The sequence below is a fragment of the Paenibacillus sp. D9 genome, from assembly GCF_001188365.1.
Lineage (GTDB): Bacteria > Bacillota > Bacilli > Paenibacillales > Paenibacillaceae > Paenibacillus_O > Paenibacillus_O humicus.
This window is the reverse complement of sequence record NZ_JZEJ01000001.1, coordinates 5,301,523-5,353,949: the sequence shown is the minus strand read 5'-3', so window position 1 is coordinate 5,353,949 and position 52,427 is coordinate 5,301,523. Positions and strand designations below refer to the sequence as shown.

The following is a 52,427-nucleotide window of genomic DNA, read 5'->3' as shown; positions in this document are numbered from 1 at the left end:
AGGCTGCGCTTCATTCGTTTTCTTGCCTTGTATGCCCGCAAGAGAACGGTCGTCGTGTCCTCGCATGAGCTGAACGAATGGGAAGCCTGGGCTACCCGCGTGCTGTGGCTTCATGAAGGCAGGCCGGGATTTCTCGGCTCCGCCCGCGAATGGACCGGAGGGCTTCCCCTCTCGGTCTGGCAAGGCACGGTCGATGCCTCCCGCTATGCCTTGCTGCCTGCGGAATCGATGCTTCAGGTACGACCCGAAGGAAATTGCCGCCGGGTCCGCATCATATCCGCGGAATCCCCCGGACCGGAGTTCGAGGCCATGGAGCCGACTCTGGAGGATGCGTATTTCATCCGATCGAGGCGCTGACGTAACGGCCGATCAGATCCGCAAGCAGATCGTTGAGCGGCATGATCTGCGGGGTGGCGCCCTCCGGCTTCTTGTGGCTGTCGCCGATGCCGCTGTCGTCCGTCAGAAACACATAGGATCCTCCGGTCGCGACGGCAAGCGTGCGCATGAGCATCTCCGTCTCCAGATCCGCCCCGCTGGCGGCGACCGGAATGATGCGGATGCCTTGCTTCGCCGCCTCGGCCGCCATCAGGCGGATCCGCTCCGCCGCCGCTTGTTCCCGATGCGGCGGAGCGTCGAGCACGAGCAGAAGCAGGCGCGCCCTCGCGCTCTTGCTCCAATCGTGGCCGGAGACGGCGTTCTCCAACGCCTCGTCCACTGCCTCCGGGTAGTCCTGGCCGCCGTCCGCTTCCTGGGCCGCGATGCGTCCCTGAGCCTCGACGACATCGGTCGTGAACGGGAACGGCCTCACGACGTATTCATCATGCCGGTCCCGGTAAAAATTCGGGCTTACCCTGATTTCGAGGGTTTGCCCGTTTTTCTTTTTCACCTGACGGACGACGTTGCTCAGCTCTTCCGACAAATACTTCAGCTCGTCGGCCATCGAGCCGGTCGCATCGACCATGAGCATGAGATCGAGCACCTCGGACGGCTGCGTGCCGCTTCCGTCCAGGCTGATCGCCGCCGTCCCGGCTTTCCAGTCCGATTGCTCCAGCGTCCGGGACGCCGGACTGCCGCCATCCGGAGAAGCCTTGACCCGGCAGGAGGAAGCTTCCGGCGAGAAGCCGCCATTGGACTGGCCATTGTCTTCCAATTCGCCTGTGCCTTGCGGAGCGGCCGGTTCATCCCCGAAGCCCTCCCGCCCGATCAAGTCCCGGGAAGACGCCAGCGCCGCGAACAGATACGCTCTGCCCGTATTGTCCGTCCGGGCCGACCAGCCGTCATCCTGTCCGCATTGGAGCCTGACCGGAACGTCGACGGCCGGCGAGCCGTCCCGTGTGACGCTGACGACCATCCGATAGCGGGTATCGAATCCCCAGAGCCGGATGTATCCGCTCCCTTCTCCGCCGCTGCTCAGGTCCTTCCACTTGCTCCAAGCCGCATGATCATTCCATTCGCCGGCCGTCAGCATGCCCGGCTGCGGCTCGGGATTGCTTTTTTTGTTTTCTGCCGGAAGGCTTTCGCCCATCTCCGACTGGGCGATGCTTATGTCCTTGGAACCTTTGGATTTCTTCGAAGGTCCGTTGTCCATGGCTCCCTCTCCGGCTGAAGAAGCCATTGCCTGAGAGGCTGCATCGCCGCTTACTGCCGCAGGCGCACGGCTATGGGAGCCGGTATCTGCGGATATCCCGTGCCGTTCCCCGCCGGCCTCCGAAGAGCATCCGGCCAGCAGGATCAGGACGGCAAGCCCTGCCGCCATGCTGCCTTTCGCGCGTTTTTCTCTCTTCAGCCGCATCGTGAATCCCCCCAAAGCTCAGCAAACAATTGGATTCTCCATCCATATCCGCTGTTTTCGTCCAGACGCCCCGGGCAGCCAAAAGGTTGCAATGCGGACTGTCCGTCCTTACAATCGGAAACAGATCTAATCGCGGGTCCATCCTGAAAAAACAAACCTGCACCTGAATCCATTTCTAGGAGAGAATGCGCAATGGAAACCTACCGGCTGCTGACGCTTGAGATTGAACATGGGGAATGGACACGCCGCCTGAACATGGAATCGGCCGATCTGGTCGTCGTGACGGAGGCTGGATCCCGCCTTTGGTATGTCGATGTGAATGGAATCCGGGACGAGGAGCTGCTCGATTATTTCTATACAGCCGCCGATATCCAGATCAGCCTGATCGCACGGACAACCGACGGCAGGGCGCTCCAGGGCCGGGCCTACTTCCATGCCAACAAAGCCCACCATGCCGCCGCTCTGCGCGGGGATGGTGAGCTTCGAGGACTGTAGAATTCATGGGGCAGGCCAGATGCCCTTTAATGCCTGCCCTGCTGAACTAAATGCAGCGGCGTATCCGTGCGGATCGTCGCTTCGGATTAGCCTAGATACGAGAATCCAGGGAGGCAGGGATTAAGAATCGTGCTCAGCGCTGTTCCAGCTCGCTGACCTTGTCCTCCAGCTCCCTCACTCTTCGGGTCAGCTTATATACCGGCCAATACAACACAATCAGCATGACCACCGTAGAGATTATTTGCCCGGTCGAATACATCTCTTTTCCTCCCCTGCAAGCTTATGCCAACCTGCTCCCAATCCCGGCCAGACGGTCCAGCAAGGCCGACAGCTCCAGCGCCTGAAGCTGCTCCAGCAGCTGCGTCTCGGGACTGGCGTGGCCGGTCAGCGACGAAGCCGCCGATAAATCCGTCAACAGGGCTGCATTCCATTCCGCGCCCCTCTTCAGCTTGCGGACAAGCGCTTCATCCGCGATGCCGCCTCCGTCAGCCAGCTTGATTGCCTCCGCCTGCAGCCGCTGCGCGTCGGGATGGCCTCCGGCCACACGAAACCAATAGTTCGCGTTGCCGTAATCCCCTTCCATCCGGTGCATCATCCCGTGCAGATAGCTTCCTTCGGTCGTATCCAGATTCTGCGCCAGCTCATGGGAGCGATCCAGGCTGCCGTTCCACAGATGCAGGCCGGACACAAGCGCCAGCAGGCGCAGCCGTTCCTCTCCGCCGGTTTCGGCGGCCTCCGGTTCGAGCAGCTCCGCCTCGGCGCGATCAAGCAGGCGTTCCAGCTCGCCGCTGCCCCCGGCTCCGTCCGGAGCTAGCGGAAGCCGGCTGCGCTGGCCGCGCAGCTCTTTCCATGTCGATGCCAGCTCTTCCTTCCTCTTGCCGATGTCCATATTCAATCGCTCCTTTTTCGTCCTTGAATTGAAGCCGCATCCGCATAGCCCGGAAGCGGATGATCCATCGATCTAATTCAAGTTATTCTCGAGAACGAAAAAATGGCCGAAAATGCCTACAACGCTGATCTCGCCGCCGTCTTCGAGCTGCGTCCGCGCTTGCATGTACGCAATGTAGTTGCCGATCTGCTCCGTACTGGATTTTTTGGAGCCCGGCAGGCACTCCGGATCATACACCAGGCATTTGACTCCATGCTCCTGGCTCAAGTAACGATGATAATCATCATCCGACGGTACGGTAAAAGCCGCCATCAACAGCAGAATGATGAATAGATACCCCAGATGACGAGCCTTGATTTTCCGTCCCTCCCATGCTGCTAGGCGTCTGCATTCTCGAATTGAATCAATTTTATCGAAATCTATCGGATTTGGATTCTTTCATTTGGATGGAATCTTTCCCATCCCGAAGCCGTGGGGCGCCAATCATATTCCCATTGCTCTCCTCCCGGAAATTCAATGACCGTTCTCAGTCCGTCCGGTACGGGAAGGATGTGGTGCAGCTCCGCCTCTGGCGCCAGCATGGCGATCAAAGGCGTGAATACGGGAATCATGGCTTCCTCCAGCCACATTCTCTCCTTGAACCAGCGCGGCGGCTCGATAGGAGGAGGATATCCGCCAAACGGCGCGTTCAGCGCGGCTGCCAGCCCCTCGGGATTATCCGGCAGAGCGGCTCCGGCTCCTACGGCTGCGACGAAACGCAGGCAGAGCTCCACCGTGCGCATGATCTCCCCATAATCAAGAGAGCCGTTGGCATAACGGATCTCGACCGTTCCGATGTCGAACCAGGGCTGGATATTAATGCCGCAGCGATGCGACTGCGGCCTGCCGAAATGCCTGACGGCTAGCGGATCATGGCTGGATCGGAATGCTTCGGCCATGGCCTTCGCGACAGGCGGGCAGTACAGCCTTCGATGCGGACTCGACCCAAGCAGCCTGGCAAGCGCATCCTGGCATCGCAGCGCCGCTTCAAGAAGAGGCAGCAGGATGCTCTCGCCGTATGCAGCCAGCTCCACATGCACATGGAGTCCGCAGCTCCAGTTCGCGGCGGCGCCTTGAGCGGCCAGCCGATCCAGCATGATGCGGAGCTGGCCGCGGTCCTCCCAGCGCAGCGGCGGCGGCTTCAGCTCGCTGCCCGACTTCATGCCGGTCTCGTCGATCTGCTTCTCGTCCAGCGACATGATCCAGCCCGGCAGCAGCTCCAGCTCCTGCGGCCTGCCTCCGATAAATTCGATTTCAACTCCAAAACGCAGCTCTTTCCACTGGTTTTCCAAGTCCGTTGTCATGCTTCTCCTCCTTTTTTTGATCCTCCGGCAAATAAGAGAACCAAATAGGAAGGCGGGCCTCGAGATTAACGAGGAATTTTGTCTCTCATCATCGATCGCACCTCCTGCCTGCATGAAGAAGCATTCTTTCTTCTTTATCGAGCTTCTCAGCCGTTTGTGAAGATCGTTGTCCCTTAAAGGATTCTTTGCCTTCCGATTCAAACCCTCGTGTTTTTTCGCCGCCGCCGAAAAAGTTCATTTTTTCTTCCTTGTCACCAGGGTTCCAGCATGCTTTTACCTTATTATACCATCCGAGGTACTGTAAGTGGCCATCGCCATTTTCGTCGAAGCCTGATTCTTTGGAGAGGCTGACCTCTATTGATCTCCATAATCGAAAACGGCAGCCGCTTGGCTGCCGTCTCCCGTTTCTCTACGCCGGAATTCCGATTAGCGTTTCGCTACATACTTGCGGATGTCGAAAGCGACCGCCGCGACGATGATCAGCCCCTTGATGATCAGCTGCCAATAGGGGCTGACGCCGATGAACGTGAGGCCGTAGTTGATGACGCCGAAGATGAGGACGCCGGCCATGATGCCCGGCACGGTGCCGATGCCGCCGGCCGTCGAAACGCCGCCGACGACGCAGGCCGCGATGGCGTCCAGCTCGTACATGTTGCCGGTGTTGTTCGTCGCTCCGCCGGTGCGGGCAGCCTCAAGGACTCCGCCTACGCCATACAAGGCTCCGGCGATCGCATAAATGAAAATCAGATTGCGGGCAACGTTGATGCCCGATACATGTGCGGCTTGGACGTTGCCGCCGATGGCGTACATGTTTTTGCCCAGCCGTGTTTTGTTGAACAGAATCCAGCAGACGATGCCGATTCCGATGGCGATCAGGACAATATACGGCAGCGTGTAGCCGCCTCCGAAGTCGATATAACCCGAGCCTAGCTTCTTGAAGTCATCCCGCAAGCCGGCGATAGGCTGCGAGTTGTTGGGATCGCTGTCGAAATACAGCGAGTTGAGTCCATACACCGCCACCATGGTGCCGAGGGTAGCGATGAACGGAGGCACCTTCAGCTTGGCGATGATGAAGCCGTTGACGCAGCCGACGAGCACGCCGGCCAGGATGCCGATGAGAATCGGCCAGCCGATCCAAATTTCATGCAGGTCGGGATAGAACTTGCTCGCGTATTTGTCCATCTGCAGCATGGATGCCGAGACGACAGCCGTGAGGCCGACGACCCGTCCCGCCGACAAGTCGGTGCCGCCTGTAATGAGGATGAAGCCTGCTCCAAGAGCGATGATCGCCCGGGTGGAATTCTGCTGCAGAATATCCCGCAGAGTCGAGTAGGCGAGGAAGTTCGGGTCCATGATCGCGATCGCCACGACCAGCAGAATCAGGACGAGGAAGATCGCTCTCTGCGTGACGAGATATTTCAGGTAGTCAAGGACGGCCCGGCCGGCCGGTTTCTTGGCTGGAGTATTCATTTGCGTGCTCATAGTCGTTCATTCCTTTCTGCTAAGCCATCCGCTGCTGCGCGGCGAGGCGCATGATTTCCTGCTCCGTTGCCTTGCGGCCGTCGAGAATGCCGGTCATCCGGCCCTCGCTCATGACCATGATCCGGTCCGACATGCCGAGCAGCTCCGGCATCTCCGAGGAGATCATGATAATGCTGCGGCCCTGCTTCGCGAGCTCGGCGATGATCGTGTAGATTTCGAATTTGGCCCCGACGTCGATGCCGCGGGTAGGCTCATCGAGCAGCAGGATATCCGGATCGGTAAGCAGCCATCTGGCGAGCAGCACCTTCTGCTGGTTGCCGCCGGACAGGTTGCGGATCTGCGTGTCCACGTTCGGTGTTTTCGTACGGAATCGGGCGACATTCTCAGCCGCCTCCCTGCGTCCCTTCTTCTCGTCGATGAGGCCGAAGGCGTTGCGGTAGCGCCCCATGTTGGCGACAATCGTGTTCTCATAGACGGATAGCACCGGGAAAATGCCGGTCGTGCGGCGCTCTTCGGTGAGGAGCGCGATTTTATGCTTTTTGGCGTCAGCCGGCGATTTGATGGCTACTTTCTTGCCGTCGATGGAGATCGTGCCCGTCTTGAGATGCCGCAGGCCGAACAACGCTTCGATCAGCTCCGTGCGCTGGGCGCCGACCAGGCCTCCGACTCCGAGGATTTCCCCTCGGCGCAGCTCAAAGCTTACATCCTTGAAAGACATCGGATTGGAGGAGGTCAGCCCCTCGGCCTTCAAAATGACCGACGATGGCGTATTCGACCGCTCCGGGAACCGCTCGCTCAAATCGCGGCCCACCATGCGGCTGATGATCAGATCCGTCGTCAGTTCCTCGGCATCCCAGGTGCCGACGTATTTGCCGTCCCTCATAATGGTGACTTCATCCGAGATCCGCAAAATTTCCTCCATTTTATGCGAGATATAAATGATGGAAACGCCGCGGCTCCTCAGCTTGTGGATGATTTCGAACAGCTGCTCGACTTCGTTGCCCGTCAAGGAAGAGGTCGGCTCGTCCATGACGATGACCTTGGAATGGAAGGAGACGGCTTTCGCGATTTCCAGCGACTGGATTTTGGATACGGACAGCGACCCGGTCAACTCATGGGGGTCGATGTCCAGGTTCAAATCCTGCAGCAGCTCTTTCGTGTCGCTCAGCATGCGCCTGTGGTCCACGAACATGAGCCAGTGCATCGGAAAACGGCCCAGCCAAATATTTTCCATGACGTTGCGATGCGGAACGGGATGGAGCTCCTGGTGGATCATGGACACTCCGTGCGAGAGAGCAGCTTTGGAGTTGGGAATATCCACCCTCTCGCCGCCGAGGAGAATTTCTCCTTCATCCGGCTTGTAGATGCCGAACAGACATTTCATCAGGGTGGATTTGCCGGCTCCGTTCTCTCCCATCAGCGCATGCACTGTGCCGGGCCGAACCTTGAGATTGACCTTGTCGAGCGCCTGCACGCCGGGGAAGGCTTTGGATATGCCTCTCATTTCGAGCAAATAGGGTGAGCTGATCATCGCTGCACCTCCTTGATTACGTTCTAGGTTCTGGCGCGGGCCACAGCCCGGCCATTTCCAGCCTGCCATGGCTGCGAACGCGTCGAACGGCTCCGCCGTCTGCAAGACGGCAAAGGACGATTTCATCGCCTGACCGAATCGCCGCTCGGGGACAGGCTCCCGTCAAGAGAGCAAAAGGGCCCGCTTGTTCAAGCCGCGAGCCCTTCGCGTTTCTATTTCCTGCATGGAGACTCAGAATTACTGAGCGTCGGCTACATTGTCCTTGGTGATCTTTTTGTAGGCGATCCAGACGTATTTGCCGTCCGTAATGTCGTAGCCCGTATTGTCCTTCGTAGGCGTCTCGCCTTTGGCCAATGCCGTCGCCAGCGCAACCGTAGCCGCGCCCTGGTTTTTGGCGTCGTTGAGCACCGTGCCGAGCAAAGTGCCGTCCTGCAGCGCCTGAATGGCCGGGGCCGTCGCATCCACGCCTACGACCGGCATGAACTTGCTGCCTGTGAAGTAGCCGCCTGCCTTGAGGGCTTCGATCGCGCCCAAGGCCATGTCGTCATTGTTCGCGAGAACCGCTTCGATTTTGTCGCCGCGGGCTGCGAGCCAAGTCTGCATCTTATCCTGGCCTTTGGTGCGGTCCCACATCGCCGTATCCTGCTCCAGCTTCTCGACCTTGATGCCTGCGTCCTCGATCGCCTGGATGGAGTACTTCGTGCGCAGCTCGGCATCCTGATGCCCCGGCTCGCCCTGCAGCATGACATACTGCAGAATGCCGTCCTTGTTCTTGTCCGCTTCCGGATGGGCTTTCCAGTAGTCGACGATGAGCTGGCCTTCCAGCGTGCCCGATTCCTCGGCTTTGGCGCCGACGTAGTAGACTTTATCCCATTTGTTCATGTCTTCGGCGACCGGCTCCCGGTTCAGGAAGACGACCGGGATGTTGGCCGGCTTGGCTTTGTCGATGATGACGCCGGCTGCCGTGCGGTCAACCGGATTGATCGCCAGAGCCTTGTATTTCTTGGAAATGAACAGATCCACTTTATCGTTCTGCGTCGCCTGGGCATTCTGGCTGTCGACGATATCCAGCTCCGCCTTGTCCTTGGCCGCGTTCGTCATCGCATTCCGGACGCCTGTCATGAAGGTATCGTCGAACTTATAGATCGCCACGCCGATTTTCGGCTTGTCGCCGCCGCCGTTGCCGCTTCCGGCGTCGCTGCCGCCGTTGTTGTTGGAGCCACAGCCCGCAGCCGTAACCATGACCGCCGCCATCACTATGGCCAATGTCGCTCTTTTTTTCATATCCTTTGACCTCCCGGTTCTGTTCTCCTCTTTATTATGAAAGGGTTTGCAGAAGATTCGAATAGAAGATTTTCATCTGTTTTATCAAAATCTTCATGTGATTCGGCTCGGATCCTCCTTTCACTTTACGAAAGGGAACAGAAGCTTCTGATTGTCCATCCAGAACATGCTGTCCGGATTCACGACCTTCGTATCCAGCGTGACGGTGCGGTCGGCATGGCCGCCTTCCAGCAGCTCATGCGCCTGCTGCATGCCGAGATACCCGGCGTTGAAGCCGCTCTGCACGACGAGAATGTCGATGATTCCGTCCTGAAGCAGCTCCAGCTGAGGAACCTCGCTGCCGAAGCCGACGATCTTGACGCGGCTGGACAGCCCCCGCTTCACGGTTTCCTGCGCGGTGCTGAGCACTCCCTGCTCCTGCAGGGCGACTACGCCGTCAGCCTGCTCCATCAGCAGGCGCGCCGCTTCGGCGCAGCCGTCCGGGGAGCTTCCGCAGGAATAGCCGGTATGCACCGTAATTTCTTTGTGTCTCCCCAAAGCCTCCACGACCCCCAGCTCCCGCTGCTCATATCCCGGAGCCGCGGAATCCGAGCCGAGCAGCGAAACGATTCCTTTGCCATGCAGCAGCTCCGCCATCGCCTCGCCGGCCATCCTTCCCGCTTCTCTGTTGTTGATCGATATGCTGCTCGCGACCCCCTCGACCGGGTAGGTGTCGTTCAGCGTCACGACCGATGCCCCCGCCTTGCCCGCTTCCGCGGCAATGAGCCGGAGCTGCTGCTCGCTGTCGGGGTCAAGCAGAAGGACCGACGCGCCTAGGGCGATCGCCCTTTGCGCAGCCTTGAGCTGGCCCTCCTCGCCGGAGTCGCTGACGTTGGCGTCCATATAGAGGAGCTGGCTGCCGTATTCCTTCGCCGCCGCCTCCGCCCCAAGCCGGATGGAATCGGCAAGCGCCCCGCTTCTCTGCGGAGCGATGAGCGCGATCTGCGCTTCGGCAGGCTTCTCCTTGCTTGCGGCGCCCGCGCATCCCGAGGCGGCAGCGGCCAGCAAGAGCAGAGACAGCCATCCGCACGCCGCGGCCAAACGTCTATTCATGGTCATCGACCTCCTTGATCGCCGGCATCCGGACCCATACGACCGTTCCTTCCTCCAGCTCGCTCTTGAATTCCAGGCCGTACGGCGCTCCGTAATAAAGCCGGATGCGGTCATGGATGTTCCTCACCGCCACTCCGGAGCCTTTGCCCGTCGCCGAAGGCTCGCGCCCCGCATCCGGCACGGAAGCTCCGTGCAGCAGCAGGGCTGCCTTGACGGAATCCATCCCGGCTCCGTTGTCCTCGATCCGGAACACGAGCATCCCGTCCACGACGTCCGCGGAGATGTCGATCGTTCCCTCCTCCACGGAATATTCCAGTCCATGCTCGATCGCGTTCTCGATCAAGGGCTGGAGCACGATTTTCGGCGTCATGCAGGCTTCCGCTTCCTCGGTAGCGGTAATGGAGAACCGGAACTTGCGTCCGAAGCGCATCTGCTGGATGACCAGATAATGATGGGCGTGCTCAAGCTCGTCGCGGGCCGAAATGACATTCTGCCCTTTGCTCAGGCTGATCCGGAACAGCTTGGAGAGCGAGGTGATCATCGTGACGACCTCTTCTCCCCGGCTCATCGCGGCCATGCGGACGACGGAGTTCAGCGTATTGTACAGGAAATGGGGATTGATCTGGGCTTGCAGCGCTTCCAGCTCATGCTTACGCTTCGATTCCTGCTCCTGGACGATCTGCTTCATCAGCTGGCGGATCTTATGGATCATCAGGTTGAACCGGCGAGACAGCCGCTCCACCTCAAGCGGCCCCTCGACCGGCAGCTCCACGTCGAAGTTGCCCCTCTCCACGGCCCGCATCGTCCGCTCCATGCGCTTGATGGGACGGACGATGGACATCGCGAGCAGCATGCTGACGAGCACGACAAGCACGAGAACGCCGGCCACGACGCGGACGAGATAGCGGTTGACCTCCTCGCGGCTCGTCAGGATATCGTCCATGTACGAAACCCCGATGATTTTCCAGCCGATATTGGCGACGGATTTGACGGTAATGAGACGCTTGTTCCCGTTCATGTCCTCCACATAGTCCGAAGAAGCGACGAGCGCCTGCTCGACATTCTCGCTTTTGAGCCCCATATAGATGAGCTGCTGCTGGGGATGGTAGACGATGTTGCCTGCGCCTTCGTCGATGATATAGGCATAACCGCGATGACCGAGGCTGATCCGGCTGCACAGCTCGTCGATCTGCTTGAAGTTCATGTCCACGAGCAGGATCACCTCCTGCGGCCGGCCGTCGCGGACGACGGTGATCCGCTTGCTCATGGATACGACCCACTGGTAGGAGCCTTTGTATAAATTCTGGATATGGGGGAGCGAAAAGCTGAGATGATCCGGCACCCGGACCGCCGCCTGGAACCATCCCTGGCCGGTCGCGTTGGCGCTCGGCCTGAGGGCGGCTGCAGGACGGTTCTTGAGCAGCTTGCCGCCGCTGTCGAACAGCGTGATCGAGACGATGTCGTCGCGGCTGCCCATCAGCGTGTCCAGCTGCTTGTCCACCTGCTGGCCGTCCCATTCGCCGTTCTTCAGCATGTTGACCTCGATGGCTCTGTAAAAACCGGCCATGCCGCTGATATAGTCCTCCAGGTTGTAGCTGACCTGGTCGACCGTCTGCCTGGCGGCAAGAAAGGCGCTCCGCTCGGTGGAAGCCGAAAATTTCTCGTGGAGAAGGACGGCTACGGTCGTAATCGCGACCACGATCATGATGGAGAAGGACCAGATGACGATGGACTGGATGCTGCTCACCCGCGATTTCCGCAGCTTCTGCTTGATCCAGCCCGGCATTTCCAGCCGGAACATTCCGCCCCTCATCCTTCCTGTCCGGACGGACTGACGTCCTTCATCCGGCTCCGGTATTCCTTCGGCGTGCTGCCGGTATGTTTCTTGAAGCAGAAGCTGAAGTAATTCGGCTCGGAGAAGCCGATGCGCTCGGCGATCTCGAACGCTTTGAGCTCCGTCGTCCGAAGCAGCTCCTGCGCCCTTTCCATGCGAAGCTGCATGACGTATTGGAGGAAGGTCAGCTTGACCTCCTTCTTGAACAAGCCGCAGAAATAGCCGGCGCTGATATGAAGATGGGAGCATACCATCGGAATCGACAGATCCGAGTCATGAATGCGTTCCCGTGTAAAGGACATCGCCTCTTCGATCAGATCGCGGTAGGCATGCTGCCGCTTCCCGGCGATTTTGCCCATGACGGCCCCGCACATCTCCGTTATCCAGCGGCGGGCTTCGGCCAGCCCGGTCATCCGGACGAGCTCGGCATAGGGCTGGAAGCCGGCGCCGAGCACATCCTCCATGTCGACGTCGGAGGACTGGGCGGTACGCCAGACCGTCGTCAGCACCTCGCTCAAGTAGAGCTGGATGCCGCTCGAAGCATGCTCCGCCCTGATCTCTCCGAAGATCGTCTCAAGGACCGTTTCCAGCTCCTCCGGGGTTCCGACCTTCAGGCAGCGGGACAGAGCCTGCTGCCGCAGCTCATCGAGCAGCAGAGGAGAGGAGCCTCGCCTCTCCACATCCTCGATGAACAGAATTCGGCCGGTGCCGGGAACGAGCCGGTAATCCAGCGCGAGCAGAGCCTCGTCGTACGATGACTTGATGCCGCTCAGCCCGCCCTTGGCCGCTCCGGAGCCGATCGTGACAGGCATGCGCAAATAATGCTCGACGCTGCGGACGATATGCTCCAGAGCGTTTTGCAGCCTCTCCTTCCAGGACTCGTCCGTCTTGCCGAAGCCAAGCAGAACGACATGGTCCTGATGGATGAACGCCGTTCCGAATTCCCTGCCCTCCCATATTTCCCCGGCAATATTGAGCACGGCGAACAGCTTGAGATCGACATCAGGAGAAGTTCGCAGCGATTGGACCGCCTGAGCAGGCAGCTCCGCCTCCGCTGCGGCGCTGTCCAGACTGATGACCGAAACGGAGCAACCCTCTCCTTCCAGGCTCAAGCCGTAATGGCGGGCCTTATCCCGGATGACCGGCTCCGGAAGCTTTCGATGCAGCAGGGAGGAAAGGAAGTTGGCCTTCAGCAGGGGAAGGCTCGTATGATAATGCTCCTTGAGCTTGCGCATGTCCTCCCGCTCTGCGATTTCAAGCTCCATGCGCGTTTGCAGCTTATGCAGCAGCTCGGTCAGGCTCGCAGCCGAGAACGGCTTGAGCAAATATTCGTCCACGCTGAGAGAGACGGCTTGCCGGGCATAATCGAACTCGTCGTAGCCGGTCAGGATGACCGTTTTGACAAGAGGCGATTCGGCCTTCAGCCTGCGGACCAGCTCCATCCCGTCGACGAACGGCATCCGAATATCTGTAATGACGACATCAGGCTCCAGGCGCTGGGCAAGCTCAAGCGCTTCCAGGCCGTTCTCGGCTGTGCCCGCTACGGTGAATCCGCAGGCTTCCCAATCGATCTCGCTCAGCAGGCCTTCCCTCACGTCGGCTTCGTCATCGGCCAGCAATACGCGGTACATCCCGATTCCTCCTTATGGCAAGCGGCTCGCCTTAGGTCATGAAGCCGCTCTCATTTTGCTTTTGCAAGCTTCCCGTGGGAAGCTTCATCAAGATATCAGGTTATGCCGCGGCTGTAAATCTCCTCTTTTTCGTCGGGCGGGAACGCTTCCATACAGAAGGCTCCCTCTGACTCGGACTAAAGTTGCGGAACGGGCTTGGACCCGCTTTAGATTTGCCGGTTTGCCGAACTCGGCGGTATTTTCGGGAGTTTATACGGATGCATGACAGACTGTTGTCCTCGATCTTTTTTAATACCTATAGGAATAAAATCCAAATCAATGAACAGTCGAAGGAGTTTATTGTATGGAAATTGAAAATCCCGTTCAAATAAATTCGAGAGAAGAGTTGAGAATCTGGCTTCAGGAAAAGCTCATGGACGGAACTGAACAACGAACGTGTTCGCCGCCTCGCAAAGCTGGGGTTGATGAGAGACGAGGGAAGAAAGGCTCTTCCCGATGTGGACCCTGACTCTTTTCGGATAGATACGGAGATGGAGCAGCGGCTAAAGGAGGATAAACAGGCATATGAGAATTTCAGGCGGGTTCGAATCGATACGACACAGAGCCAAAAAATCAGTCCGAATCGTTCAAGGACAGATTGGACAAATTCATAGCCTGCGCGAGACAAAACAAAAGGTACGGTCATTGGCATGATCATGGAAGCTGCGGGTTGATTAAAGATGCGCTGGAGTATGCTTCTTGCATTAGAGAGCCCACACATTGCAGAAGCTCCCTTCTTGCGCAAAAGATATCATAGAAAAAGCCCGCCTGCGCTTTCGTCATGAAAGCACAAGCGGGCTGTACCTGCAAATCATTGGCCCATCCATCGCGGTCAGCCATTCCGGCTCGACAATCACCAGAATCGCATGCCCTGCCGGGAGATTACTTGGAATGAAGAATCTCCGGCGTTGTAAGCTGATCGTAGAAATCGACGATGTTGTCCTTGTTGTCGGAGCTGCGCAGCGCCATCGCGGAACGCGGATGCTCGTCGAGCAGGCCGGTGATCATGTACGGCATGATGTAGCCCCATTCTTCCTTCTCGCGAAGAGGAATCATGTGCTTCTCGATCATTTCGAGCACGGGGCGCACTTCGTACTTCGTATTCGGAAGATGCGATACGAGGAGCTCCGTGTTGCAGTTGCCGGCGGCGCGGCCCATGCCGTATACGGAGGTGTCGAGGAATTCCACGCCTTTGTCGACAGCGAGCAGCGTATTGGCAAAAGCAAGCTGCTGATTGTTGTGCGTATGCACGCCCAGCTTCTTGTTCGGCAAATGCTGCTTGAATTTGTCGATCAGGTAAGCCATGTCGTTCGGCTTGAGGCTGCCGTACGAGTCGACGACGTAGACCACGTCGACGACGCTCTCGCGGATGGCTTCGAATGCCTCGATCAGCTGATTTTCCATGACGTTCGACAGCGCCATGATGTTGAGCGTCGTCTCGTAGCCGCGTTCATGGAACAAGGACACGAGCTCCAGTGCCTTGTCCACATCCTGGATGTAGCAGGCGACGCGGATCAGATCCAGCATGCTGTCGACGCGAGGCAGAATATCCGCTTCGTCCACTCGGCCGATGTCCACGAGCGCGGACAGCTTCGTATTCCCTTTGTTCGGGATGACTTTGCGCAGGAAGTCATCGTTCAGGAAGCGCCAAGGACCGGCAGAGTCGGCACCCTTGAGCAGCTTGGGCGAATTCTTGTAGCCAATCTCCATATATTCAACGCCGGCCTCATCCAGGCTGCGATACAAATCTTGCACAAACTCAATGCTGAAATACCAGTTATTGACAAGACCTCCATCACGGACCGTGCAGTCGACGATTTTGCTGATGCTGTTTTTGGAAGACATGGGCACAGAACTCCTTCATCATAAACTTTCTTACTATAATACGGGAAAACGGTGAAGAACGCAAAGGCAAACCGAGTCCCGCATGCCGGCATCCCGGCATGGTGATGTCCGTCTCTATCCTCGGAGCAGCAGCTCCGCAAGCGTCCGCGTCATGACTCCGGTCGCGCCCTTGGTTTCCCAGCCTCGTGCGCGGCTGATCCAAGCCGTACCGGCGATGTCGATGTGAAGCCAAGGCTTCTCTTCCGCGAAAGCCCCGATGAACATGCCGGCGATGCTGGCCGCAGCGTAGCTGCCGCCTTTGTTCTTCAGGTCGGCGGCCTCGGAATCGAGCTGCTTCCGGTACTCCGGATAGGCCGGCAGCGGCCACACCCGCTCGCCGGACCGCTTGGAGGCTTCCTGCAAGCCGCTCAGCAGCTCGTCGTCGTTGCCCATGATGCCGGAGGTGATATCGCCGTAAGCCGCCACGACCGCGCCGGTCAGCGTCGCGACATCGACAAGCTTTGTCGCTCCCCGCCGAATCGCTGTCGTAAGGCCGTCCGCCAGCACGATGCGTCCCTCCGCATCGGTGTTGACGATTTCCACCGTCATGCCGTTCATCATCGTCACGACGTCTCCCGGCTTGAAAGCCCGGTCGGAAATCATGTTCTCCGCCGCTGGAATGACCGCCACCACGTTGACCTTCGGCTTCTCGATTGCGATGATGCGCATCGCTCCGAGCACGGCTGCCGCCCCGCCCATATCCATGATCATGTCTTCCATTCCCGCGATCCGCTTCAAGGAGTATCCGCCCGTATCGAAGGTGACCCCTTTGCCGACGAGGCCCCATTTCTCCTCGCTGCCGGGATCGCCCTCATAATGGAGCACGATCATTCGCGGCTGATGCTGGCTTCCCTTGCCTACCGCGAGCAGTCCGCCCATGCCCTGCTCGTGGGCGCTCCACTCGTCGATGACTTCGCAGTCCAGGCCGTACTCGGCTGCAAGGCGTTCCGCATGTTCGGCGAGCGCCTCCGGAATCAGCTCATTCGCCGGAAGATGGACGAGATCCCTGGCCTCGGCGACCGCTTCGGCCATGACGATGCCCCGTTGGACGCCCGCTTCCCACTGCTTCCGCAGATCGGCATCGACGCCGTCTGGAAGATGGACAGCCAGCTCCGCCGAAGCCTGCTCCTTGGGAGCTCCCGTCGTTTTGGTCCGGTCATAGGCCCCGAGCAGGATGCCCTCCGCCAGAGCCTGGCCGGCTTGAGCCGTCGTGCAGCCGCTTGTTCCGCCGTACAGCTGCGCCGTTACGAGCAGCCTTGCGGCAGAGGCGCGGCTGGGGCGGACTTCCTTGGAAGCCAACGCTCCGAGGCGGCGGATGTCGTCCGCATCCAGAGTGCCGGAGGACAAGCCGATGAATGCCGCGCTGCCTGCGGGATGAAGCCCGAGAAGAGGCATCGTCTGCCCGGGCTGGCCGCTTTTGAGCAGCCCTTTGGACGCCAGTGCCTGAACCGCTTGCCGAATGGCCGGAACGGAGAGCGGATCCTCTTCCTGCCCGGCTGCTGTTGCATCGTTCTCATCCTGCAGGCCGGCAGCATCCACCGGCCGAATGATCAGCTCCCAATCCTGGTTGGATTGAGGCTCCGTATATTTCAACTTGATTTTCATTGTTGTCATCCTTTCCCTATCCCGTCTATTAAAAAGCAAAAAACGGGAGCTTGTACCCTCCCGATTTTAAGCCCTTACTCTGCGATTGGCAAATAAACGGTGAACACCGTACCTTGACCGGCAGAGCTGGTAACGCGGATCGTGCCGCCGTGATTGCGGATGATCCGGTAGCTGACCGACAAGCCGAGACCCGTGCCGGACTCCTTGGTCGTAAAAAAAGGATCGAACAGACGGTTTAGCGTCGAACGATCCATTCCTTTGCCGTTGTCCTTGACGGTGATTTCGGCAAATCCGGCTTGTCTTCGCAGCACCACATCGATCCTTCCGGGCCTCTCCCCGTTCAGCTCTCCGATGGCATCCATCGCATTCTTGAATATATTCAGAACGACCTGCTTGATCTGCTTGACGTCGATGGAGACCAGCATGTCGACTTCATGCGATTCCAGGTAAATCTCGCAATTGTGCAGGAGCGCCTCGCTCTCGCTGAGCAGGCTGACTTCTTTGAGCAATGATGTCAGGGAGATGGTTTGCTTCATCGGTGCCGTAGGCTTGGAGGAGTTGAGGAACTCATAGATGATGTCGTTGGCCCGGTCGATCTCGGCCACCATGATCTTGGCGTATTCTTCTTTGCCCAGCTCGACCAGATGAGGCCGGAGCAGCTGGATGAATCCCCGTATCGAGGTCAGGGGATTGCGTATTTCATGCGCGATGGATGCGGCGATCTTGCCGAGCATCGCCAGCTTGTCGTTCTGGTATGCCGTCTGCTCGATCTGCTTGTACTCGGACACGTCCTTCATGCTGATCAGATAATCGCCGTCCAGCTGCTCGCTGGAGGTGGCCGTAATCAGCAGATGCCGTCCGCTGCTGTCCTGGAACTCGAAGTATTTGTTTCGGCGAAGGATGATTTCCCGGTAGAGCCTCACCAGCAGCCGCCTCGTCGTGCGGCTCAGCTGCTGATGCCTCAAAATATCGAGGATGCTGCAGCCGATCAGCGTTTTGCGGGGAACGTCCAGGAATCTCGCCATCTGCAGATTCATGAACGTCAGCATGTTGTCGTTGTCGAAGAGGGCGATGCCGCTGTCCATATGCTGCAGGACATTCTCATACTTGCTCTTGACCCTCTCGAAGGAACGATAAGAGCGGGAGAGCATCTCCCGCATCTCCGTGTACCTCTGATCCGGCGTCCGCTCCTGCTGATGCCGGAACCGGTAGGCGACCATCAGCTCGATCAAAAATAGAAAGGACCGGTTGTACAGTTCCAGCGCTTCCTCCGACTCTACGTTGAGGACGATGTTGCGCATGCATTCTTCATGGACGGCTATAACCTCTTCGGGGCCGATATTGTGAAAGGTCTTCCCAAGTTCCGTAGCCTGATAGAGCGAAGCCTCGCTACCGCTGCGGATGTATTCGGCAAGCGCCGGAAAATAGCGCTTTCGAATTGCCTGCATTAACTCTGCTCCTCTCCTGTGGCGAACAGCTGAAGCTGCACCGGCGTAGAGTCCATGTAGTAGGAGGGAGGCAGCCACTTGCGGAAAGTGATGCAGGTGCCGACTCGGCGGGTAATGGCCATATCCCATTCCTCGGACCAGAGCGATTTCCATTCTTCCTCCATCTCGGGGGAAAAATCGCTGCTGCCGATCAAGGACCATTCCATTCCGGTTTCACCGGAATCGCCCCTTACCCGTCCCATCAGCATTTGGCTCCTTTGATGCATTTCCACGAAACAGCCTGACAATTCCGATATGGCGTACGCGATCCGCGTCTGGTCGATGATACCGAAGCCGAGATCCCTCGCAAGCTCTCTGCCTCTCTGGCGAGCCTTGATGGCATCCTTGACATTGTTGATGTTGAACAATTCCATCTCCATGTACGAGTCCGCCCCCCCGTTCCATTCTGGATGCTTGGATACGTGTTCAAGCCGTCGTATTCGTACATTTATCATAGGTTTCGCCAATATCAGTGTCAATCGGAAATAATGTCGAATATTGCTAGTTTCGGAAGCATCAGGATAGGTGTGGAGCGGGCTTCCGGCGCGGGGTCAATTCGGCTTGCGCTGTTCGTTATGGCCGCGCTGCTGTCCGGCATGCCGTTCCATTTCTTCATGACGGCGCTTCAAGGCTTCCTCAATCTCTGCTCTTCGTTTCTGCCATGCTTTGCGCGCCTTGTCATCCAGCTTTGCGCGTGCGGCTTCAGCTTTTTCCTTCAGCAGCTTTTCGGCCTCGAGGCGCTTCCGTTCCGGATCGCCGAACGATTTAGGCTCTCCGCCCTGCCAATGCCGATGCTCCGCCCGCTGTCTGGAATCGCGAATCCGCTCGGCGCCCGATCTGTCCCCTGCCCCGGCTGCATCCCGCTTGTAAGCCTTCGCTGACGGCTTGGGAGACGCTGAAGGCTTGGGAGACGCTGACGGCTTGGCCGATTGCTGGCGGACGGCTGCGCCGGCAGGCCGCTCCTGGGGAGCTGGAGATGCCTTTCGTACGGGAGATGCGGGAGGAAGCGCGGTCGCAGCGACTTTCTTCTCGCGTTCAAGCTGCTCCTGCAGCTTCTCGCTGCCGATTTTTTGGCTGTCGCCGACCAAAGCGTCCACGCCTCCGTCCCAGGAGAGGACTTCCCGAATCGCCCCGCTGCGGAATTGATCCAGACTGACATTGTAGCCCTGGCTCTTGGCCAGCAAATACACCGTCATTCTGCCCGTGGACAAGCCTTTGGCGGCCGCCGCCTCCCGAACCGCCTCGGTGGATTCCAGCGAGGTGACATGGATTCCGGAAGCTTGGGCGGAACCGGCTGCGCTCAGCAGCGCCTGCTCGGCCTGCCGGCTCAGCTGCGCCACCGCATTGCCCGCTCCCGCATCCAGCTTGACTCCGGCCAGGATGACTTCCGCTCCGCCGCCGGTGCCCAGATAGGAAGATTCCGCCAGTCTCCGGGCCAGCAGCTCCATGACCTTTTCGGCGGGCAGCCCCTCGTATTGAAGTCCTTCAACGAACGGAAGGGCATCGTCGTTCATCGCCTCCAGCTTGCGCACGTTCAGTTCGCGGTCCACGCCGATTTCAAAGCTGGGATTCACATCCAGGCTGAGGTAAGCGACCACCGGGTGAGCCTCGGCCCGAGCCGCCCAGAAAGCAGGCAGGGCGATCAGAATCAGAATGACGGCGGCGGGAATGAGGCCCTTGGGCATTCTGAGCAGCTTCCGCTGTGCCGTAAGGACGATCTCTTGGCCGATTCTCTCGTCTCCGAGCCCCCTCACTTTCCGGAAGCCGCCTTCTTGCGTCAGCACGACCAGCTTGTTGCCTCTGGCCTCCATGACGATGCCTCTGCTGCTCACAGCCCTGTCCCTCCTGCCTTCTTCTCGATTTGCTCCTTGAGCGCTTCTATATGTATATAATGCTTCAAATAGGGGTACCGCCCGTGGACGAGCAGCGATACGGCGATCAAATATTTCCGGTTGCGCTCGATCGTCTTGCGCGACACGCCGGATAGTTCCGTAAGCTCCTTGACCGGCAGCCGCCGGGTAGCCAGCAGGACGCTGAACAAGCGGTCCTGCTTGGCCAGCTTCGCCGCGATTCCCTGCAGAAGAATCCGGGAATCCTCATGCTTCGGAGATGATTCCGCCAGATCCGCGAATCGGATTCCGTAGGCTGCCAGCTCAGCCGTGAATTCCATGATTTCCTGGCGCCTCTCCTCTGCTTCCTGATCCTGGTTGAAGCGGAGCACCGCCTGCCTGTTGAACGCGAGGGAATAAAACGTCTCCTCTTCTTCCTCCATTTGGAAGGAGCCGGCCGGCAGGGAGCGGATATGCCGCTGTTCCTTGCGGACATGATCGATAAGCCGCCGGCGGATGACCGTCTCGGCGAATCCCGCGAACGAACGGCCGGATTCCGGCGAGAACTGGCTGATCGCTTCATCGAAGGCGATCAGCGAAATGCTGAACTCGTCATCCCGGGAAGGATCGACATATCGCTTGCAGAATCGGCTTGTGACCTTCAGGATAAAGGGCCGGTAGTCGGCGATCAGGCGTTCCCGGGTTGCCCTGTCCCCATCCTGCGCTTGCTTGATCAGCCGGTTCAGCGAATCCGCCTTGTGCCCGGACTCCTCTTTGCGCCTGGCTGAAAGCCCAAGCCATCTTTTGAACAGCATCAGCAGCAAGGGCTGCACCTCGCTTTGTCTATATCATTCGGAGGCAACGCTCCGTTAATGGGAGTGGACGAAAATAAAAAATGCCTCCTGCATCCAGGAGGCATTGAATGGCATCGGTCAGCAGAATCCCTCGGAAGCCCGCTTGGCTTTGAGCTTGTTGCGGCGAAGATTCAAAATCGCCAGCCGCTTCTTCAGCTCTTCTTCCCATGCGTGGTCCCCGAGCTGCTTGGAAAAGCTCAGCAGGTCCAGAGCCATGTCGATCTGGCTGGCCACCACGTCCATCGGATCCTCATGATCGTGGTTGACACAGTTCTCGAAGATGGACTTTCCTTTCTGGTCCACGTAATCCTGGAAGTCGACTTCCGTCACTCCGTCGCCATGCGCATATTCAGCCAATATTTCATATTCGCTCTCTATCATATAATGAATATCCACACGATGGCAAACCGGGCAGAACAAAATAGGGACGTTATGGATGTGAGTCCGGTAATGCCTGAGCGTGCCTTTGGTTCCAATCATGCTTGCTCCGCAGCAGAAACTCATGGTATTTCCCTCCTTGAACTGCCTTTGGCCTATACCTTCCTAGCTTCGGTTTCTTCGCAACAGGTATGGAAATTGTATTCGATGCGGCACCGCATCATTCCTGCGCCCTCTGCTGCTCCTTTGCCGCTGAATTCCGCTCAAAGCGGATTGGGCGGCGGGACTTCGGTCGGCGAATCCGGAATCGGTCCCGGTTCGGACGGCAAGTCCGGAATCTCCGGCACCGGCTGAGGGCCGGGTTGAATCTCCGGAGCGGAAGGCTCGGGCCGAATCTCCGGCTCCTTTGGCGGTTCGACTTCTGGCGAGGCCGGAGGGGCGATCTCCGGCTTGGGCTCTTCCCGGTTGTAGTCCGGCATGACAGTCATTCCTCCCTGTCCAATCATTCGTATTGGTTATCTTTAACCGCCTGGCGCCCGCCGGACGCAGCCTCGATCAAAAAAGGCATCCGTTCCCTTTGGAGCTCGCGTATTTCCCCCGTAATAGCCCGCACGAGCTCCTCGATTTCTGCCGCTTCTTCCAGCCCGACGCTGATCGGAGCCGTGTCCATGATCGTCTTGTCCGCTCCGCCCTCCGGCAGCAGGACCGATTCATCCGATGCAGCCTTTTCAGCCGCCTTCAGCGCCTCTGCTCCCTCTCTCAAAGCGCCCAGCAGCTCCGAGGCCCTTTGGGTCAATTGCTCCACGCGGCGGGTTCTTTCATCTGCCGCTCCCATCAAATGCTCGGTTTTGGCCAGCATTTTCCTGACACGCTCCAAGCCGCTTCGAACCGCTTCGGCGCCATCCGCATGCCGAGCGGAATAGATGCCGGTCGGTTCGGCCGGTTCTGAATGCAAGCTGCCCGCCTCCTTCTGAGTACAAGGTCTATATAGAAAGACGTTGAAAAGGCCAAAGTGGATGTTCTGTCCTGTCTTCAACTATACTCAAATACCCTTTCGATATCCAGATTAACCCAGATGGGCGTTCTCCATAGCTGGAATGCCCGAGGCGGGTCGACAGCACGAACAAAAAAGCCAGGGCGTATGCCCTGGCTTGTCTGCTTGCGAAGGTCAGTTCGTGACGAGGTTCTTGTCGCCCGGCTTCCAGTTCATCGGGCAGAGACCGCCGGATTGGAGCGCTTGAAGGACGCGAAGCGTTTCTTCTACGCTGCGGCCTACGTCGTTGTGGTTGACGACTTGGTATTTCAGCTCGCCTTCCGGATCGATGATGAAGAGACCGCGCAGGGCAATGCCTTCCTCTTCGATCAGGACGCCGTAGTCGCGGGATACCTGCTTCGTGATATCGGCGGCGAGAGGGAAATTCAGCTTGCCCAAGCCGTTGTCGTTCTTAGGCGTGTTGATCCACGCCTTGTGGCTATGGATGCTGTCGATGGATACGCCGAGAATCTCGGTGTTAAGCTTCGTGAATTCGGAAGCCGCATCGCTCAGCGCAGTAATTTCAGTCGGGCATACAAAGGTGAAATCAAGCGGATAAAAGAAGAACACCAGCCATTTGCCGCGATAATCCGAAAGGGATACCTTGCCGAATTGCTGTCCTTGGCCGTCAACGGTCTCCATCGTGAAATCCGGAGCCGGGCGGCCGACCAAACGTTCTGCCATAGGTCTATTTCCTCCTCGACGCGTGAAGCGTGCAGTTTCTTGTCCTGTTCAAACAAGATGATATCATTCCATCCGAACGGAGTCAAAATCGGTTGAAAGGATGACTTGACCGACATAACAAGCTGGAATTCGGAATTCTTGACTCTATTCTGCAAGGCGGGCTTCAGTATTCGGGTTCCATTCGGAAAGGCGGGATCAGCGGATCGCTTCTACAATAAGCCGTCCCATTTCTTCCGTTCCGATCGCCTTGGATTTGTCCACAGCGATATCTCCTGTACGGTGGCCGGCATCGAGAACTTCCTTGACCGCGTCCTCTATCGCCTGCGCCGCGTCCGCATAGCCGAATGTCAGACGGAACATGAGCGCGACGGACAGAATGGTCGCGATCGGGTTGGAGATGCCTTGGCCAGCGATATCCGGCGCCGAGCCGTGGACCGGCTCGTACAGGCCGAAGCTGCCTTCTCCGAGGGAAGCGGAGCTCAGCATGCCGATGGAGCCCGTCAGCATGGCAGCCTCGTCGCTCAGGATATCCCCGAACATGTTCTCCGTCACGATGACGTCGAAGCTCGACGGACGGCGAAGCAGCTGCATGGCGCAGTTGTCGACGAGCACATGCTCAAGCTCCACCTCCGGATACTCCGGCGCGATCCGGTTCACGACCTCGCGCCAGAGGCGGGAAGTCTCCAGCACGTTGGCTTTGTCGACGGAGGCAAGCCGCTTGCCGCGCGTCATGGCGATGTCGAACGCCTGGCGCACGATGCGCTCCACCTCCTGCACGTTGTACACGCAGGTGTCGACCGCCTCTTGGCCATGCTCTCCCTCGCGGCGGAATTTCTCGCCGAAGTAGATGCCGCCCGTCAGCTCGCGCACGACGATCAGGTCGGTACCCTCCAGCACTTCCGGCTTCAAGGTCGAGGCATCCTTCAGGCAGTCGAACACTGTCGCCGGGCGGATGTTGGAGAAGAGCCCGAGCGCCTTGCGGATGCCGAGAAGCCCGGTTTCCGGACGGAGCTCCTTGGTGTTGTTGTCCCATTTCGGCCCGCCTACCGCGCCGAGCAGGACGGCATCCGCCTTCTGGCAAATTTCCAGCGTTTCCTGCGGAAGCGGAGTTCCTTTCTCGTCGATGGCGATTCCGCCGAACAGGCCATGCTCGAATTCAAAGCGGTATTCGTACAGCTCTTCGACTTTCTTGATCACCTTGATGGCTTCGCCGACGACTTCCGGTCCGATTCCGTCGCCCGCGATCACCGCGATTTTCTTTACTTCTGCCATAATGGACACGCTCCCGTCTTCTTCTCAACGATTGATAATCACTATCAACAGTTGTACCACATCGCGCTATAAGGCTCCAAGATAGGATAGCTATCGGTTTGATAGGCATAACCTATAGGTACCGTCAGCCGCCGACCTTCCCCCTTTGTCAGCGGCATTTGTTTCCAATTGTCTCTATCGGAAGTATAATCAGCTATAAAAAAGGCGGTCGAAACGATGAACCCGATCCTGATTGATTTCCCGACAAGCGTCGAGACGGAACGCCTCGTAATGAGGATGGCGCAGCAAGGAGACGGCCCGATGATGAGCGAGACGATCAACGCCTCCCTCGACGAGCTCAGAGCCTGGATGTCCTGGGCTCAGTCCCCTCATAGCGTCGAGCAGGCCGAGCTGAATTCGCGGGAATCGGCGATACGGTTCCTCAAGCGGGAGAAGCTCCGTTTTGTCGCCTTGGAGAAAGCAAGCGGGCAGATGGCGGCATGCGTCGGCCTTCATCATATCGACTGGAACGCCCGCGCATTCGAAATCGGGTACTGGGCGGACAGCCGCCGCGCCGGCAATGGGTACGTGACCGAAGCGGTAGCCGCCATATGCGGCTTCGCCTTCGTCCACCTGGAAGCACGCCGCCTGGAAATCCGCTGCGACAGACTCAATGCGCGGAGCCGGGCGATTCCGGAGAAGCTCGGCTTCCGCCTCGAAGGCATCCTGCAGCAGAGCGAGCTGTCGGCGGACAGGACCGAGTGGCGGGATATGTGCGTTTACGCGAAGCTGAAAGCGGACCCAAGCAGCTGACGCTAATTTTACAAGCAGCTCACGACTTATTTTCAAAAGAGCCTGCAGCTTATTTTCAAAAGAGCTTGCAGCTTGTTTTCAAAAGAGCCTGCAGCTTGTTTTTCAAAAGCAGCTGACAGCTCGATTTCATAAGCTTCTGAAGCCACGCGAAAAAAAGCGCCTGCCCCGATGGGCAGGCGCTTTTGGCCTTCATACCGTTCAGCAAACGTCAGATCAGGCTCATCCGGTCGCGGCGGCCCGGCGCCTTGCGCTTCTCGATAAGGCGGTTGAGCGCATCCGCGTAGGCGCGCGCGCTCGCTTCAAGAATGTCCGTGCTTACTCCCCGGCCTTGCGCCGACACGCCATCCTGCAGCAGCACGACATGGACCTCGCCGAGCGCGTCCTTGCCATGGGTAACCGACTTGATGGAGTAGTCCTCCAGCTCGACCGCTTCTCCGGTCACGAGGTCGATCGCGTTGAACAGCGCGTCGACAGAGCCGTTGCCCTCCGCCGTGCGCGTCTGCACGCCCTGCCCCTCGACCTTGATCGAGACCGTGCCCTTCGGCGTAGAGCGGTTGCCGTAATGGACCTCCACCGTCTCCAGGGCATAGATTTCCGGCGTGTCGACCAGCTTCTCCTCCAGCATCGCCAGCAGATCGTCGTCCGTCACGTTCTTCTTGCGGTCGGCGAGATCCTTGAACTTGGCGAAGGCCGCATTCAAGGCTTCGTCCTCCAGCTCGTAGCCGAGATCGATCAGCTTCTCCCGGAACGCATGGCGGCCGGAGTGCTTGCCCATGACGAGCTTCGATTCCTTCACGCCGATCGTATCGGGAGAAATAATCTCGTACGTCGTCTTCTCCTTCAGCATGCCGTCCTGATGGATGCCCGACTCATGCGCAAAAGCGTTCGCCCCGACGATCGCCTTGTTGCCCGGCACGACCATGCCGGTCAGCTTGCTGACCAGACGGCTGGTACGCGCGATTTCCTTGAGATGAAGCCCGGTCTTGGCGCCGTACAGCGCCGCTCTCGTCTCCAGCGCCAGCGCGACCTCTTCAATCGCCGTGTTGCCGGCGCGCTCGCCGATGCCATTGATTGTGCCCTCGATCTGGTCGGCTCCGTTGAGGATGGCAGCCAGAGCGTTCGCCGTCGCCATGCCGAGATCGTCATGGCAGTGGGCGCTGAGCTGGATGCCGTCGATGCCGGGTACGGTTTCCTTCAGCGTCTTGAAGATATGGCCGAACTCGGCCGGAGTCATATACCCGACCGTATCGGGGATGTTCACGACGGTAGCGCCCGCCTTGATCGCCATCTCGGTCACTTCGCACAGGAAATCCAGCTCCGTGCGGCCCGCATCCTCCGGCGAGAATTCAATCTTGGCGAAGCGCTGCTTCGCGTAGCGGATCGCTTTGTCCGCCGCCGCCAGCACCTGCTCCTTCTCCATCTTCAGCTTGTGCTTGCGGTGGATCGGCGAGGTCGCGAGAAAAATATGGATGCAAGGGTCGGCCGCGTCCTTGAGAGCTTCCCAGGCCGCGTCGATATCCTTTTCCACCGCGCGGGCAAGGCCGATGACCGTTGCCTGCTTGACTGCTGCGGCCACGGCCTGCACGGCGGCCAGATCCCCTGGCGACGCGGCCGGAAAACCTGCCTCGATGCGGTCCACGCCCAGCTTTTCGAGCTGAAGGGCGATTTCCACCTTTTCCTTGGTATTCAGGTTGACTCCGGGCGACTGCTCGCCATCGCGAAGCGTCGTATCGAAAATATAGATTTTGCGCACGCCGGCACCTCCGTTTCTTGAGTATATGCGGATTTAATCCATTGAAGCGGCGAACGCGCCTCTTTCCTTGGGGAAGAAGCGCGCGGCCTGTGGGAAGCGGACAAGTCCGCTTCTATGGATGCGCCTGCGGGGCGCTTCTGATGCTTGTTCCTTACTTCTTGATCCAGTGCATCAGCTCGCGAAGCTGCGCGCCTGTCTTCTCGATCGCATGCTCCGACTCGTTGCGGCGGGTAGCCGTAAGCATCGCGCGGCCGGATTTGTTCTCAAGGATGAAGTCGCGTGCGAATTTGCCCTGCTGGATGTCGGAAAGAACTTCCTTCATCGCTTTTTTCGTTTCGTCGGTCACGATGCGGGGACCGGTGACATAGTCGCCGTATTCGGCCGTGTTGGAGATGGAATCGCGCATGGACGCAAGGCCGCCTTCATACATCAGGTCGACGATCAGCTTCAGCTCGTGGAGACACTCGAAGTAAGCCATCTCCGGAGCGTAGCCGGCTTCAACGAGCGTTTCGAATCCGGCTTTGACCAGGGCGGAAGTACCGCCGCAGAGAACGGCTTGCTCGCCGAACAGGTCGGTCTCGGTCTCTTCGCGGAAGGAAGTCTCGAATACTCCGGCGCGCGTGCAGCCGATGCCCTTCGCGTAAGCAAGGCCGATTGCTTGAGCGTTGCCCGTAGCGTCCTGCTCGACCGCGATGAGTCCAGGAACGCCGAAGCCTTCCACGTACGTCCGGCGGACCATGTGGCCCGGGGATTTAGGAGCGACGAGCAGTACGTCGGTGTCCTTGCTCGGCACGATTTGGCCGAAGTGGACGTTGAAGCCGTGGGAGAACATGAGAGCCGCGCCTTTTTTGAGGTTGGGAGCGATCTCGTCGTTGTATACCTGGGCTTGCGTTTCGTCCGGCATCAGAATTTGGACAACGTCCGCCTTGCGGGTCGCGTCGGCCACGGATACGACTTCGAAGCCGTCATTGCGGGCTTTGTCGGCGGACTTGCCTTCGCGCAGGCCGATGACGACCTTGACGCCGCTGTCGCGCAGGTTCTGCGCCTGAGCGTGTCCTTGGCTGCCGTATCCGATTACTGCTACCGTTTTTCCTTGCAGAACACTGAGGTCCGCGTCGTTTTCGTAGAATAATTTAACTGCCATGATGAGATGATGCCTCCTTTGGATTGAAACCCCTTTGAGCGGGTGTTTAAAGAGATGACGCATTAAAGCTGGCTTTTGCTAAAGCTAGTTCATGCTTTGTCTCAGGTTCTCGCTGCTGCAGAAGCCAGAACTTGCTTTGTCGTCGATCTCCCTAAACTCCCGCTCAAAGTCGGCTTTATAGGTAGAAGTTATAGCATTATAGGCGCGTTGTCGAACTTATCAAAAAATTCAAACTAGGATCGGACAGCTCCGCGATTCATCGCGGTTACGCCGGTGCGGCTGAGCTCGCGGATGCCGTAAGGGCGCAGCAGCTCGATCATCGCGTCGATCTTGTCGGGTCCTCCGACGGCTTGAACGATGAGAGTGCTCGGTCCGATATCGACGACGGCAGCGCGGAATGTCTCGACCACTCCGAGAATTTCCGGTCTCGCGGACGGCTCGGCGGTGACCTTGATCAAGGCCAGCTCCCGCTCCACCATCGGATTGGCGCTCACATCGACGACCTTGATGACGTCGATCAGCTTATAGAGCTGCTTGGATACCTGCTCGAGGAGCTTGTCGTCTCCGCCGGTGACGATGACCATGCGTGACAGTCCGGCCTCTTCGCTGGCGCCTACCGTGATGCTTTCGATATTGAAGCCGCGGCGTCCGAACAATCCGGATACGCGCTGCAGCACTCCAGGCTGGTTGTTGACGAGTACGGCGATCGTGTATTTGCGGTTCATTGTTCATCCCCCATGAGCATGACGTCAATGGTGTTGCCCTGGGTTACCATCGGGAATACATTCTCATGCTTGCGGACAACGAATTCCACGACTGCAGGACCGGGATGCGCGAGCGCTTCTTTCCACGCCGCCTCGGCTTCTTCCTTGTTGGAAGCCCTGAAGCCTTTGACTCCGTATGCATCGGCCAGCTTGACGAAGTCCGGGCTTCCGGCGAGGTCGATATGGCTGTACCGGTTGTCGTAGAGAATTTCTTGCCACTGGCGGACCATTCCAAGCACCTGATTGTTGATGATGGCGACCTTGACCGGAATGTTGTTGATGGCGCAGATCGCGAGCTCCTGCGCGCACATCTGCATGCCGCCGTCTCCGTTGATGCTGACGACGACACGTTCGGGATTGGCCATCTGGGCGCCGATCGCGGAAGGGAATCCGAAGCCCATCGTGCCGAGACCTCCCGAGGTGACCCAGGAACGAGGCTTGTTGAAACGATAATATTGGGCTGCCCACATTTGATGCTGGCCGACGTCGGTCGTCACGATTGCGTCGCCGTTCGTCGTATCGTGGATCATGCTGATGACCCATTGCGGCTTGAGCTCGGTGTCGGAATCCTGGTAGCGGAGCGGCTGCTCCGTTTTCCAAGCCTGGATCTGGGCTCTCCATGCATCCGCTTTGGCGGCATAGCCGACTTCTTCGTTGAGCAGGCCAAGCGTGATTTTCACATCGCCGACAATCGGAATGTCGGTCGGGACGTTTTTGCCGATTTCGGCCGGGTCGATATCGATGTGGACGATTTTGGCCTTCGGCGCAAAGCCGTCCAGCTTCATCGTCACCCGGTCATCGAAGCGCGCGCCGATATTGATCAGCAGGTCGCTCTCCTGAATGGCCTTGTTCGAAGCATAGGCTCCGTGCATGCCCGGCATGCCGACCCACAGGTCGTTGCCGCTCGGGAATCCGCCGAGGCCAAGAAGCGTCGTCGTGACCGGGATGCCGGTCTTCGTGACGAATTCCAGCAGCTCTTCATGCCCTCCGGAGTAAACCACTCCTCCGCCTGCCAGGATGAGCGGACGCTCCGCTTCGCCGATCGCCTTCGCCAGCTTGTCGAGCTGAGGCTTGCGAGGCGTCGTATTGGGGTTGTAGCCTCTCAGGCTGACTTCGCCGCTCACCGGCTCGAACATGGTCATCGCGGCCGATACATCTTTCGGAATATCGATCAGCACCGGCCCTTTCCGGCCCGTGTTCGCGATGTGGAACGCTTCGTGAATGACACGCGGCAGCTCTTCGGCCGTCCGCACCAGGAAGCTGTGCTTCGTGATCGGCATGGTGATTCCCGTAATGTCCGCTTCCTGGAAAGCGTCCGTGCCGATGAGATTGGTCGCTACGTTGCCCGTGATGACGACGAGCGGCACGCTGTCCATATAAGCTGTCGCGATGCCGGTGACGAGGTTCGTCGCCCCCGGTCCCGAAGTGGCGATGCACACCCCGACCTTGCCGGATGCCCTCGCATAACCGTCGGCCGCATGGATCGCTCCCTGCTCGTGCCGAGTGAGCACATGGTGGAAATCCGAGAACCCGTGCATGGCGTCGTAGATATACAATACCGCGCCGCCGGGATAACCGAATACACATTCCACGCCTTCGAGCACCAGGCTGCGGAGAAGAATTTCGGAGCCGCTGATCACTTCCGGCTTCCTCATTTTTTCCATGATTTCTTCCTTGGATTTCAGAGCCTCGCCCTGCATAACCATCATGTGTTCCTCCCTTCGTGAATGACGGCGGCGGTGTCGACGGTCCGCCTTCGTCTCCTTTCAAGTCCAATGACGCAAGCGTTGCGTTGCGCCGCCCGCTTACACGGTGAACGCAGCGCGGAAAACAAAAAAGTCTTTCGCCCGCTATGCCGAAGCATAGGGACGAAAGACTGTATCTTCCGTGGTACCACCCAGGTTTGCTGCCGCATTTCGCAATGCGGAGCCTCATGAAGTAGAAAAGGGCGTGCACGCCTGATCATTCTACTTCGGCATTTTAACGCATGCCATGCGATTCTCCCTACTAAGACCGGTGTCTTTTCAGGAAAACAGCTCCGAGGTGAGCTCGTTGGAAAGGGATGCTGGCGGCGGTTGCAGCGGGATCCGTCGCTCTCTGTACAGTAGGGCCCTTAACACTTCGTCCTCATCATAGCCGATTGGGTATAAGCTTGAGACTTATTATAGGTCTGTCATTACCATCCGTCAATACCAAGTGTATGCACAAACGAGAAAAGTTATGTACAAGGCTCCTCAAGCTGCTGTTTCGCAACCTCGGGGGCCGCTGCATAGAATAAGGTTGCGGAAGCCGGGTTTCGATCGCCCGCGCCATCCAGCCTCGTCCAGCCAGAAGGGAAGACGGCTTGCGTGAAAACCTCCATCCACTACCGCCCGATGAACGAGCGCAAAGATCTCGATGGGCTTGTCCGCCTGATCCGCACGGAATTGCTGCCCTTGTCCTACAGCACCGAGACCGATGATCCGACCGTCATCCGTTCCTTGCCCGGACGATTCCGCGATGGGAGGACGATCGTCGCCGTCGCAGGCAAAAAAGGCGAGCCTGCGGGATTCGTCCACTACCAGTTCCTACAGGGCATTCTCCATATCGACATGCTGGCTGTCCATCGCGACTGCCGGAATGCCGGAGTCGGCGGCAGTCTGATGAAGCAAGCCGAAGCCGCGGGAGCTGCCGAGGGCTGTGTCCTCGCCCTCCTCTTCGTGGACGACGCCAATGATAAGGCGCGCCGGTTCTACGAACGCATAGGGTACGAACCGGTGCGCCATCATGAGAGCTACAAGGTGACCGAGCTGCTCAAGCCGCTATAGTCCTTGCACCGGCGGGCGAGGCAGCACAGCGCTTAGTAGAATCCTTTGCCGCCGCCGTATGGCGGGCAGCATCCGGGGCCGTACGGACCGGGGCCGCCAGGGCCGGGGCCGTACGGACCGTAAGGGCCGGGACCGCCGGGACCGCCGGGACCGTACGGACCGTACGGACCGGGACCGAATCCGCCTCCGAACCCTCCCCCCGCAAAGAAGGGAATGGTTCCGATCGCGAGCAGGTCGAACAGGACGAGAGGGAGAATGAATGCTCTCGTACCCGCCTTCTGTCCAGACTCTACGGGGCGGATATACAACCGGTCATTCGCGAATTTTTCCAGCTTTCCGCTGGCGACGGTTCCGTCCTTGCGCATGACATATACTTCTTTGCCCACCAGGGCGCGTACTTGTTCCTTGGAAATCGCAGACAACGCTATTCCTCCTTTCCCGTTCCTTTCAGCTTATTCAGGAAAGGAGCCCGACGCCTGTACAGATGTCTATGCCCCGGGCAAATTCGTGGAACGGCCTGCTGCCGGCTATGCGCCGGCTTCGCCTTTCTTCGCCGCAGCGCAGGTCGAAACGAGTGGATACCAGCAGAGGAGGAAACAAAAAAAGAGCCGGCTGCCCGGGGATTCGCATCCCGGACAACCGGCTCTTTATATTAAGCGTTCAGCTTTTGCTTGGCAACGTCAGCCAGGCTGTTGAACGAACCGATGTCGTTCACGGCCAGGTCGGCAAGAACCTTGCGGTTCACTTCGACGCCGGCTTGCTTCAGGCCGAACATGAATTTGCTGTAGGAAAGGCCGTTAAGACGCGCAGCAGCGTTGATGCGCACGATCCACAGCTTGCGGAAGTCGCGTTTTACTTGGCGACGATCGCGGTAAGCGTAAAGCAGGGATTTGCCTACCTGCTCCTTTGCTGTTTTAAATAGACGGTGCTTGGAACCGAAGTAACCTTTTGCGAGCTTCAGAATCCGTTTACGGCGACGGGCGCGAACGAATCCGCCTTTTACTCTTGCCATGATGATACCCTCCTGTAAGTTCTAATATCAATAAACCGGTAAAAATGGACTATTTCAGTTGAGCGAGGCCTTGAGCCAGACGACGAATGTCGCCCGCCGCCATGTTCGGCTGGGTAGCCAGAACGCGCTTCGCACGGCCGGATTTGTGGGAGAGAAGGTGATTACGGTAAGCTTTGTAGCGTTTAACTTTGCCAGTTCCCGTAATTTTGAAGCGGTCTTTCAGACTGCTATGAGTCTTCATCTTTGGCATGTCGATATCCTCCTTGAATTAATCTAGCTTAGTTGGTGTTCTTAGGTGCCAAAATCATGATCATGCTGCGTCCTTCCAGTTTCGGCACACGTTCGACGTTGACGATGTCGTTGACTTCCTTGAGCAGACGCTCCAGGATGCGCTGACCGACATCGGCATGCGCGATCTCGCGGCCGCGGAAGCGGACCGAGGCTTTGACCTTGTCGCCTTCGCCGAGGAACTTGATGACGTTGCGAAGCTTGGTCTGATAATCGTGCTCGTCGATGTTGGAGCGGAACCACACTTCCTTCAGATCAACCGTCTTCTGGTTTTTGCGGGCTTCCTTGTCCTTCTTCTGCTGCTCGTAACGGAACTTGCCATAGTCCATGATCCGGCATACCGGAGGCTTGGCCTGCGGGGCTACGTTGACGAGGTCCATGTTGGCGTCGATGGCCATCTGCAGGGCTTCGCGGAGCGGCTTGATGCCGAGCTGCTCGCTCTCGGGACCGACCAGGCGTACTTCACGTGCCCGGATATCGTCATTAATTTGATGATCTCTGCTAATAATCGTCCACCTCCGAATGGGATTGGTTCCAATGATGCCTTCAACCATAATAAAAAGCGGATCCGACAGATCGGACCCGCTTGACACTCCGTATGGGCGGATGCGCCTCTCGCAAGGAGAGCCATCCGGCTACAGGTATCGCCGACCAGCCGACAACTATCGGTCAGGTGAGAAGCGGGTGCTTCTGCTTATGCGAAAGATATTGGAAAACAACTTTGACTACTATATCATGCCCTGCAAGGCATGTCAACCACCATTCCAGATTGCATAAAGGCCAGCACCGAACAATCAGGAAGCCTGCTTGCTCTGCACTTCCTCCAGACGGATGACGCGCGTATGCTGCGTATGGCTCCACTGCTTGTTGTTCTGCGTGAAGAACGCATAGAACGTGATCGGCAGCCAGCTCAGCTGGAAGAAGATCATGGAGACGAGATGGGCATACATCTTGCCGGACTTGATGCCTTCCAGAGCCATGACGAGCGGGAACATCAGCGCAGCCGCGAGGAATGCGGCTCCAGCCGCCCAGACAGGCAGGTACGCGTAAATGGAAGTAAAGATGTTGTCGGCCGGAATGATGTTGTCGATCCAGATCAGCGCCGTGCCGACGAAGCCAAGGAACGTCGTGTAGGCAGAGATCGAATAGAGCGCCGCATCGAACTTGACGAAATTGCGTTCCTTGATGCTTGCCCAGAGCAGCGGGAAGAAATAATGGCGGGCAACCGTGAAGTGCCCTTGCATCCAGCGGAGACGCTGGCGGGCCGAAGCCTTGAAGCTGACCGGCTTTTCGTCGTAAACCTTGGCGTCGTAGTTGAGCACCGGATGGACGCCCCGCTGAACGCAGCGCATGGAGAACTCAAGGTCCTCGACGAGGCTGGTGGCGCCCCATCCCATTTCTTTGAGCAGCGCGGTGTCGAACGTCATGCCCGTGCCGCCGAGGAAGTTGGCCATGCCGAGATTTTTACGGGACAGCTGCCAGAGGCGGTTGCAATACCAATACGTGATGCCGTACGAGGCTGTAACCCAGGAGTCATCGGGGTTTTTCGTATCGAGATAGCCCTGGATGACCTGATGGCCTTCGACGAGATCGTTGTTCATATGGGTCAGGAAATCCGTTTTGACGAGGTTGTCGGCATCGAACATGACGACAGCATCATACTGGCGCGGCATTGCCCACAGTTCCTTGAGCATCCACTCGATGGCGTAGCCTTTGCCCTTCAGCTGATTGTTGCGGCGCTCGCAGGCATGGACGCCCATGCTCCGGGCGATGTCCGCCGTGCCGTCCGTGCAGTTGTCGCAGATGACGAACACATCGTAAAGCTCTTTCGGGTAATCCAGGTTTTTCAAGTTCTCGATCAATGCGCCGACGACTTTCTCTTCGTTGTGCGCGGCAACCAGGACGGCAAACGATTTTTGCGGCTTGTGCTGGACGCGGTTCTTTTTCCTGCGGATGCCGAACAGCGCCAGAACGAACTGGTACACCCCGATAAAAGCAAGGAAAATCTGCAAAGCGATCATAACGGAATTAGCGATCATGCGAGTGTTGCCCCCTTGAGACCCCAATTTTAATATTCTCTCTGTACGTTCGGGCTCATTTTCTCTTTGTCGTTTTTTTGTCTGTGTCTGCTTTTTGTAATGTGTCTCTGTCTGTGTCAGCTTTTTGTAAAATGACCATTCTGATTTTCCACGGTTCCCCGCTCTTTGTCAAAAGCAGAAAAACGTTCCTAACGCCCCAAACAAACAAGAAAAACGCTTGCATCAGCCGCTAACGGGTAGGATACCCTTATTTGCGTGCCTTAACCGCCGTTCTCGTGCATTTGCTGGCGTTTTGATGCTTTCGTCCTTAACTACGACTGTCATGCGGGAAAAGTTCCGGACAAGCGACAGCAGGTCTTGTCGAAGCTGTGAACAACGGGGATCCCAAGTCCCATGCGGCCCGGACCTTCCTCCATCATTACCATCCCGACAATAGAATAAAACCTTTTCCGGGACACAAAGCGTCTTCCATTAATAATTCTTAATCCTCTTCTAACAATCGAAGGATAAAATAAGTCCAGGCAAAGGATAAATAACGCCAGAGGTTGTTCCATTTGCGTCGGTGTAGGTTATCATAGGATAACGCCATTTTCGGGGAGGACGAATGCATGGGCGAAATTATCGGATGGCTCCGGACCAAGGAGCGGCGGCTGCTGTTGTGGCTCAACCGCGGACCTGCCGATGCCAGGCTGCGTGCGGTTACCGGCCGCTGGCTGTCGACCGTCACCCATATGGGCGGAGCCACGTTCACGCTGGCCTCCTCCGCCCTGCTCGTTCTGCTGGGCTCGGGCTCTTGGAGGCTCGCCGGCGTTCAGAGCCTGATCGCCGTCATCGCGAGCCATCTGCCCGTCGCGCTCGTCAAGCGCACGATGAAGAGGCTGCGGCCTTACCAGGCGCTCGAGGGGGTCCGTACCGGCAAGAGCCCTCTGGAGGATTCATCCTTCCCTTCGGGACATACGACAGCCATATTCGCCTGGACGGTCCCTTTGCTGTATGCCGCAGCGTCGGGAGCCGCGTTCCCGCTTGCCCTGTTCGCCGGCCTTGCCATCGCCTGCTCGGTCGGCTGGTCGAGAATGTATCTCGGGCTCCATTATCCGTCGGATGTCGGGGCGGGCGCGCTGCTCGGCACGTTCACCGCTATGCTGGCGGTCGTATTCATAGGCAGCTCCATCTGAGCGCCGGATCAGACGAACAAAGGCTGTCCCTCCGGAACGCATTCCGGAGGGACAGCCTTTTCTCCTGAGTCAGGGCCTGCGGCCCTGACCGATACGCTATTCGCTGCCGGTTCCGAGCGGAACGCCGGCCTTCTGCCTTGCTTTCTCGGCATCCTCGCGTTCCTTGGCGGCTTCGCGGCTGCGCCTCGCTTGCTTCTCCTCGCGGTAGGCGGCCAGCGCCTTGGCCCCGACGACGGCCTCGCAGCGGTGGATCGGCATTCCCTGCTTGATGAACTTGCCCTCGTACTCCGTCAGAACAAGGTCTTCGCGGACCTCGTCGCGGTGGAGATCCAGGGAGATGTTCCGCAGCTGCAGCTCGGTCTCCGCATAGCTGTTGAGCGAGAATTCGAACAGAAGGCGCGAGTCGGTCTTCTGATGGATTTCCCCATACTCGTTGAGAATGCTTGAGTATTGCTCCAGGAAGCGCGGATGCGTGAGGCGGCGGCGCGCATGCTTCGCTTTCGGCCAGGGATCGCTGAAATTCAGATAGATCCGCTCGATTTCGCCGGGCGCGAACATCTCGCCGATTCCCTCGATGTTCGCCCGGAGCAGGGCCAGGTTCGGCGGATAGCCTTCTTGTCCCGCTTCGGCGCGTGCCTCCAGAGCCTTCTCCGCCGCTCTGCGGATCAGCTCGTCATACATGTCGACGCCGATATAGTTGACCTCGGGATTCAGCACGCTGTGCCGGCTGATGAAGCGTCCCTTGCCCATTCCCAGCTCGATATGGATCGGCTTGTCGTTGCCGAAAAACTCATTCCACTTGCCCTTGAGGCCGGACGCGTCCAGCACGACCAGCTGCGGGAGCGCCTCAAGCTCCTCCCGGATTCCTTTTCTTCCACGTAAACGCATTGATCTATGCCATCCTCCACTGTCTCTTCTATGAACTATCTTATTGTGCCGAATCCGGAGAGCGTTGTAAAGGCGGCTGCTCCAAAAAATAAAAGCGGCTCCCGTGCCGGAAACCCGGCTTGGTGCCGCTCTGCGATCTGCCGGGCAAGCCGGCTTAATTAAGCAATTGGTACGGAATCGGCTGCTCCAGCTCGTACGTCTCGGACAAAACGGAATTCAGCTTCCTGCGCGCGTCGATTCCGAGCCTGCGGTCTCCGTGGAACCGGATCCCCGCCAGCGCCATCAGTTCCTTGACCGTCAGCTCAACCGTGACCTTCTCGTCCCCGTGGGGAATTTTGACTGTGCTCATTTCCATCACCTCATGGATTTTTTTACAGCGTTCCCTAATTGGCCGACGCTTATGAAAACCAGGGCTAAAGTAGGATTGGAGAGCTGAAAAACCCTTGATTTAACTGGCTTCTTTCCTTTTCAATTTAACACATCATGTAAGGTATTGCAAGCCTAAATTAACCGCTTTCAAAATCTTTTCTGCCAGCTTCTTCCTTGCGCCCGGATTACTTCCGGACCATGGCTTTCACGAGAGATTTCATCTAAAATAGAACGTATGCGCAAGGCGGTGTTGTTCAGCCGCCTGATTCCGGCGCACAGCAAGGAAGGAGCAAGCATGGATCCACTGCATTCAACGCCGCTGTCCCCTTCCCCGATGGTATGGGGAGACAAGCGGTTCCATACATGGAACTACGAGATGAGAGACCATTTTGGCGGCAAGATCTTCAAGGTCATGCTCGATGCCGGCTTCACTTGTCCGAACCGCGACGGCACGATCGCCACCGGCGGCTGCACGTTCTGCAGCGCGCGGGGCTCGGGCGACTTCGCGGGCAAGCGGCGCGACGATCTGGAGGTGCAGTTCGCCGCCATCCGGGACCGCCAGCACAAGAAATGGCCGGACGCCCGCTATATCGGCTACTTCCAGGCCTATACGAACACGTACGCGCCTGTCGAGGAGCTGCGGGACTATTACGAGACGATTCTCGCCCAGCCCGGCGTCGTCGGACTGTCGATCGCAACCCGGCCGGACTGCCTGCCGGATGACGTCGTCGATTACCTCGCCGAGCTGAACGACCGCACCTATCTGTGGGTCGAGATGGGGCTGCAGACGATTCACGAATCGACTTCAGACCTTATCAACCGCGCCCACGACACGGCCTGCTACCTCGATGCGGTGGCGAGGCTGCGGGCGCGCGGAATCCGTGTATGCGCCCATATTATCTACGGGCTTCCGCAGGAAACCCATGAAATGATGCTCGCCACCGGACGCGCGGTCGCCGCCATGGACGTGCAGGGAATCAAGATCCATCTTCTTCACCTGATGCGCAAGACGCCGATGGTGAAGCAGTACGAGGCCGGCCTCCTCCGGTTTCTGGAGATGGACGAGTACGTCAATCTTGTCGTCGACACGCTGGAATTCCTCCCCCCGGAGATGATCGTTCACCGGCTGACCGGAGACGCTCCGCGCGACCTGCTGATCGGGCCGACCTGGAGCCTCAAGAAATGGGAGGTGCTGAACGCCTTCGACGACGAGCTGAAGCGCCGGGACACCTGGCAGGGCCGTCTTTGGCAGCCGGAAGCGGCGGTGCCGCTCGTGGCGGCCGCAGCGGCGGGTCCCGCGCTCACGAAGCCGGCCCGCAAGATGAATTCGGCGCGTTATGCGAAGCTGATGCAAGCCGCCGCGGATGCCGCGGAGCCCTGCACGGCGCCGGCTCTCTCCGCGCAGCTTCCCGAAGAGGCGAATAGCTGATGGGTTTCCTGTCCGTCATCGGCGCTGCCCACGGCTGGGTTAGGGAAAGAGTGCAGCCTGGCGACGCCGTCATCGACGCGACGCTCGGCGGCGGAGCGGATGCCCGCTTCCTGGCGGAGCTGGTCGGACCTCGCGGCAAGCTCATCGGATTTGATGTCCAGGGTGATGCCATCCTCCGGACCGAGGAGCGGCTCGCTCCGCTGGGAGACAGCGGCAAGCTGCCGGCGGTCAGCCTGCATCTGCGCAGCCATGCCGAGATGGGCATGGCGGTGCCGGATGGGGACCGCGGCCGGATCGCCGCCGTTCTGTTCAATCTCGGCTACCTGCCCGGCGAGGGCTCCGACCGCAGCATCGTGACGCAGCCCGCTTCCACCCTTGCCGCCATGGAGGCGGCGATGGAGCTGCTTCGTCCGGGAGGCGTTCTCGCCTGCGTGCTGTACCCCGGCCATCCCGGCGGCGAGGCGGAAGCCGATGCCGTCCTGGCCTGGGCATCCGCTCTTCCGTCCGGACGCGCGCAGACCGTCCTGTACCGGATGGCGCAGAAGCGCTCGGCGCCTTATGCGCTCGGCATGGAGAAACGGCAACTAACTTAAGGAGGCAGATGAACAAGATGGCAATCCGCAAATTGGAGCATGTCGGCGTCATGACCGCATCGCTCGAAGCATCGATCGACTTCTACAAGCAGGTGCTTGGCATGGAGCATACGTACACTCTTCCCCACTCCGACGGCAAGATCCGCCTGGCGTTCCTGAGATTTCCCGGCTCGGAGGAAACGGAGCTGGAGCTCATCGAGGGGTATGACGACAGCCTTCCGGCTGAAGGCAAAACCCACCACATCGCGTTCACCGTCGATGACGTGGAGGGCGAATTCGCCCGCATCAAGCGCATGGGCATTCCGCTGAGGGACACCGAGCTGACGACGCTTCCGAACGGAGCCCGGTACTTCTTCTTCTACGGTCCCGACGGAGAGCTGCTGGAGCTGTTCCAGCCGGGAACCCGTCCCGAATAACCCGATCCATTCATAGACCCCGATAAATCATACTTAGCAGATAGAGAACAGGAGCGGATGAACGATGACTGTCAACCCTTATCCATTGCAATTCAAACCTGAAATGAAAGAACGCGTATGGGGCGGACGGGCGCTGGAGCAATTCGGCCTGGAGCTTCCGGAAGGCCATATCGGCGAAGGCTGGATGATTGGCGACCACCCGAACGGCACGACCAAAGTGCTCGGCGGGCCGCTGGACGGGCTCGGCCTGGACGAGATCCGCGAGCGGTACGGACGGGAATGGTTCGGCAGCAAGGGCTTCTCCGAGAAAAACGGCCGTTTCCCGCTGCTGATCAAGCTGCTCGACTGCAATGACGATCTGTCCGTGCAGGTCCACCCTACCGACAGCTACGACCGTCTCCCGGCCGGCGAGCTTGGCAAGACCGAGATGTGGTACATTCTCGACGCCAAGCCGGGCGCCAAAATCATCTACGGCCTCAAGGAAGGCATCGACCGTACCGGACTGCAGCAGGCCATCGACGAGGACCGCGTCATGGACGCTCTGCAGGAAGTGACGGTCAAGGCGGGCGACGCCTTCTACATTCCGGCGGGAACCGTCCACGCCCTGTGCGCGGGCGTCGTCGTGGCGGAAATCCAGCAGAACTCCGATACGACCTATCGCCTCTATGACTACAAGCGCCCCGGCCTTGACGGCCAGCTTCGCGAGCTGCATGTAGAGGATTCTCTCAACGTCATTGCCTATGAGGGAGCCGGAGCGACACGCATGAGCACGGAGGACGCGCAGCCGGGCAGCTGGCTGACGATTGCCGAATCCCCATACTTCCTGGTGGACAAAGGGGTCGTTCGGGGGTCCTGGGAGCTCGCCACCTCCGCCGACAGCTTCGTCATCCTCGTCATTGCCGAAGGCCAGGGCAGCATTGCCTGGGGCGAAGGACAATCGCAAGCTGTCAAAGCCGGCGAATGCTTCCTGCTTCCGGCCACTCTCGGCAGCTACGAGCTGGACGGCGAGATGACCGTCATCCGCAGCCTCGTTCCCTGACCCGGGGTCAAGCCGCCATACAATCAAAGGAGCTGTACGCGAGCAGGCCATCCTGCTCCGTACAGCTCCTTTTTTTGCTGCCGGAAAAAACCGGCGGGAAGAAAAAAAGACCACCCGGCTCCCGCAACGGCGGCAAGCCGGATGGTTCTCCTATTACTCTCCGCTCAGCGGGATTGCTGTCCTCCAGCCAAGCCGATCAGCCGTCAGACGCTTACCCGGCCGCTACCGCTCCCTGACTCAAGCGCAGGCAATAAGCCGACCCGCCTCGCTTGCCGGACACTCCATACAGGACGACCAGCAGCGTGCCGGAACTGCGGTCGATCTCTCCCGTCGCCAGGAACTGCTCCAGATCGAACGGGAGCTTCTCCAGCACCGCATGCTTCTGGAGCTCCTTCTCTCCGAGGCCGAGAGCGGCGAAGGCCGGCGATACATCCTCAGGATGCTCCCCGAGCAGGCGCATCCAGCCGCCCAGCTCCTGCTTGTCCATCGTGAAGTCCCACCATACCTTGCGGGGCTTGTGGTTATGGCCCAGGAAGTAGTCGTACTTCATCAGACCTTCCACGACGTCGCGGTCAAATCCGGCCGGAGCCTCTCCGGAGTTCAGGAAGCCCTTCAGGCGGGAGAACAGATCCTCCAGCTGATGGCCGATCCTCTCCCAGCCTCTGCGCTCCCAGTAGTCGCCGTACTGCTGGAAGAAATCGAAGGCCGAAGGGAATACCCGCTCGATCAGGTACAGCAGCGTGCGGTCCATGCGATGGGCGTTCCAGTACTTCTCCAGCACGTCCTCCACCCGCTTGATCCGGATCAGGTCGGAGAACGGCATCAGGTTGTTGCCTAGAATTTCGTAAGGCGCCTGATCCGCGTACACATACCCGTATTTGTCGGCGTCGATCCGCAGTCCGGTGCCTCGCAGCATTTTAAGGAAGCCCAGCTGGAGCTCCTCCGGCCGCAGGTCGAAGACGTCGTTGAACGTCTTGCGGAACGTATCGTAATCTTCATGCGGGAGACCGGCGATGAGATCGAGATGCTGGTCGATCTTGCCCGATTCCTTGACCTTGGTCACCGTGCGCACGAGCTTGTTCCAGTTCTGGCGTCGCTGCACCGCCTCGTTGGTCACGTCGTTGGTCGATTGCACCCCGATCTCGAAGCGGAAGATGCCCGGAGGCGCATGCTCGGCGAGATAATCCAACACCTCGGGACGCATGATATCGGCCGTAATCTCGAACTGGAATACGCAGCCGCCGTGATTCTCGATCAGGAACTTGAACATCTCCAGCGCATAGTCGCGCTTGATGTTGAACGTGCGGTCGACGAACTTGATCGTCTTGGCTCCCGCCTCGATGAGGTAGAGCAGGTCGGCCTTGGTCCTCTCGATATCGAAATACCGGACGCCGACCTCGATGCTGGACAGGCAGAACGAGCAGCTGAACGGGCAGCCGCGGCTCGTCTCGAAGTAGACGACCCGATTCGCAAGCGATTCGCGGTCTTCCGGGAACCGGTGCGGACTCGGCAGCTCGGCCAGATTCAGCTTGGGACGGCCGATGTTGACCCGCACCTCCGGCCCGTTCTCCCGCAGCTTGCGGTAAGCAAGTCCGAAGACAAGATGGTATTTGCCCTCGCCGTCGATTTCCTGCAGGAGATGGTGGAACGTCTCCTCCCCTTCACCGAAAATGATGAAATCGACCTCAGGCAGCTTCTCCATCCATTCGGCCGTATCGTAGCTGACTTCAGGTCCGCCCATCACGATCCGCACGTCCGGAGCGATCTTGCGCAGAATCCGGATGACCTTGATCGTCTCCTCGATGTTCCAGATGTAGACGGAGAAGCCGATGACATCCGGATTTTTGCTGTACAGATCGGATACGATGTTCATCACCGGATCCTTGATCGTATATTCGGCAATCTCGATCGGGAAGTCCTTCTCCGCATAGGCCTTCAGGCAGCGGAGCGCGAGCGAGGTGTGGATGAATTTGGCGTTGAGTGTCGTTAATACTACTTTCATGGAATCCCTCTTTGCAATCGTCATTCTCCCATTCTACCCAACTTCGGAGCGAAAAAGAAGAGAGGGCTCCCTGGAAGCCGTCTCTCCCGCGTCAAAGTCAACGAGCTATAGACGCTGAACATAGGATCCAGCCGAATCAGCCGAGCAGATGGAATGTTCCCCGGAAGCGCCGGCGTTCACCTTCAAGCCGGGATTCCTCCTATAAAAAACCTCCGGACCTGGGGTCCGGAGGCGGTATGAGTCCGATGGATCAGCCGCGAAGCTTGATGAGCATGTCTTCCTTGAACTGGACATCCAGAACCGCATAACGGATGTTCCACTTGCCGTCTGCCGAAGCCGTCGCTTCGCCGGCCGCATAACCGCGCGGCTCGAAATCCACTTGCTTGCCGTACATCAGAACAAGCTGGATCTTCTCCTTCGGCAGCATGCCGTGCAGCTCGTAGGATGTGTTCGCTCCCCACATGCGGAGATCCTTCTGCATCTTGGAGCCGTAATAATCATAGAAATCCGGATTGACGTCCGCCTGGATGACCAGCCAGCCTGCCGCATCCCTCTCCGCCTTCCAGCCGGTCAGCGCCAGATTGCCGTCGCTGCCCTGAATGCTGCCGAATTCCTTCTTCATCAATGCCGCGATTTCGTCCAGCGAAGCCCCTTCCAGACTGTCCGGCAGCGTCGGCTTGAGGAAGCCGACTTTGGCCGCATCAAACTTCGCGGTACGCAGCAGATTCTCGGCGTCCTCTGAAGAAGTCGCAAAGTTGAGGTCTGCCGTCGTGTCGTCATAGCCGGAGGTCGTCAGGCCGATGAGCTCCCCGTACTGGTTGAACAAGCCTCCGCCCGAGCTGCCATGGTCGATCGGCGTGCTCACTTGGTAATAGAAGCTTCCATCGTCATAGCCGATGTTGCTGATCAAGCCTTCCGACACGGTGTTCTGCAGTCCGAGAGGGCTGCCGATCGCTACGACGGTATCGCCCTTCTGCACGTCGTCGAAGCTTCCGAATACAATCGGAACCAGATCCATATCCTGCTTGGTCAATACGAGCGCAAGATCGTTCTTCTCATCCGTGGCGGCGACTCCCTGGATGTCGATCGAGCGGCCGTCGTTCGTCATGATCTTGCCGGACTTGGCGTCCTTCATGACATGCAGATTCGTCAGGATGAGGCGCGGACCGGCGACAACGCCGCTTCCTTGTCCGTAATCGGTCTGGATCAGAACGACGCTGTCGTCGTTCTTGGCGACAATCTGCGCCGTCGTGAGACGCCGCGACGCGCGTTCCTTCTCGGCTTTTGCGACAGCGGCCTCAAGCTGGGCTTCCTCCGAAGAGATGCGGACGATGCGGGATTTGGCATCCCACTTCACCTCGGCTCCCATCGTCTCGCTGACGAAGCGGATCGGGACGAATGTAGTCCCGTTCAGAATTACGGCCGGGCTATCCAGCTTCACGGATTTGCCGTTCACGACGGCATGGGAAGCCCCAACCTTGAGGGACATGCTGAAGTAGCCTCCGCTGCTCGCAAGCAGCGTCCTCGTCTTGGGATCCCAGCTCAGCTCGCTTCCGAGCGCCTTGAAAATATCCTTCATCGGAACCAGGATCGATCCCTTCAGGATCACCGGACTCATCCGCACGGCAAGCTTCTTGCCGTCGAGCATAATAACGATCGGCTGAGCCTGCGCGGTCACTGCTTGGGCAGACGCCGCAGCCGCCGGAGCGGCAGGGGCTGCAAGCAAGGCTGCAGCCAGGACTGGCGCTGTCAGCAAGGCAGCGGCTGGACGGAGACGTTCTCCGATTAATTTCATGTCTGGACTCAACCTCTCTCCCAACCAGCGATTAGTAAACTTCCAGTATCTTACCATCGCTTGTCCGAAGTTGTCTATGAGAACGTGTGCCTGAAACGATCAAATCATTCTTGGTTTGGAATCGCTGCCGCGCCCATGCTATAGTAGAAAAATACGCATTCCAACGCGACAAGGAGAATGAATGGCCATGACCGTCCCGACATCCCCGTCTCCCTTTGTGGAGCTTCTTGACATGGACCGCCATATCGAAGGCGGCTGGTTCAAGGAAATTTGGAAAGCTTCCTATCAAATTCCCCATGAAGTGCTTGGAGACCGCTATTCCGGCGCGAGGGCAGCCGCCAGCTCCGTCTACTTCCTGCTGCATCCGGGCGAGGAATCCGCGTGGCACAAGGTGCTCTCCGACGAGCTGTGGCTGTTCCACGCAGGCGGGCCGCTCGAGCTGACGATCGGCGGGCATGGAGACAAGCCCGAAGCTGCGGAGACATTCATCCTCGGCCTGGACATCGCTGCCGGACAGACTCCGCAGGCGCTTGTCCCCGCAGGCGCCTGGCAGACCGCCCGGCCTGCCGGAGACGAGCCTGTGCTCGTCACCTGCATCGTGGCGCCGGCTTTCCACTACGACGATTTTTCGATGATCGCTCCCGACGAAAAGTAGAACCGACGAAAAAGCTGTTCCCTGCAAGCCTCAAGCAAGAGGCCCGGGAACAGCTTTTTTCCTTAAGGATCGCCGGCAAGACGCGCCGCGGCTGCCATGCAGCCCATCAGCCATGCAGCTCAAGCTCAAGCGGGCAGACCCTACAGGCGGGTGAGCTCCCGCGGATACGACGTCAGGACGACAGGCTGCCCGTCAAGTCCGATGTAGACGTCATCCTCGATGCGGACTCCGCCGATCTCCGGAATGTAAATGCCTGGCTCGATGGTGAAGAGCAGGCCCGCCTGCATGAGCGTCTTGTTCTCTCCATGTACGGACGGCTGCTCATGCACGTCGATCCCCATGCCATGGCCGGTGCGATGCGTAAAGTAGAAGCCGTATCCGTCCCCTTCGATCACGCTGCGCGCTCCCCGGTCCACCTCTGCGAGCGGCCTTCCCGCCTTCACGGCGGCCAAGGCGCTGCGGTTGGCCTTGAGCACCGAATCGTAGATGCGATGCTGCGAGTCCGTACCTTCTCCGATCAGGAACGTGCGGGTAATATCGGAGCAGTATCCATCCTTGTAGACGCCCATGTCGATCAGAAGCAAGTCGTTCTCCTGCAGCTTGTAACCGCTGGACCGGCCATGCGGCAAAGCGGTTCTGACGCCTCCGAGAACGCTCGTCTCGAACGCAGGCTTGTCGCCCCCGAGAACGCGCAGCCGGTACTCGATCTCGGCATTGAGCTCCAGCTCGGTCACTCCGGGAGCGGCTTTGGCTACCGTCTCCGCAAGCACTTGCTCCGCGAGGGCGACGGCTTTCTTGACGAGCTCGATCTCTCCTTCCGACTTGACGAGACGAAGCCCCATGACGAGCGGCTCCGCATCGCGGAAGGCGGCTTGGCCGTACAGCCGCGCCAGCTGCAAGTAACCGGAGTACCGCAGATGCGCGCTCTCTACCCCGACGACCGACGCCTGCGCCCCAGTCTCCTTCTCCAGCAGAGCGTAGGCATCGTCCGTATCGCCGATCCCTACCAGCCTGCCCACCTGGGCCGCCCCACGGGCGCTCTCCTCGTCGAGGGCAGGCACCAGAAGCGTATAACCGTCCTTGCCGGGCTCGATGACGAGCGCCATGAAACGCTCATGCGGATCGCTATAAAAGCCGGTCAGGTAAAATATGCTGGCCGGCGAGGTCAGAATGGCCAGATCCATTCCGGACGCATTCAGCGCCTCTTTCATTTTGAGCCAGCGATGCTTGTAGGGCAGCGTATCCATCGTTCATTACCTCCGGTTCTCTTCTGCGGTTAACTTCTCGTCTGCCATTGTATCATACCGAAGGCGGGAACGACCTGTGGATTTCGACACACATCAGCCCTATATGCACCGGGAAGCTCAGAGTAGGCGGAGTTGAACAAGGGTAAGGTAGGTGCAAGAGGTGAATGCAAGTGGAATTTTTGAAAAATGCCTTTCTGTTTCTTGGCGGCTTCCTGAATGTCGCCATTCTGCTGACGATCGCGATCGTCGTGATTCTGGTGCTGTGGGCTCGCCGCCGGGGGGACCGGCGTCGCGGCAGCTACTTGTCCGACCATTCCGAGCAAGCCCGGGAAGCGGAGAGCCGTCCGCAGAAGCAAAGAGATCGGGCTCGCGGGGAATGATCCCCCGGCCCGAGGCCGAACGAAGAACTGCCGGGACGCTCCGGCGGTTTTTTTCGTCCTTCTCCGCAGCAGGCGCAGTTGACCGGACATCCCCGGCGGGAGTAACGTAAAGGGAAGGGCAAGGAATGAACAAGGAGAGCGCACGGAAAGAGAGGCTGACCAAGCAATGTCAATTAAGATAAGAACACCCGAAGAAATTGCTCAGATGAGGCGTGCCGGCGCCATCGTGGCGGAATGCCACAGGCAGATTGCGGCCATGATCGCGCCAGGAATCACGACCATGGACATCGAGCGCCATGTCGAGGCCTACATCCGAAGCCAGGATGCGATTCCTTATACGATCGGATATAAAGGATACAAATATGCCACTTGCGCTTCGGTCAACGACGTGATCGCCCATGGCTTCCCGAGCGATGCGCCGCTTGCCGAGGGCGATCTGTGCACGATCGATATCGTTGTTCAGGCAGACGGCTGGATCGGCGATTCGGCATGGACCTATGCGGTAGGCCAACTGCCGGACGACGCCCGCCGATTGATGGAGGTGACCAAGGAATGCCTCGATATCGGCATCCGCGAAGCGCAGCCAGGCAAGAAGATCGGCGACGTCATGCATGCGGTGCAGAAGCATGCCGAGGAGAACGGCTTCTCGGTCGTAAGGGATCTGCTCGGCCACGGCGTCGGGCGAGAGCTTCATGAAGAGCCGAACTTCGCCCATGTCGGCAAGCCCGGCAAAGGCTTCCGCCTGAAGGAAGGCATGGTGCTCACGATCGAGCCGATGATCAATGAAGGCACCTGGCAGATGTTCATCGACTCCGACGGCTGGACCTGCCGCACGATGGACGGCAAGCGCTCCGCCCAATACGAGCATACGCTTGTCATCCAGGAAGGCGGACCGCTGATCCTGACGCAGCAGTAGCCTGTGCGCATGCTCCATGCAGCGAGCAAAAGCCCGTTGTCCGGAATAGCCGGACAACGGGCTTTTTAGGTTCAAACGGATAGGACGATCTGCCTGGAGCGCATAATCCTCTCCACTGGCAGGGAAAACATGGGGTCAGCCCGCGCCGGATATGGCCTTGAGAGCGGCCTTCTTTTGCGGATCCTCCTGCTGCAGCTTGGTCCGCAGCTGATCCATCAGCATATAAGCCGTCCGGTCCGTAACGACGCCGGTAGCGTCGATTTTGCTGCGGGTCTGGAAGCTCCTGATGTCCGCGTCGGTCTTCTCCCCGAACACGCCAGGCTGGTCCGCCGGGCCGTATCCGAGCGCCTCCAGCATGGACTGGAGCGTCTTGACGTGGTCGCCGTAGTCGCCTTTCTTCAGTTCCTCCCCGGATGGAAGAGCCGGAAGGGATGCATACGCAGGAAGATCGACCGATTCATCCGGCTTCACGCCCTTCTTGTGGATCCATTCTCCATTCGGCGTTTTCCACTGAGCCTCGGTCAGCTTGAGCACGGAATTGTCCTTGTACTGCCCGAAGCTCTGCACGATGCCCTTGCCGAACGTCGTCGTGCCGATGACCTTGGCGCCTGCCGATTCCTTGAGAGCGGCCGAGAGAACCTCGGCCGCGCTGGCCGTCTGCCCGTTGACGAGAACGACGATCGGAAGATTCAAGGCGGTCTTCTGCTTGGAATAGTATTTCTGAACTTTCTTGTCGTCCTTGTAGTCGACCTCCAGAATCATCTTGCCCTTCGGAATCAGCTTGTTCGCGATGTCGATCGTCGGCACGAGCAGGCCGCCCGGATTGGAGCGGAGATCGAGGACGAGCTTTTTCATCCCCTTCTTCTGCAGCTCCTCGAACGACTTGTTGAATTCCTTGGCCGTCGATTCGGCAAAGCGGCTGATGACGATCTCGCCGACGCCGTTCTCCAGCATGGCATGGGTAACGGTCGTAACCGGAATCGGCGCGCGCGTGAGCTCCACCGTCAGCGGCTGGCTTCCCGTCCGGGACAGCGTGACCTTGACCTTGCTCCCCTTCTCGCCGCGCAGCAGGCTGACGAGCTTTTCCATCGTGACGCCCTTGACCGGCGTGCCGTCGACAGCCGTAATCTCGTCGCCCGCCAGCACGCCGCCCTTCTCGGCCGGGGTGTCCTTCATGACGCTGTCGATCAGGTAGCGGTCCTCCTCTTGGCGCACCTGCACCCCGATGCCGACAAACTCCGGCTGGTAGCTCTGGATATAATCCTCGCCTTCGCTGCCCGGCATATAGGTCGAGTAAGGGTCGCCCAGCGCCGCCACCATTCCCTTGGCCGCCCCGTTCAGCAGCTCGTCGGGCTTCGTTCCGAACAGATAATCCTTCTTGATTTCTTTATAGGAGGCGTTGAAATTGCCGAATACCTTTTCCTTGATCACCGGATACTGGATGACCATCGACAGCCTTCCCGCCCCGAATCCGATCGCCAAGGCCGCGATCGCCCCTGCGACGCACCAGGTGACAAAGCGCTGCCTGGCAGCCTCGCTGCGCATTTGCTTCATGTCTGATCTCTCCGCTCCGCCCGCCTGGGCTGTTGTTCTCCTGTCCGAATCGGTATCCCGACCGGTGGATCCACGATCTTCCCTCGCATGCGCGCCCCGTCCGTCAGCCGGATTGAACCGCTTGCTTGTGCTACCTACTTTATCCTATTTGGGCGGAGCATTTCAATTTTCGTCCCCTTGAAGGCATCGGGGCGACTCCGGTACAATGAGGGATAGCTTGCCGAACCAGATAAAGAAAAGCGACAGGAAACGGAGAGAAAGCCGATGTACAAGCTGATTGCCATCGATGTGGATGATACGCTGCTGAACGACAGCCTTGAAGTGACCCCCGCCACACGCGCCGCTCTGACGGCCGCGCTGGACCGCGGAGTGACCGTAACGCTCGCCACCGGGAGGATGTTCGCTTCCGCCCGCCAGGTCGCCGAGGGGCTGCGGCTCAACGTGCCGATCATTACTTACCAAGGCTCCCTCGTCAAGACGCTGCTCGACGGACAGGTGCTCTACGAGCGCTATGTGCCCTCGGACGCCGCTGCCGAGCTGGACCGGTACTGTGTCGACAAAGGGCTGCATCTGCAGCTGTACGTGGACGACAAGCTCTACGTCCGCGAGGAGAACGAGAAGGTCAAGGACTACGCCCGCCAGTCCAAAATCCCGTATATCGTCGAGCCCGACTTCAGCTCCCTGCTGAAGCAGCCTCTGCTCAAAATGCTCATCATCGACGAGCCGGCCTATCTCGACCAGATCGCCCTGGACCTACAGCCCCTCATCGGCGGCACGGTCCATATTACGAAATCCAAACCGCATTATCTGGAGTTCATGCATAAGGAAGGAACCAAGGGACATGCCCTGAAGTTCATGGCGGAGCATATCGGCTGCTCCATGGAGGAGACGATCGCCATGGGAGACGCCTGGAACGACCGCGAGATGCTGCAGGCGGCCGGCCTCGGCGTCGCGATGGCGAACGCGCAGCCGGCTCTCAAGGAGCTCGCGGATTATGTGACGCTGTCCAACAACGAGGACGGGGTCGCGCATGTCGTCGACAAGTTTATCTTGAACCCGGCTTGACCGGGCAGGGGATGAAAAAGAGCGTGCCGCAGCTGCGGTACGCTCTTTTTTTGACGATGCTGTCGGCCTGACGGCTAGATCATGACCGGCATCGGATCGGTCTTGAGCTTGTTCTCCATGATCCAGCTGTCATCCGCATTGAACAGGTAGGCCCGGTGCACGAGCACATCCACCTCGTCGCCCGGCTTGAGCACTTCCTTCTCCAGCGAGCGGTACGTGATCAGCTTGCGGCCTCCGATATCCAGCTCCACCATCCATTCGCTGCCGCGGAAGTGGATATGGCGCACCTGGGCTCTCATCGTCGCGGAGGCAAGCGCGATTTCACCCGGCTTGCCGATCTCGATGTACTCCGGACGGATCAAGCCCTTGACTCCGGCCCAGCTCGACGCTTCCTCGAAGCCTTTGATGGATGCCACATCCTCGATCGTCGTCGATTCGCCGATGAACTCCGCGACGAACTGCGTCTGCGGCTTCTTGTAAATATCCCAAGGGGAGCCCTTCTGCTCCAGCCGCCCCTTGTTGATGATCATGATTTCGTCCGCGACCTCGATCGCCTCGTCCTGGTCATGCGTGACGAAGATCGAGGTGATGCCGACGCGCTCGATCATCTCCTTGAGCCAGGTGCGCAGCTCCGTGCGGATCTTGGCGTCGATCGCCGCGAACGGCTCGTCGAGCAGCAGCAGCTGCGGCTCCGGCGCGAGCGCCCTTGCGAAGGCGACGCGCTGCCGCTGACCGCCGGACAGCTGAGCCGGATAGCGGTGCTCGAAGCCCTTGAGCCCGGTCAGCTCGATCAGGCTCATGACCCGCTCGCGGATCGCGCTTTTGGACAGCTTCTTGACCTTCAGGCCGAAGGCGACGTTGTCAAAGACGGTCATATGCTTGAACAACGCGTAATTCTGGAACACGAAGCCGATGCCTCTCTCCTGAGGCGGCTGATCGTTGACCCTATTGCCGTGAATGATGATTTCGCCGGAGGTCGGCGACTCCAGACCGGCCAGCATGCGCAGAATCGACGTCTTGCCGCCGCCGCTCGGGCCCAGCAGACCGATGAGCTGCCCCTTCTGGATGCCGAAGCTGACATCCTGCACCGCCTGAAAGTCTCCAAAGGACTTGGTCAAACCCTTTACCTCAATATGCATGATCATGCACTTCCCTTCGCTAGCCGGCTTCCGTTCGAGCTGCTTATCGATAGAATATTCCTATTAGGTTACTTGGTATTAATGCTAATGTAGCAGAAGCCTTCCTTTCCCGTCAATGGATATGTCAGATCGAACGGCAAAATAGGCCAGGCTGGGCGAGGATGGTTCCAAACATGCAGAGCTGCAAATGCTGCGTTGCATATGGCAGCGCCATTTCGGCAGCGCCATTTCGGCAGCGCCATTTCGGCAGCGCCAAAAACGCCTGTCCATATGGACAGGCGTTTCCGGTTAAAACGATTTCTATGCGGCTTCATTCCGTCTTCTCGGTCACGTAAAGCTCTTCGCCGCCCAGGATGACGCTCTGGCCCTGGGTCAGATCGGTCATCCACGCTGTGAAGCGCTCCGCCTCTCGGGAGGCCGGCAGGCAGCGGACCCGCACGCGGTCGGTGAACTCGACGCCGTCCACGAGGATGCCTCTGGCATGCAGCTCGTTCTCGAGCTTGCCGTACCAGGTGTAGTCCACGTCGACGAAAACCTCGCGGTGAAGGACATTCGTAATCGGGCCGGCTGCCTCGATCGCAGCGACGGCTCCATCCGTATAAGCCCGGATAAGGCCGCCCGCGCCAAGCATGATGCCTCCGAAATAGCGGGTCACCACGATCGCGACGTTTTTCAGCCCCTGGTTCTTGATCACCTCGAGGATCGGCTTTCCGGCGGGGGCGCTCGGC

At 58.8% G+C, this 52,427-nt stretch carries 50 protein-coding genes and 3 pseudogenes; 14 read left to right on the top strand and 39 right to left on the bottom strand.

From position 1 onward, the window contains the following. Positions 1 to 357, top strand: a pseudogene (locus VE23_RS23990) (ATP-binding cassette domain-containing protein); the annotation flags it as partial. On the opposite strand, the gene VE23_RS23985 reads toward VE23_RS23990, so the two are convergent. Beyond that, positions 338 to 1,792, bottom strand: coding sequence for a vWA domain-containing protein (locus VE23_RS23985; RefSeq protein WP_049869387.1), 1,455 nt, complete (start codon positions 1,790 to 1,792; stop codon positions 338 to 340). The pseudogene VE23_RS23990 and the gene VE23_RS23985 overlap by 20 nt on opposite strands. Positions 1,793 to 1,984: 192 nt before the next feature. Here VE23_RS23985 and VE23_RS23980 point away from each other — a divergent pair, with 192 nt between their 5' ends. Continuing rightward, the gene (locus VE23_RS23980; protein ID WP_049869386.1) at positions 1,985 to 2,287 is read left to right on the top strand and encodes a hypothetical protein; all 303 of its coding nucleotides are present in this window, start codon (positions 1,985 to 1,987) and stop codon (positions 2,285 to 2,287) included. Between the two features lie 133 nt (positions 2,288 to 2,420). Here the strand turns inward: VE23_RS23980 and VE23_RS27685 are convergent, their stop codons facing one another. The 10 genes from VE23_RS27685 to VE23_RS23935 form a co-directional block, all read right to left on the bottom strand. Next, the gene (locus tag VE23_RS27685; protein WP_021878440.1) at positions 2,421 to 2,546 is read right to left on the bottom strand and encodes a hypothetical protein; all 126 of its coding nucleotides are present in this window, start codon (positions 2,544 to 2,546) and stop codon (positions 2,421 to 2,423) included. Positions 2,547 to 2,567: 21 nt separating this feature from the next. Further along, positions 2,568 to 3,176 carry a hypothetical protein gene (locus tag VE23_RS23975; protein WP_048744738.1) on the bottom strand — a complete coding sequence of 203 codons (609 nt, stop codon included), beginning with the start codon at positions 3,174 to 3,176 and terminating at the stop codon, positions 2,568 to 2,570. Between the two features lie 72 nt (positions 3,177 to 3,248). After that, the gene (locus VE23_RS23970) at positions 3,249 to 3,413 is read right to left on the bottom strand and encodes a hypothetical protein (RefSeq protein WP_157054044.1); all 165 of its coding nucleotides are present in this window, start codon (positions 3,411 to 3,413) and stop codon (positions 3,249 to 3,251) included. A 182-nt stretch (positions 3,414 to 3,595) separates the two neighbouring features. Continuing rightward, the gene (locus tag VE23_RS23965; protein WP_049869382.1) at positions 3,596 to 4,519 is read right to left on the bottom strand and encodes an amidoligase family protein; all 924 of its coding nucleotides are present in this window, start codon (positions 4,517 to 4,519) and stop codon (positions 3,596 to 3,598) included. Positions 4,520 to 4,945: 426 nt separating this feature from the next. After that, entirely contained in the window at positions 4,946 to 5,989 is a 1,044-nt protein-coding gene (gene mglC, locus VE23_RS23960) for a galactose/methyl galactoside ABC transporter permease MglC (RefSeq protein ID WP_048744764.1), read from the bottom strand. A 31-nt stretch (positions 5,990 to 6,020) separates the two neighbouring features. After that, a complete protein-coding gene (locus VE23_RS23955; protein WP_049869380.1) occupies positions 6,021 to 7,532 on the bottom strand; it encodes a sugar ABC transporter ATP-binding protein in 1,512 nt (503 codons plus the stop codon). A 237-nt stretch (positions 7,533 to 7,769) separates the two neighbouring features. Next, entirely contained in the window at positions 7,770 to 8,816 is a 1,047-nt protein-coding gene (locus VE23_RS23950) for a galactose ABC transporter substrate-binding protein (RefSeq protein WP_049869379.1), read from the bottom strand. Positions 8,817 to 8,936: 120 nt separating this feature from the next. Next, on the bottom strand, positions 8,937 to 9,908 hold the full coding sequence (locus VE23_RS23945) for a substrate-binding domain-containing protein (protein WP_049869377.1): 972 nt from the start codon (positions 9,906 to 9,908) through the stop codon (positions 8,937 to 8,939). After that, positions 9,901 to 11,709, bottom strand: a complete 1,809-nt coding sequence (locus VE23_RS23940; RefSeq protein WP_048744731.1) for a cache domain-containing sensor histidine kinase — start codon at positions 11,707 to 11,709, stop codon at positions 9,901 to 9,903. The genes VE23_RS23945 and VE23_RS23940 overlap by 8 nt, the downstream gene beginning before the upstream one ends. An 8-nt stretch (positions 11,710 to 11,717) precedes the next feature. Beyond that, entirely contained in the window at positions 11,718 to 13,373 is a 1,656-nt protein-coding gene (locus tag VE23_RS23935) for a response regulator (protein WP_049869375.1), read from the bottom strand. A 401-nt stretch (positions 13,374 to 13,774) separates the two neighbouring features. On the opposite strand from VE23_RS23935, the pseudogene VE23_RS27895 reads away from it, so the two are divergent. Continuing rightward, positions 13,775 to 14,073 (top strand): annotated as a pseudogene (locus VE23_RS27895) (YdeI/OmpD-associated family protein); the annotation flags it as partial. Between the two features lie 221 nt (positions 14,074 to 14,294). On the opposite strand, the gene VE23_RS23930 reads toward VE23_RS27895, so the two are convergent. The 11 genes from VE23_RS23930 to leuB form a co-directional block, all read right to left on the bottom strand. Continuing rightward, complete coding sequence (locus VE23_RS23930; RefSeq protein WP_049869374.1) at positions 14,295 to 15,257, bottom strand: aldolase catalytic domain-containing protein; 963 nt, start codon at positions 15,255 to 15,257, stop codon at positions 14,295 to 14,297. 114 nt (positions 15,258 to 15,371) lie between these two features. Next, on the bottom strand, positions 15,372 to 16,901 hold the full coding sequence (locus VE23_RS23925) for a leucyl aminopeptidase (protein ID WP_049869372.1): 1,530 nt from the start codon (positions 16,899 to 16,901) through the stop codon (positions 15,372 to 15,374). 74 nt (positions 16,902 to 16,975) lie between these two features. Beyond that, positions 16,976 to 18,349: an ATP-binding protein gene (locus VE23_RS23920; protein ID WP_048744724.1), complete on the bottom strand. Its 1,374-nt coding sequence runs from the start codon at positions 18,347 to 18,349 to the stop codon at positions 16,976 to 16,978. Then, positions 18,349 to 18,768, bottom strand: coding sequence for a hypothetical protein (locus tag VE23_RS27155; RefSeq protein ID WP_048744722.1), 420 nt, complete (start codon positions 18,766 to 18,768; stop codon positions 18,349 to 18,351). The genes VE23_RS23920 and VE23_RS27155 overlap by 1 nt, the downstream gene beginning before the upstream one ends. 171 nt (positions 18,769 to 18,939) lie before the next feature. After that, positions 18,940 to 20,220 carry an anti-sigma factor domain-containing protein gene (locus tag VE23_RS23910; protein WP_049869370.1) on the bottom strand — a complete coding sequence of 427 codons (1,281 nt, stop codon included), beginning with the start codon at positions 20,218 to 20,220 and terminating at the stop codon, positions 18,940 to 18,942. Next, positions 20,217 to 21,032: an RNA polymerase sigma factor SigI gene (sigI, locus tag VE23_RS23905; protein ID WP_232317085.1), complete on the bottom strand. Its 816-nt coding sequence runs from the start codon at positions 21,030 to 21,032 to the stop codon at positions 20,217 to 20,219. The genes VE23_RS23910 and sigI overlap by 4 nt, the downstream gene beginning before the upstream one ends. Positions 21,033 to 21,149: 117 nt before the next feature. Continuing rightward, on the bottom strand, positions 21,150 to 21,575 hold the full coding sequence (locus VE23_RS23900; protein WP_049869367.1) for a hypothetical protein: 426 nt from the start codon (positions 21,573 to 21,575) through the stop codon (positions 21,150 to 21,152). Between the two features lie 137 nt (positions 21,576 to 21,712). After that, complete coding sequence (locus VE23_RS23895; protein WP_021878421.1) at positions 21,713 to 21,928, bottom strand: hypothetical protein; 216 nt, start codon at positions 21,926 to 21,928, stop codon at positions 21,713 to 21,715. Positions 21,929 to 21,951: 23 nt separating this feature from the next. After that, on the bottom strand, positions 21,952 to 22,404 hold the full coding sequence (locus tag VE23_RS23890; RefSeq protein ID WP_049869366.1) for a hypothetical protein: 453 nt from the start codon (positions 22,402 to 22,404) through the stop codon (positions 21,952 to 21,954). A 213-nt stretch (positions 22,405 to 22,617) separates the two neighbouring features. Beyond that, a complete protein-coding gene (locus VE23_RS23885) occupies positions 22,618 to 23,166 on the bottom strand; it encodes a peroxiredoxin (protein WP_021878419.1) in 549 nt (182 codons plus the stop codon). Positions 23,167 to 23,361: 195 nt separating this feature from the next. Then, complete coding sequence (leuB, locus tag VE23_RS23880; RefSeq protein WP_048744718.1) at positions 23,362 to 24,438, bottom strand: 3-isopropylmalate dehydrogenase; 1,077 nt, start codon at positions 24,436 to 24,438, stop codon at positions 23,362 to 23,364. A 216-nt stretch (positions 24,439 to 24,654) separates the two neighbouring features. Here leuB and VE23_RS23875 point away from each other — a divergent pair, with 216 nt between their 5' ends. Next, the gene (locus VE23_RS23875) at positions 24,655 to 25,230 is read left to right on the top strand and encodes a GNAT family N-acetyltransferase (RefSeq protein ID WP_048744716.1); all 576 of its coding nucleotides are present in this window, start codon (positions 24,655 to 24,657) and stop codon (positions 25,228 to 25,230) included. A 208-nt stretch (positions 25,231 to 25,438) separates the two neighbouring features. Here the strand turns inward: VE23_RS23875 and VE23_RS23870 are convergent, their stop codons facing one another. The 4 genes from VE23_RS23870 to ilvB all read right to left on the bottom strand — a co-directional run bounded on the left by VE23_RS23870 (position 25,439) and on the right by ilvB (position 30,597). Beyond that, positions 25,439 to 26,983 carry a 2-isopropylmalate synthase gene (locus VE23_RS23870; protein WP_048744715.1) on the bottom strand — a complete coding sequence of 515 codons (1,545 nt, stop codon included), beginning with the start codon at positions 26,981 to 26,983 and terminating at the stop codon, positions 25,439 to 25,441. 151 nt (positions 26,984 to 27,134) lie between these two features. Further along, a complete protein-coding gene (gene ilvC, locus VE23_RS23865) occupies positions 27,135 to 28,127 on the bottom strand; it encodes a ketol-acid reductoisomerase (protein ID WP_048744713.1) in 993 nt (330 codons plus the stop codon). Positions 28,128 to 28,360: 233 nt separating this feature from the next. Next, positions 28,361 to 28,852: an acetolactate synthase small subunit gene (gene ilvN / locus VE23_RS23860; RefSeq protein WP_049869364.1), complete on the bottom strand. Its 492-nt coding sequence runs from the start codon at positions 28,850 to 28,852 to the stop codon at positions 28,361 to 28,363. Then, positions 28,849 to 30,597, bottom strand: coding sequence for a biosynthetic-type acetolactate synthase large subunit (ilvB, locus tag VE23_RS23855; RefSeq protein WP_048744711.1), 1,749 nt, complete (start codon positions 30,595 to 30,597; stop codon positions 28,849 to 28,851). Before ilvB ends, ilvN begins: the two co-directional genes overlap by 4 nt. Before the next feature lie 642 nt (positions 30,598 to 31,239). Between ilvB and VE23_RS23850 the strand changes: the two genes are divergently transcribed. After that, on the top strand, positions 31,240 to 31,698 hold the full coding sequence (locus VE23_RS23850) for a GNAT family N-acetyltransferase (protein ID WP_021878410.1): 459 nt from the start codon (positions 31,240 to 31,242) through the stop codon (positions 31,696 to 31,698). Positions 31,699 to 31,730: 32 nt separating this feature from the next. Here VE23_RS23850 and VE23_RS23845 read toward each other — a convergent pair whose 3' ends face one another. The 5 genes from VE23_RS23845 to VE23_RS23825 all read right to left on the bottom strand — a co-directional run bounded on the left by VE23_RS23845 (position 31,731) and on the right by VE23_RS23825 (position 35,034). Beyond that, positions 31,731 to 32,120 carry a hypothetical protein gene (locus VE23_RS23845; protein ID WP_176587493.1) on the bottom strand — a complete coding sequence of 130 codons (390 nt, stop codon included), beginning with the start codon at positions 32,118 to 32,120 and terminating at the stop codon, positions 31,731 to 31,733. Positions 32,121 to 32,350: 230 nt separating this feature from the next. Next, positions 32,351 to 32,710, bottom strand: a complete 360-nt coding sequence (gene rplT, locus VE23_RS23840; RefSeq protein ID WP_048744710.1) for a 50S ribosomal protein L20 — start codon at positions 32,708 to 32,710, stop codon at positions 32,351 to 32,353. Between the two features lie 49 nt (positions 32,711 to 32,759). Beyond that, complete coding sequence (gene rpmI / locus VE23_RS23835; protein WP_021881591.1) at positions 32,760 to 32,960, bottom strand: 50S ribosomal protein L35; 201 nt, start codon at positions 32,958 to 32,960, stop codon at positions 32,760 to 32,762. 28 nt (positions 32,961 to 32,988) lie between these two features. Further along, positions 32,989 to 33,552 (bottom strand): translation initiation factor IF-3, encoded by a 564-nt coding sequence (infC, locus tag VE23_RS23830; protein ID WP_083436217.1) that lies wholly within the window; start codon positions 33,550 to 33,552, stop codon positions 32,989 to 32,991. Between the two features lie 240 nt (positions 33,553 to 33,792). After that, the gene (locus VE23_RS23825) at positions 33,793 to 35,034 is read right to left on the bottom strand and encodes a glycosyltransferase family 2 protein (protein ID WP_049869842.1); all 1,242 of its coding nucleotides are present in this window, start codon (positions 35,032 to 35,034) and stop codon (positions 33,793 to 33,795) included. Positions 35,035 to 35,645: 611 nt separating this feature from the next. On the opposite strand from VE23_RS23825, the gene VE23_RS23820 reads away from it, so the two are divergent. Further along, positions 35,646 to 36,212 carry a phosphatase PAP2 family protein gene (locus VE23_RS23820; RefSeq protein ID WP_049869363.1) on the top strand — a complete coding sequence of 189 codons (567 nt, stop codon included), beginning with the start codon at positions 35,646 to 35,648 and terminating at the stop codon, positions 36,210 to 36,212. A 96-nt stretch (positions 36,213 to 36,308) separates the two neighbouring features. Here the strand turns inward: VE23_RS23820 and trmB are convergent, their stop codons facing one another. After that, the gene (gene trmB, locus VE23_RS23815) at positions 36,309 to 37,100 is read right to left on the bottom strand and encodes a tRNA (guanosine(46)-N7)-methyltransferase TrmB (protein ID WP_048744707.1); all 792 of its coding nucleotides are present in this window, start codon (positions 37,098 to 37,100) and stop codon (positions 36,309 to 36,311) included. A 154-nt stretch (positions 37,101 to 37,254) separates the two neighbouring features. Next, entirely contained in the window at positions 37,255 to 37,449 is a 195-nt protein-coding gene (locus VE23_RS23810) for a hypothetical protein (RefSeq protein ID WP_048744705.1), read from the bottom strand. 315 nt (positions 37,450 to 37,764) lie between these two features. Here VE23_RS23810 and VE23_RS23805 point away from each other — a divergent pair. The 4 genes and pseudogenes from VE23_RS23805 to VE23_RS23790 form a co-directional block, all read left to right on the top strand. Next, positions 37,765 to 38,721, top strand: a pseudogene (locus VE23_RS23805) (TIGR01212 family radical SAM protein); the annotation flags it as partial. Positions 38,722 to 38,897: 176 nt separating this feature from the next. Continuing rightward, on the top strand, positions 38,898 to 39,491 hold the full coding sequence (locus tag VE23_RS23800; protein ID WP_049869362.1) for a tRNA (mnm(5)s(2)U34)-methyltransferase: 594 nt from the start codon (positions 38,898 to 38,900) through the stop codon (positions 39,489 to 39,491). Between the two features lie 17 nt (positions 39,492 to 39,508). Continuing rightward, a complete protein-coding gene (locus VE23_RS23795) occupies positions 39,509 to 39,907 on the top strand; it encodes a VOC family protein (protein ID WP_048750048.1) in 399 nt (132 codons plus the stop codon). A gap of 64 nt (positions 39,908 to 39,971) precedes the next feature. Further along, complete coding sequence (locus VE23_RS23790; protein WP_049869361.1) at positions 39,972 to 40,946, top strand: type I phosphomannose isomerase catalytic subunit; 975 nt, start codon at positions 39,972 to 39,974, stop codon at positions 40,944 to 40,946. A 211-nt stretch (positions 40,947 to 41,157) separates the two neighbouring features. Here the strand turns inward: VE23_RS23790 and VE23_RS23785 are convergent, their stop codons facing one another. Together VE23_RS23785 and VE23_RS23780 are read right to left on the bottom strand one after the other, a co-directional pair. Beyond that, positions 41,158 to 42,948 (bottom strand): B12-binding domain-containing radical SAM protein, encoded by a 1,791-nt coding sequence (locus tag VE23_RS23785; RefSeq protein ID WP_048750044.1) that lies wholly within the window; start codon positions 42,946 to 42,948, stop codon positions 41,158 to 41,160. 250 nt (positions 42,949 to 43,198) lie between these two features. Beyond that, positions 43,199 to 44,743 (bottom strand): stalk domain-containing protein, encoded by a 1,545-nt coding sequence (locus VE23_RS23780; RefSeq protein WP_049869360.1) that lies wholly within the window; start codon positions 44,741 to 44,743, stop codon positions 43,199 to 43,201. Positions 44,744 to 44,924: 181 nt separating this feature from the next. On the opposite strand from VE23_RS23780, the gene VE23_RS23775 reads away from it, so the two are divergent. Next, entirely contained in the window at positions 44,925 to 45,398 is a 474-nt protein-coding gene (locus VE23_RS23775; RefSeq protein WP_084781644.1) for a cupin domain-containing protein, read from the top strand. Between the two features lie 140 nt (positions 45,399 to 45,538). On the opposite strand, the gene VE23_RS23770 is transcribed toward VE23_RS23775, so the two are convergent. Continuing rightward, a complete protein-coding gene (locus tag VE23_RS23770) occupies positions 45,539 to 46,645 on the bottom strand; it encodes a M24 family metallopeptidase (protein WP_049869356.1) in 1,107 nt (368 codons plus the stop codon). A 170-nt stretch (positions 46,646 to 46,815) separates the two neighbouring features. Here VE23_RS23770 and VE23_RS23765 point away from each other — a divergent pair, with 170 nt between their 5' ends. Both VE23_RS23765 and map read left to right on the top strand, forming a co-directional pair. Further along, a complete protein-coding gene (locus VE23_RS23765; protein WP_049869355.1) occupies positions 46,816 to 47,025 on the top strand; it encodes a hypothetical protein in 210 nt (69 codons plus the stop codon). 166 nt (positions 47,026 to 47,191) lie between these two features. Next, a complete protein-coding gene (map, locus tag VE23_RS23760) occupies positions 47,192 to 47,941 on the top strand; it encodes a type I methionyl aminopeptidase (protein WP_048750003.1) in 750 nt (249 codons plus the stop codon). Between the two features lie 135 nt (positions 47,942 to 48,076). Here map and VE23_RS23755 read toward each other — a convergent pair whose 3' ends face one another. Further along, positions 48,077 to 49,495, bottom strand: coding sequence for a S41 family peptidase (locus VE23_RS23755; RefSeq protein ID WP_048750005.1), 1,419 nt, complete (start codon positions 49,493 to 49,495; stop codon positions 48,077 to 48,079). A 264-nt stretch (positions 49,496 to 49,759) separates the two neighbouring features. Here VE23_RS23755 and VE23_RS23750 point away from each other — a divergent pair, with 264 nt between their 5' ends. Next, entirely contained in the window at positions 49,760 to 50,560 is an 801-nt protein-coding gene (locus tag VE23_RS23750) for a Cof-type HAD-IIB family hydrolase (protein WP_021880578.1), read from the top strand. 74 nt (positions 50,561 to 50,634) lie between these two features. Here the strand turns inward: VE23_RS23750 and VE23_RS23745 are convergent, their stop codons facing one another. Both VE23_RS23745 and VE23_RS27535 read right to left on the bottom strand, forming a co-directional pair. Beyond that, complete coding sequence (locus tag VE23_RS23745) at positions 50,635 to 51,699, bottom strand: sulfate/molybdate ABC transporter ATP-binding protein (RefSeq protein ID WP_049869841.1); 1,065 nt, start codon at positions 51,697 to 51,699, stop codon at positions 50,635 to 50,637. A gap of 310 nt (positions 51,700 to 52,009) precedes the next feature. Continuing rightward, positions 52,010 to 52,427 (bottom strand): IMPACT family protein (locus VE23_RS27535; protein ID WP_232317028.1); only part of this gene is annotated, 418 nt, incomplete at its 5' end.

Bases quoted from the DNA above. Each gene is read 5' to 3' on its own strand.
- VE23_RS23795 (WP_048750048.1), top strand. From the start codon at position 39,509: ATGGCAATCCGCAAATTGGAGCATGTCGGCGTCATGACCGCATCGCTC.
- ilvB (WP_048744711.1), bottom strand. From the start codon at position 30,597: ATGGTTATGCAGGGCGAGGCTCTGAAATCCAAGGAAGAAATCATGGAA.
- VE23_RS23780 (WP_049869360.1), bottom strand. From the start codon at position 44,743: ATGAAATTAATCGGAGAACGTCTCCGTCCAGCCGCTGCCTTGCTGACA.
- VE23_RS23800 (WP_049869362.1), top strand. From the start codon at position 38,898: ATGGGTTTCCTGTCCGTCATCGGCGCTGCCCACGGCTGGGTTAGGGAA.
- leuB (WP_048744718.1), bottom strand. From the start codon at position 24,438: ATGGCAGAAGTAAAGAAAATCGCGGTGATCGCGGGCGACGGAATCGGA.
- VE23_RS23750 (WP_021880578.1), top strand. From the start codon at position 49,760: ATGTACAAGCTGATTGCCATCGATGTGGATGATACGCTGCTGAACGAC.
- VE23_RS23930 (WP_049869374.1), bottom strand. From the start codon at position 15,257: ATGTCTTCCAAAAACAGCATCAGCAAAATCGTCGACTGCACGGTCCGT.
- VE23_RS23920 (WP_048744724.1), bottom strand. From the start codon at position 18,349: ATGCAGGCAATTCGAAAGCGCTATTTTCCGGCGCTTGCCGAATACATC.
- VE23_RS23935 (WP_049869375.1), bottom strand. From the start codon at position 13,373: ATGTACCGCGTATTGCTGGCCGATGACGAAGCCGACGTGAGGGAAGGC.
- VE23_RS23820 (WP_049869363.1), top strand. From the start codon at position 35,646: ATGGGCGAAATTATCGGATGGCTCCGGACCAAGGAGCGGCGGCTGCTG.
- mglC (WP_048744764.1), bottom strand. From the start codon at position 5,989: ATGAATACTCCAGCCAAGAAACCGGCCGGCCGGGCCGTCCTTGACTAC.
- trmB (WP_048744707.1), bottom strand. From the start codon at position 37,100: ATGCGTTTACGTGGAAGAAAAGGAATCCGGGAGGAGCTTGAGGCGCTC.
- rplT (WP_048744710.1), bottom strand. From the start codon at position 32,710: ATGGCAAGAGTAAAAGGCGGATTCGTTCGCGCCCGTCGCCGTAAACGG.
- VE23_RS23985 (WP_049869387.1), bottom strand. From the start codon at position 1,792: ATGCGGCTGAAGAGAGAAAAACGCGCGAAAGGCAGCATGGCGGCAGGG.
- VE23_RS23955 (WP_049869380.1), bottom strand. From the start codon at position 7,532: ATGATCAGCTCACCCTATTTGCTCGAAATGAGAGGCATATCCAAAGCC.
- VE23_RS27155 (WP_048744722.1), bottom strand. From the start codon at position 18,768: ATGGAGATGGAATTGTTCAACATCAACAATGTCAAGGATGCCATCAAG.
- VE23_RS23965 (WP_049869382.1), bottom strand. From the start codon at position 4,519: ATGACAACGGACTTGGAAAACCAGTGGAAAGAGCTGCGTTTTGGAGTT.
- VE23_RS23900 (WP_049869367.1), bottom strand. From the start codon at position 21,575: ATGAGTTTCTGCTGCGGAGCAAGCATGATTGGAACCAAAGGCACGCTC.
- VE23_RS23895 (WP_021878421.1), bottom strand. From the start codon at position 21,928: ATGCCGGACTACAACCGGGAAGAGCCCAAGCCGGAGATCGCCCCTCCG.
- VE23_RS23790 (WP_049869361.1), top strand. From the start codon at position 39,972: ATGACTGTCAACCCTTATCCATTGCAATTCAAACCTGAAATGAAAGAA.
- rpmI (WP_021881591.1), bottom strand. From the start codon at position 32,960: ATGCCAAAGATGAAGACTCATAGCAGTCTGAAAGACCGCTTCAAAATT.
- map (WP_048750003.1), top strand. From the start codon at position 47,192: ATGTCAATTAAGATAAGAACACCCGAAGAAATTGCTCAGATGAGGCGT.
- VE23_RS23810 (WP_048744705.1), bottom strand. From the start codon at position 37,449: ATGAGCACAGTCAAAATTCCCCACGGGGACGAGAAGGTCACGGTTGAG.
- VE23_RS23980 (WP_049869386.1), top strand. From the start codon at position 1,985: ATGGAAACCTACCGGCTGCTGACGCTTGAGATTGAACATGGGGAATGG.
- VE23_RS27685 (WP_021878440.1), bottom strand. From the start codon at position 2,546: ATGTATTCGACCGGGCAAATAATCTCTACGGTGGTCATGCTGATTGTG.
- VE23_RS23875 (WP_048744716.1), top strand. From the start codon at position 24,655: ATGAACCCGATCCTGATTGATTTCCCGACAAGCGTCGAGACGGAACGC.
- VE23_RS23755 (WP_048750005.1), bottom strand. From the start codon at position 49,495: ATGAAGCAAATGCGCAGCGAGGCTGCCAGGCAGCGCTTTGTCACCTGG.
- sigI (WP_232317085.1), bottom strand. From the start codon at position 21,032: ATGCTGTTCAAAAGATGGCTTGGGCTTTCAGCCAGGCGCAAAGAGGAG.
- VE23_RS23885 (WP_021878419.1), bottom strand. From the start codon at position 23,166: ATGGCAGAACGTTTGGTCGGCCGCCCGGCTCCGGATTTCACGATGGAG.
- VE23_RS23975 (WP_048744738.1), bottom strand. From the start codon at position 3,176: ATGGACATCGGCAAGAGGAAGGAAGAGCTGGCATCGACATGGAAAGAG.
- ilvC (WP_048744713.1), bottom strand. From the start codon at position 28,127: ATGGCAGTTAAATTATTCTACGAAAACGACGCGGACCTCAGTGTTCTG.
- VE23_RS23785 (WP_048750044.1), bottom strand. From the start codon at position 42,948: ATGAAAGTAGTATTAACGACACTCAACGCCAAATTCATCCACACCTCG.
- VE23_RS23950 (WP_049869379.1), bottom strand. From the start codon at position 8,816: ATGAAAAAAAGAGCGACATTGGCCATAGTGATGGCGGCGGTCATGGTT.
- VE23_RS23925 (WP_049869372.1), bottom strand. From the start codon at position 16,901: ATGAAAATCAAGTTGAAATATACGGAGCCTCAATCCAACCAGGATTGG.
- VE23_RS23940 (WP_048744731.1), bottom strand. From the start codon at position 11,709: ATGTTCCGGCTGGAAATGCCGGGCTGGATCAAGCAGAAGCTGCGGAAA.
- infC (WP_083436217.1), bottom strand. From the start codon at position 33,552: ATGGTTGAAGGCATCATTGGAACCAATCCCATTCGGAGGTGGACGATT.
- VE23_RS23745 (WP_049869841.1), bottom strand. From the start codon at position 51,699: ATGCATATTGAGGTAAAGGGTTTGACCAAGTCCTTTGGAGACTTTCAG.
- ilvN (WP_049869364.1), bottom strand. From the start codon at position 28,852: ATGAACCGCAAATACACGATCGCCGTACTCGTCAACAACCAGCCTGGA.
- VE23_RS23775 (WP_084781644.1), top strand. From the start codon at position 44,925: ATGGCCATGACCGTCCCGACATCCCCGTCTCCCTTTGTGGAGCTTCTT.
- VE23_RS23945 (WP_049869377.1), bottom strand. From the start codon at position 9,908: ATGAATAGACGTTTGGCCGCGGCGTGCGGATGGCTGTCTCTGCTCTTG.
- VE23_RS23770 (WP_049869356.1), bottom strand. From the start codon at position 46,645: ATGGATACGCTGCCCTACAAGCATCGCTGGCTCAAAATGAAAGAGGCG.